The following is a 54,297-nucleotide window of genomic DNA, read 5'->3' as shown; positions in this document are numbered from 1 at the left end:
TAGATACGGCTGCACTTCTGCTTCTCGCGCAGCTGCAGCAGGTACTCGCTGTCCTTGGTGCGCCCGCGACCGTGCTCACCCGGGGGGTAAGGACGGATCTCGATCGGGCACTTCGCGCTCTCGCACTTGCTCCCCTTGAGGAAGAGCTTCTGCTTCTCCCGACGGCAACGCTTGCAGTCGGCCCCGGTGTAACGCGCCATATTCTTGTGTCTCCTACTTCAGCTGGTCAGACGCGGCGGCGCTTGGGCGGGCGGCAGCCGTTGTGGGGGGTCGGGGTGACGTCCTGGATCGAGCCGACCTCGAGGCCGGTGGCCTGGAGGGAGCGGATCGCGGTCTCACGGCCGGAGCCGGGACCCTTGACGAAAACGTCGACCTTGCGCATGCCGTGCTCCTGCGCGCGGCGGGCGGCCGACTCGGCGGCCATCTGCGCGGCGAACGGAGTCGACTTACGCGAACCCTTGAAGCCCACGTGACCGGCCGAAGCCCAGGAAATCACGTTGCCGGTGGGGTCGGTGATCGAAACGATCGTGTTGTTGAACGTGCTCTTGATGTGAGCGTGCCCGTGGGCAACGTTCTTCTTCTCCTTGCGGCGCACCTTCTTGGCGCCGGCCGTACGGCCCTTCGGAGGCATTCATTACTCCCGTGGAGGTGGTCGGTCCTACAGCGAAGACCGCTGATAAGCGTCCGCTGAGGACTACTTCTTGCCCGGCTTCTTCTTGCCGGCGATCGCGCGACGCGGGCCCTTACGGGTACGAGCGTTCGTGCTGGTGCGCTGACCGTGGACGGGCAGGCCACGACGGTGGCGCAGGCCCTGGTAGCAGCCGATCTCGACCTTGCGGCGGATGTCGGCCTGAATCTCGCGACGGAGGTCACCCTCGGTCTGGAGATTCGCGTCCACGTACTCGCGGATCTTGACCAGGTCCTCTTCGGGAAGGTCACGAACGCGGGTGTTCGGGTCGACATTGGCAGCGGCGAGGGTCTGCTTCGCCAGCGTGCGGCCAATGCCGAAGACGTAGGTGAGGGCAACCTCCACGCGCTTTTCGCGCGGGATGTCAACACCTGAAACGCGTGCCATCGAATGGCTCCTGTGTTGTTTCGGGGGTCTGCCACAGAGCCGCTCCCGGCCGCCGACCGCTCTTGCGTGAAAGGCAGTGGTACGTCCTGGGTCCCCGGCCCCCGCCGGAGGTGTCGTCAGCCATTACGGCTCGACGGGCTCTGCGTATGTACGTGTGCTCGCGTCGCGCGAAGAACTGCGGGAAGTGCAGGTCGTGCGTCAGCCCTGGCGCTGCTTGTGGCGCAGGTTGTCGCAGATGACCATGACCCGGCCGTGGCGGCGGATCACCTTGCACTTGTCGCAGATCTTCTTGACGCTCGGCTTGACCTTCATGGGGTGAGGTTCTCCGGGTCAGTGCCGTACGCCCCACGGGAGCGGGGCAGCGGCAAGATCTACTTGTAGCGGTAGACGATCCGCCCACGCGTCAGGTCGTACGGAGACAGCTCCACCACGACCCGGTCATCCGGGAGGATACGGATGTAGTGCATCCGCATCTTGCCGCTGATGTGCGCGAGGACCTGGTGACCGTTCTGAAGCTCCACCTTGAACATCGCGTTCGGGAGGGACTCGATCACGGTGCCCTCGATTTCGATGGCACCTTGCTTCTTGGCCACGCTTCGCCCTTCGAATCGGCTACCTTGATCAGCTCTCGTGCGATTCACCCGATTCCCGCATCCGGGGACGCAGGCATACGGATGCACGAGATCCGACGCGTCAGTCTACGTCAGCGCACTCGAAAAGACGAATCCACGATTATTGCCCAGCCACGTAGATCGTTACGCCAGAGGATCGGGAGCGGTTTCGATGCCGGCCCCCCTCTTGATGCCGCTCTCGCGGGCTCGGCGCCTGGGGCGCCTCACGGGCTTCGAGCGGCTGCGCCGGCCTCCGACCGACGGCTCCTCGTTCACGCCAGCGGATCGGGAGCCGTTTCGATGCCGTACTCGGCGAGCTTCGCCTTGCCGCCGTCGGGCGCCGTCAGCACCAGGGGCCCCTCCTCGGTCAGCGCGACCGAGTGCTCCCAGTGCGAGGACCAGCCGCCATCGTTGGACTTCACGGTCCAGTCGTCCTCGAGGACGTGGGTCTTGGCGGTGCCGAGGTTGACCATCGGCTCGATGGCGATGCAGAAGCCGGGGACCAGCTTCGGGCCGCGGCCGCGCTTGCGGTCGACGTAGTTCAGCAGGTGCGGGTCCATGTGCATCTGCGATCCGATGCCGTGGCCGCCGTAGTCCTCGACGATGCCGTACTTGCTGGAGGAGGCCGGGCGCGGCTGGCGCTTGATGTAGCCCTCGATCGCCTTGGAGATGTCCACCAGGCGGTTGCCCTTGCGGACCGCGGCGATGCCGGCCCACATCGACTCCTCGGTCACCCGGCTGAGCTCGACCAGCTCAGCGGAGTGACCGGAGCCCACGAAGGCCGTGTACGCGGCGTCGCCGTGCCAGCCGTCGACGATCGCGCCGCAGTCGATGGAGATGATGTCGCCGTCCTGCAGGACGGTGTCAGCGGAGGGGATGCCGTGCACGACCACGTCGTTCACCGACGTGCAGATCGTCGCGGGGAAGCCGCCGTACCCGAGGAAGTTCGACTTCGCGCCGTGCTCGGCCAGCACCTTGCGCGCGGCGTCGTCCAGGTCCTTGGTGGAGGCACCGGGCACCGCCACCTCACGGGTGGCGGCGTGGATCGCGGCGACGACCAGCCCCGCCTCGCGCATCTTCGCGATCTGCTCCGGGGTCTTGATCTCCACCATTGGCCCTTCCTTTGCGGCTGAACCGCCGCCGCTCTCGCGGAGGTGGCCGATCGCCGTCGTGGTTCCTCGATTAACGGTTGCCGTTACCACGGTACCCGGACGTGATTCGGCCGCGGCGCCCATCAGGGCGCCGCGGCCGTCTCGGAGAGTGCTCCCGCGGTTACGCGGCCTGGCGCTCCAGGGCCGCCATCGCGCGCTGCGTGACCTCTTCGACCTTCCCGAGGGCCGGGATGGTCACCACGAGGTCCTGCGCCTTGTAGTAGTCGATGATCGGCTCGGTCTCCGTGTGGTAGACCTCCAGCCGCTTGCGCACCGTGTCCTCACGGTCGTCCTCGCGCTGGTACAGCTCGCCGCCGCAGATGTCGCACACGCCGGGCGTCTTCGAGGGGCTGTACTCGACGTGGAAGATGTGCTTGCCGTCCTTGCGGCACATCCGCCGGCCGGAGATGCGCTTGACGACCTCGTCCTCCGGGACCTCCAGGTCCAGCACCGCGTCCAGCGTCTGGTCCGCGTCCTTGAGGATGCCGTCCAGCGCCTCGGCCTGCGCCAGGTTCCGCGGGAAGCCGTCCAGCAGGAAGCCGCCGGTGGCGTCGGACTGCTCCATGCGGTCCTTGGCCATGCCGATCGTGACCTCGTCCGGCACCAGGTTCCCAGCGTCCATGAACGCCTTCGCCTGCTTGCCGAGGTCGGTGCCCTGGCTGATATTGGCGCGGAACAGGTCACCCGTGGAGATGTGCGGGATGGCGAGGTTCTCGGCGAGGTACGCAGCCTGCGTACCCTTGCCTGCCCCAGGAGGACCGACGAGGACGATTCGCATCAGCGGAGGAACCCTTCGTAGTTACGCTGCTGAAGCTGGCTCTCGATCTGCTTCACGGTCTCCAGACCCACACCCACGATGATCAGGATGCTCGTCCCGCCGAAGGGGAAGTTCTGGTTCGCGTTGAAAAGCACCAACGCCACTGTCGGCACCAGCGCGATCAGACCCAGATACAGCGAGCCCGGCCACGTGATCCGGTTGAGCACGTAGCTGAGGTACTCGGCCGTCGGGCGACCAGCCCGGATACCCGGGATGAAGCCACCATACTTCTTCATGTTGTCGGCAACTTCTTCGGGGTTGAAGGAGATGGCGACGTAGAAGAAGGCGAAAAACACGATCAGCAGGAAGTACGTAACGATGTAAACCGGCCCATCTCCGCGCTGGAAGTGTGTCTGAAGCCACGTGGCCCAGCCTGCCTTCGAGCCGCTGAACTGCGCGATGAGCGCAGGGATGTAGAGCAGCGACGACGCGAAAATGACAGGAATCACACCTGCCTGATTCACCTTGAGCGGGATATAGGTGGACGTTCCGCCGTACGAACGACGACCGATCATCCGCTTGGCGTACTGCACGGGGATCCTGCGCTGGGCCTGCTCGACGAAGACCACCAGCGCGATCATCGCGAGTCCGATCGCGATCACGGAGCCGAATTCGATCCAGCCGTCGGCGAGCTTGCCGGACACCTTGATCTGCCACAGCGCGCCCGGGAATCCGGAGGCGATCGAGATGAACATCAGGATCGACATGCCGTTGCCGATGCCGCGGTCGGTGATGAGCTCACCCAGCCACATGACGACGCCGGTGCCGGCGGTCATGCAGATGACCATCGTGACGGTCGTGAAGATGGCCGGGTCGGGAATGATTTCGTTGCGCAGGGTGCAGGTGCTGAAGAGCGCGCCGCTGCGGGCGGTGGCCACCAGACCGGTGCCCTGCAGGATCGCGAGCGCCACGGTGAGGTACCGGGTGTACTGCGTGATCTTCGCCTGCCCGGACTGCCCCTCCTTCTTCAGGGCCTCCAGCCGTGGGATCACCACGGTGAGCAGCTGAAGGATGATGCTCGCCGTGATGTACGGCATGATCCCGAGCGCGAAAAGTGTGATCTTGAGCAGCGCACCGCCGCTGAACATGTTCACCAGGCCGAAAAGCCCACTACCGGAGCCGGCCTGCTTCATGCAGGTCTCGACGTTGGAGTAGTTCACTCCAGGAACCGGTACGTGCGCCCCGAGCCGATAGACCAGCACGATGCCCAGCGTGAACAGCAGCTTCTTGCGCAGGTCGGGCGTCTTGAACGCTCGGGCGAACGCGGTGAGCACGGTGCCTCCTGCGCCCCCCGCCTCGTGGGCGAGAGGTGACGGTCTTGAGGATCTACGAATACTGAGCGGCCGAAAACCGCGCGGCCCCCGGCCACGCGGCATATCCTCCGCGGTCCGCCACATCAGTACCCTGACGCGGCATCCCCCGGCGAAAGTACAGCAATAGTGCACGCCACCTTACCGGCGACCATGCCCCCCTTGGAACGACCAACCGGGGATGCCCCAATTCGTGGGCATCCCCGGTCAGTTGATTCACTCGCGTCGGAGCGGCGTCAGAGAGGTGTCAGAGCAGCTCGGTGACGCTGCCGCCGGCGGCGGCGATCTTCTCCTTGGCGGAGCCGGAAACGGCGTCGACCGTCACCGTCAGCGCCACGGAGATCTCGCCCTGGCCCAGGACCTTGACGAGCTCGTTGTTGCGCACCGCGCCCTTGGCGACCAGATCGGCCACCGTGACCTCGCCACCCTGCGGGTAGAGCGCGGCCAGCTTCTCCAGGTTCACGACCTGGAACTGCTTGTGGGCGGGGTTCTTGAAGCCCTTCAGCTTCGGGAGACGCATGTGGAGGGGCATCTGGCCACCCTCGAAGCGCTCCGGAACCTGGTAACGGGCCTTCGTGCCCTTGGTACCACGACCAGCGGTCTTACCCTTGGACGCCTCACCACGACCCACGCGGGTCTTGGCGGTCTTGGCACCCGGGGCAGGACGGAGGTTGTGGACCTTCAGCGGGTTGTTCTCCGCCATGTCAGACCTCCTCGACAGTCACGAGGTGACGCACGGTGTGCACCATGCCGACGACCACGGAACTGGCCTCCCGGACGACGCTGTCGTTCACGCGCTTGAGACCGAGCGAACGGAGCGTGTCACGGTGGTTCTGCTTGCTACCGATGACGGACTTGCTCTGCGTGATCTTGAGCTGAGTCATTACGCACTCACCCCGGCACGCGCCCGCAGCAGAGCGGCGGGTGCAACGTCCTCCAGCGGCAGGCCACGACGGGCCGCGATCTCCTCGGGGCGCTGAAGGCCACGAAGCGCGGTCACCGTGGCGTGCACGATGTTGATCGGGTTCGACGAACCGAGCGACTTGCTCAGCACGTCGTGAATGCCGGCGCACTCGAGCACGGCGCGCACCGGGCCACCGGCGATCACACCGGTACCGGGGGAAGCAGGCTTGAGCAGGACGACGCCCGCGGCCTTCTCGCCCGTGATGGGGTGCGGGATGGTGCCCTGGATACGGGGGACCTTGAAGAAGTGCTTCTTGGCCTCCTCAACACCCTTGGCGATGGCGGCCGGCACCTCCTTGGCCTTGCCGTAACCGACACCCACGGTGCCGTCACCGTCGCCCACCACGACCAGCGCGGTGAAGCTGAAGCGACGACCACCCTTCACAACCTTGGCGACACGGTTGATGGCGACAACACGCTCGACGTAGGCGGTCTTTTCGGCAGCTGCGCCGCCGTCCCGCCGGTCCTTACGGTCCCGCCGCTCGCCGCCACCGGCGCCGCCACCGCGGCGCTGGGGTCCAGCCATTGGAATTACCTCTCTCTGTTACGTCCGCTAGCTACGGAACCGGGGCTCAGAACTTCAGCCCGGCTTCGCGGGCGGCGTCGGCCAGAGCGGCAATCCGCCCGGCGTACTGCTTGCCACCTCGGTCGAAGACGACAGCCTCGACACCGGCGGCCTTGGCACGCTCGGCGACCAGGGCGCCGACCTTCTTCGCCTGGGCGCTCTTGTCGCCCTCGCCACCACGGATCGACGCGTCCAGGGTCGACGCAGAGGCCACGGTGTGGCCCTTGATGTCGTCGATGACCTGTGCGGTGATGCCACGGTTGGACCGCGTCACGACCAGACGAGGACGCTCCGGGGTACCCGAAATCCGCTTACGGATGCGGATGTGGCGACGCTTCGCAGCGGCGCGCTTGTAGGCGTCGCCCTTAGCGATCTTCACACCGTATGCCATGGCTTACTTACCAGCCTTTCCGACCTTGCGGCGGATGACCTCGCCGGCGTACTTGACGCCCTTGGCCTTGTACGGGTCGGGCTTACGCAGCTTGCGGATGTTCGCGGCGACCTCGCCGACCTTCTGCTTGTCGATGCCCTCGACGCTGAGCTTGGTCGGGGACTCGACCTTGAACGAGATGCCCTCGGGCGCCTCGATCACGATCGGGTGGCTGTAGCCCAGGGCGAACTCCAGGTTGGAGCCCTTCGCCTGGACGCGGTAACCCACACCGCTGATCTCGAGCGCCTTGCTGTAGCCCTGGGTCACGCCGGTGATCATGTTCGCCACCAGCGTGCGGGACAGGCCGTGCAGGGCCTTGTTCTGACGCTCGTCGTTCGGGCGGATGACGTTGATGACGCCGTCCTCACCCTTGGCGACCTCGATGGGCGCGGCGACCGTGTGCTGAAGGGAACCCTTGGGGCCCTTCACGGAGACCGTCCGGCCATCGATGGTGACGTCCACACCAGCGGGAACCTGGATGGGCAGCTTGCCAATACGCGACATTAGCTATTCCTCCGTTCCCTGGTTACCAGACGTAGGCGAGAACTTCTCCGCCTACACCCTTCTTGCTGGCCTGCTGACCGGTCAGGAGACCGTGGGACGTGGAGATGATCGCCACGCCCAGGCCGCCGAGGACCTTCGGCAGGTTGGTGGACTTTGCGTAGACCCGCAGGCCCGGCTTCGAAATCCGCTTGATGCCGGCGATCGAGCGCTCGCGGTTCGGGCCGAACTTCAGCTCGAGGACGAGGTTCTTGCCGACCTCGGCGTCCTCGACCTTCCAGCCGGTGATGTAACCCTCCTGCTGGAGGATTTCCGCGATGTGCGACTTGATCTTGCTGTGCGGCATCGACACGGAGTCGTGGTATGCCGAGTTCGCGTTCCGCAGACGGGTCAGCATGTCTGCGATGGGGTCAGTCATGGTCATGAATTGGCCTTCGGCCTCTCTCGCCGGGGTTTCCTATATGCGCCATCCCTCTCCCCACTCAGTGGCGGGACGGGTGCGGCACGGGGACCTACGGCGTAGTAAGCGACTTTGAGCGGGTACGGAACCCGCGGTCGGTCTCGGGCGGCGGGCGCCCAACCCTTCCACTCTAGGTGATGAAGGGCGGGGCACCACGCCATCCGAATGCTTACCGAGAGCCTCCGGTAACCACCAAGTAGGCGGTTACCAGGAGCTCTTGGTCACGCCCGGCAGCTCGCCACGGTGAGCCATCTCACGAAGGCACACGCGGCACAGGCCGAACTTGCGGTAGACGGAGTGCGGACGACCGCAGCGCTGGCAGCGGGTGTACGCGCGCACAGCGAACTTGGGCTTGCGAGCAGCCTTCGCGATGAGAGCCTTCTTCGCCATCTCGCTCACGCCTCCTTGAACGGGAAGCCGAGGTGACGGAGGAGGGCGCGGCCCTCGTCGTCGTTGGTCGCCGTGGTGACCACGGTGATGTCCATACCCCGGGTACGGTCGATCTTGTCCTGGTCGATCTCGTGGAACATGACCTGCTCCGTGAGACCGAAGGTGTAGTTGCCCCGGCCGTCGAACTGCTTCGGCGACAGACCACGGAAGTCGCGGATGCGCGGCAGCGCGAGCGACAGCAGGCGGTCCAGGAACTCCCACATGCGGTCACCGCGGAGGGTGACGTGGGCACCGATCGGCTGGCCCTCACGCAGCTTGAACTGCGCGATGGACTTGCGGGCCTTGGTCACGGCCGGCTTCTGGCCGGTGATCGTGGTGAGGTCGCGGATGGCGCCCTCGATCAGCTTGGAGTCGCGGGCGGCGTCGCCCACACCCATGTTGACCACGATCTTGGTCAGACCGGGGATCTGCATGACGTTCTCGTACGAGAACTCGTCCTTCAGCTTCCCGGCGATCTCTTCGCGGTAGCGCTGCTTGAGGCGCGGCGCGTTGGTGGTGGCAGTCATCAGATGTCCTCACCGGTCCGCTTGGCAACGCGGATCTTGTTGCCTTCGTCATCGAAGCGGTACCCGACGCGGGTGACGACCTTGTTGCCGTCCTTCTCCACCACGAGCTGAACGTTGCTCACGTGGATCGGGGCCTCGGTCGTCACAATGCCGCCGGTCTTCGAACCGCGAGCGGTCTGACCGGCCTTGGTGTGCTTCTTGACCCGGTTGACACCCTCGACCAGGACACGGTCGTCGGCGGGGAAGGCCTGAATGACCTTGCCCTGCTTGCCCTTGTCCTTACCGGTGATGACCTGGACCAGGTCGCCCTTCTTGATCTTCATCGGTTACAGCACCTCCGGCGCGAGCGAGATGATCTTCATGAACTTCTTCTCGCGCAGCTCACGGCCCACGGGGCCGAAGATACGGGTGCCGCGGGGGTCGCCATCGTTCTTGAGGATGACGGCCGCGTTCTCGTCGAAGCGGATGTACGAACCGTCGGGACGGCGGCGCTCCTTCACGGTGCGCACGATGACCGCCTTGACGACGTCACCCTTCTTCACGTTGCCACCGGGGATCGCATCCTTCACGGTGGCGACGATGACGTCACCGATGCCCGCGTAGCGTCGGCCCGAGCCACCGAGAACACGGATGGTGAGAATTTCCTTCGCACCCGTGTTGTCGGCGACGCGCAGCCGAGACTCCTGCTGGATCACGTCTATCTCCTGATCGTCTGCCGGTTCCCCGCGGGGGCGTTACCTCTTACGAGGCGCAGCCCCCGCGGAGCCTGGCGGAACTATTCCGAGGGAATCCCCCTCGGGGGGATGTGCTTGCCGTCTGCAATTCCCTTGCGGGAATTACTTGGCCTTCTCGAGGATCTCGACGACGCGCCAGCGCTTCGTCGCGGAGGTCGGCCGGGTCTCCATGAGGAGGACACGGTCGCCCACGCCCGCGGCGTTCTGCTCGTCGTGCGCCTTGAGCTTGTTCGTACGACGGATGACCTTGCCGTACAGCGCGTGCTTGACGCGGTCCTCGACGGCGACGACGACGGTCTTGTCCATCTTGTCGCTGACGACAAGACCCTCGCGGGTCTTGCGGAAGCCGCGCTCGTTCTTCTCAGTCACATTCGTCTCGCTCATCAGGCGCTCTCCACCGTCTCGATGCCGAGCTCGCGCTCCCGCATCAGGGTGTAGATCCGGGCGATGTCCTTGCGGACGGCCTTCAGCCGGCCGTGGTTTTCGAGCTGTCCGGTCGCCGCCTGGAAGCGGAGGTTGAACAGCTCCTCCTTGGCCTCACGAAGCTTCGCGACGAGGTCCTCGTCATTCAGCTCGCGCAGCTCGGTCGCCTTGATACCGGCCGCCATCACGACTCACCTGCCTCGCGCCGCACGATGCGGCACTTCATCGGAAGCTTGTGGGCGGCGCGGGTCAGCGCCTCCTTCGCAACCTTTTCGTTCGGGAAGGACAGCTCGAACATCACCCGACCGGGCTTGACGTTCGCGACCCACCACTCCGGAGAACCCTTACCGGAACCCATGCGGGTCTCGGCCGGCTTCTTCGTCAGCGGGCGGTCCGGGTAAATGTTGATCCAGACCTTGCCGCCACGCTTGATGTGACGGGTCATGGCGATACGAGCGGACTCGATCTGCCGGTTCGTCACGTAGGCCGGGGTGACAGCCTGGATGCCGTACTCACCGAATGCCAGCTCGGTGCCACCCTTGGCCATGCCACTGCGCTTCGGGTGGTGCTGCTTGCGGTGCTTGACCCTACGAGGGATCAGCATGGGTCAGCTCTCCTTTCCGGCAGCGCTGGGCTCAGCGGCGGCACCGGCCGGAGCCTCGGCCTTGGCGGCCTCGGCGGAGGGAGCCTGCTGCTGCGGCTTGCGGCCACGGCCACCACGCTCGCCACCGCGGCGCGGACGGTCGTTGCCGCCGCCACCACGGGCCGGGCGGTTGCCCGCACGGGCGGCGGCGTTCTCGGCGCGAACCTCGGCGATGTTCTTGACGTCGCCCTTGTAGATCCAGACCTTCACGCCGATGCGACCGAAGGTCGTCTTGGCCTCGAAGAAGCCGTAGTCGACGTTCGCACGGAGCGTGTGCAGGGGCACGCGGCCCTCGCGGTAGAACTCCGAGCGGGACATCTCGGCGCCGCCGAGACGGCCACCGCACTGGATCTTGATGCCCTTGGCGCCGGCCTTCATCGTCGACTGCATGCTCTTACGCATGGCGCGACGGAAGGAGACACGCGAGGACAGCTGCTCCGCGACGGCCTGCGCGACCAGCTGGGCATCCGTCTCGGGGTTCTTGACCTCGAGGATGTTCAGCTGGACCTGCTTGCCGGTGAGCTTCTCCAGCTCACCGCGGATGCGGTCGGCCTCGGCGCCGCGGCGGCCGATGACGATGCCCGGACGGGCGGTGTGGATGTCAACGCGGACGCGCTCACGGGTGCGCTCGATCTCAACCTTCGAGATACCGGCGCGCTCCATGCCCTTCGTCATCATGCGACGAATGGCGACGTCTTCCTTGACGTAGTCCTTGTACAGCTTGTCGGCGTACCAGCGCGACTTGAAGTCGGTGGTGATGCCGAGCCGGAACCCGTGCGGGTTTACCTTCTGGCCCATTACCGGGTTCCTTCCTTGCTGCTGACGACCACAGTGATGTGGCTGGTCCGCTTGCGGATCCGGTAGGCACGGCCCTGAGCACGCGGACGGAACCGCTTCAGGGTCGGGCCCTCGTCGACGTACGCCTCGCTGATGACCAGCGAGGAGGCGTCCGTGTGGTCGTAGTTGTGCGCGGCGTTGGCAATGGCGCTGTCCAGCACCTTGCCCACCGGCACGCTCGCGGCCTGCGGGGCGAAACGCAGGACCGCCTGAGCCTCCGTGGCATCCATGCCACGGACAAGGTCCACCACGCGGCGGGCCTTCATGGGCGTGACACGCACGTAGCGCGCCTGGGCCCTGGCTTCCATGGTTGTCCCTTCGGTGTCAGTCATTGGTCTTCGCTTTCCGCAGATCAGCGACGACGCGACTTGCGGTCGTCCTTCTCATGGCCGCGGAAGGTGCGGGTCGGCGCAAACTCGCCGAGCTTGTGGCCGACCATCGACTCGGTGACGAACACCGGGACGTGGGTCTTGCCGTTGTGCACCGCCAGCGTGTGGCCGAGCATGGCCGGCACGATCATGGAGCGACGGGACCAGGTCTTGATGACGTTCTTGGTGCCGGCTTCGTTCTGGACATCCACCTTCTTGATCAGGTGGTCGTCGACGAAGGGCCCCTTCTTGAGACTGCGCGGCATCTAAACCCGCTCCTAGCGCTTCTTGTTCGTCTTGCGGCGGCGGACGATGTACTTGTTCGAAGCCTTCTTCGGCGAACGAGTACGACCCTCCTTCTGACCCCACGGCGAGACCGGGTGGCGACCACCGGAGGTCTTGCCCTCACCACCACCGTGCGGGTGGTCGACGGGGTTCATCACGACACCACGCACGGTCGGGCGAACGCCCTTCCAGCGCATGCGGCCGGCCTTGCCCCAGTTGATGTTCGACTGCTCGGCGTTGCCGACCTCGCCGACGGTGGCGCGGCAGCGGACGTCGACCAGGCGGATCTCACCCGACGGCATACGAAGGTGGGCCATGGAGCCCTCCTTCGCCAGCAGCTGCACGGAGGCACCCGCGGAGCGGGCGAACTTCGCGCCGCCGCCGGGCCGCAGCTCGATGGCGTGGATGGTCGTACCGACCGGGATGTTGCGCAGCGCCAGGTTGTTGCCGGGCTTGATGTCGGCGCCAGGGCCGTTCTCAATCCGGTCACCCTGCGACAGACCGCGGGGGGCGATGATGTAGCGCTTCTCGCCGTCCGCGTAGTGCAGGAGCGCGATGCGCGCGGTGCGGTTCGGGTCGTACTCGATGTGCGCGACCTTGGCCGGCACGCCGTCCTTGTCGTGACGACGGAAGTCGATCACGCGGTAGGCGCGCTTGTGGCCACCGCCCTGGTGGCGAACGGTCACACGACCGGCGTTGTTACGGCCGCCCTTGCTGTGCAGCGGGCGAACCAGCGACTTCTCCGGCGTGGACCGCGTGATCTCGACAAAGTCGGCGACGCTGGAGCCACGACGGCCCGGGGTCGTCGGCTTGTACTTGCGGATACCCATTTCTCAGTCCTCGTCCGATTCCGGACGATCCAGACCGCCGTTAGGCGGTCGGACCGCCGAAGATGTCGATGCGGTCGCCCTCGGCGAGGGTCACGATGGCGCGCTTGGTGTCAGCGCGCTTGCCGAAACCGGTGCGGGTGCGCTTGCGCTTGCCCTGCCGGTTGATCGTGTTCACCCCGGTGACCTTGACCGAGAAGACCGCCTCGACGGCCTGCTTGATCTGGGTCTTGTTGGCACGCGGGTCGACGATGAACGTGTACTTGTTCTCGTCCAGGAGCGCGTAGCTCTTCTCGGACACGACGGGCTTCTTCAGCACGTCACGGTGGTCCGTGTAGGTCTTGCTGGTGACGACGGCCTCACTCATCAGGCGTCGCTCCCTTCGGTCTCAGCGGCCTTGGGGCCAGACACGAAGGACTCGAAAGCGGTCTGGGTGAAGACCACGTCGTCCGAGACGAGCACGTCGTACGTGTTCAGCTGGCCCGGCTCCAGGATGTGAACCTGGGGCAGGTTGCGGGCGGACAGCCACGCGGCCTCGTCGCTGCGCTCGGCGACCAGGAGCAGGTTCTTGCGCTCCGAGATCTTGCCGAACAGCGTCTTCGCGGCCTTGGTGGAGGTCGCACCCTCGACCACGCCGGAAACGACGTGGATGCGCGAGTTGCGGGCCCGGTCGGTGAGGGCACCGCGCAGGGCGGCGGCCTTCATCTTCTTCGGGGTCCGCTGCGAGTAGTCACGCGGCACGGGGCCGTGGACGACGCCACCGCCGGCGAACTGCGGCGCACGGGTCGAGCCCTGACGCGCGCGGCCGGTGCCCTTCTGGCGGTACGGCTTCTTGCCACCGCCGCGGACCTCGCCACGGGTCTTGGTCTTGTGCGTGCCCTGACGGGCAGCGGCCAGCTGTGCGACGACGACCTGGTGGATCAGCGGAACGCTGACCTTCGCGTCGAAGATCTCCGTGGGGAGCTCGACGGTACCGGCCTTGTCGCCTGCCGGCGAAAGGATGTCAATGGTGCTCATCGGTTACCTCAGGCCCCCTTGGCCGCGGTACGGACCAGGACGAGGCCGCCGTTCGGACCAGGAACTGCGCCCTTGATGAGCAGCAGACCCTTCTCCGCGTCAACGGCATGGACGGTCAGGTTCTGGGTGGTGACCCGCTCGTTGCCCATACGACCGGCCATCCGCATGCCCTTGAACACGCGGCCCGGGGTGGCGCAGCCACCGATGGAGCCCGGCTTGCGGTGCACACGGTGCGCGCCGTGGGAGGCCTTGCCGCCGTGGAAGCCGTGACGCTTCATGACACCGGCGAAGCCCTTGCCCTTGCTCGTGCCGGTCACGTCCACCTTGATGCCGGAGTCGAAGACCTCGGCATTGATCTCCTGGCCGAGGGTGTACTCGCCGGCGTCGGCGGTACGGACCTCGACGAGGTGACGACGGGGGGTGACGTCGGCCTTGGCGAAGTGGCCCTTGAGGGGCTTGTTCACCTTGCGCGGGTCGATCTCGCCGAAGGCGATCTGGACGGAGTCGTAACCGTCCTGGTCTGCGGTGCGCACCTGGGTAACGACACAGGGGCCGGCCTTGACCACGGTCACCGGAACGACACGGTTGTTGTCGTCCCAGACCTGGGTCATGCCGAGCTTCTCGCCCAGGAGGCCCTTGATCTGCTTAGTCATTCTCGACTCACCGACCCTCAGAGCTTGATCTCGATGTCGACACCGGCCGGGAGGTCGAGTCGCATCAGGGAGTCAACGGTCTTCGGCGTCGGGTCGAGGATGTCGATCAGGCGCTTGTGCGTCCGCATCTCGAAGTGCTCGCGCGCGTCCTTGTACTTGTGCGGCGACTTGATGACGCAGTACACGTTCTTTTCAGTGGGCAGCGGCACCGGGCCTGCGACCGACGCACCAGTGCGGGTCACCGTCTCGACGATCTTCTTCGCCGAGCTGTCGATGACCTCGTGGTCGTAGGCCTTGAGCCGGATGCGGATCTTCTGTCCCGCCATGGCTACTGTGTAGTCCTTTGTCTCGTAAACGCTCTGGGACCCGATGCGCTTGTGCCTTGTACGGACACGGCCCACATCCGCCACGCTCTCGCTCTTCGCCGACCCACGCGGTCGGGCGTGTCGCATCCCTTCCCGCGTATCTCCGCAAGGGAGATCCTTCGAGAAGGAGAACGTGGGGTCATGGACACCCACCGGGCGCCTGGCTGAGGCACCCCGCTGAGCTTCCCGGAAGATTCCCGTACTTCCGCCCCTGATAAGAGGCGACGAATACCTAGGACTCGCTTCCGGTCCTCCCGGCGGGAGGCGCGCAGCATCGGCACTCAACCGAGCAACTTGGCTAGTGTGCCATATGGGGCACACGGCTGGCCAACCGAAGGGGAGAGAGTACCCCACGCCACACTCGGCGAATCCTCGGGCCCGCCTCATCCGTCCCGGACAGGCCCTCCGGCCCCGCCGTCAGCCGGCCGGAACGACCGCCTGCGGACTGCGCTCCTGCGCGCTCCCGGGCACCGGCGCCGAGGCGTCGCTCCCCAGCGCCACGATCCGGTTTCCGGCGTCCACATGCACCACGCGCGGCTTCATCGCCCGTGCCTCGGCGTCCTCCACCTGCCCGTAGCTGATGAGAATCACCAGGTCACCGGGGTGCACGAGGTGCGCGGCCGCGCCGTTGATCCCGATGACCCCGGACCCCCGCTCCCCCTCGATCACGTACGTCTCCAGCCGGGCCCCGTTGGTGATGTCGACGATGTGGACCAGCTCGCCCGGCAGCAGATCGGCGGCGTCCAGCAACTCCGCGTCAACGGTCACGGACCCGACGTAATGCAGATCGGCCTGGGTCACGGTCGCCCGGTGGATCTTCGACTTGAACATGGTGCGCAGCATGGCGTCACTCCTGTGATAAGGGTCGCGCCCTCACCCGAGGTGCGCGCCGACGAGCCCATGCTAAGCGCCCCCATCGGGCCCACAAAGAGTGACGACTGTCACCGCCAGGAACCCCTCAAGCCCTACAGATGGTCGACCTCGCTCAGATCGATGTCGATCGTGAACGGCACCGTCGTCTTCAGCCGCTCATGGTGAATACCGGTGAGCCCGTACGCCTTCGTGACCGCGTCCAGCTCGTACGTGTGCACCGCCGGGTGGTCCTTCTCCCCCGCCATCTCGACCAGCCAGAAGTGCGGGATGCCCGCCGCCGCGTACTTGCCCGGCTTGGTGTCCCGGTCCCGCGCCTCGGAGTCGGGCGAGACGACTTCCACGGCGAGCACGGCATCGGACGCCTCGTAGCGCGTCTGCCGCCGGTCCCGTACGGCCTCGGCGTGCAGCACGACGATGTCCGGCTCGGGGGCGTTCCGCGCGTCCAGTACGACGGTCATCTCCCGCCGCACCCGGAAGCGCTCCGGCGCCGTCCGCCGCAGCCCGGCCTCCAGCAGATACATCACCAGCGTGTGAAAATCCCGCTGGGGGCTCACGAAGACCAGGCTCCCGTCGATCAACTCGGTGTGCGGCGGGAGATCGGGCAGAGCGAACAGGTCGTCCACGGTGTAGCCGTACGGCGGCGGCACCGGCCAGGTGTGCTGCGGTTCGGCGGTCATGATTCCTCCCATGGACGAGATCGTCGACCGTCCACCCACCGTAGCGCCCCGATACGACCAAAAGCCGCTCGAAGGCGGGGGAACACCTGCACACCCTTGACGCCATGCAAGAAGGGCCCGTACGACCGAAGTCGTACGGGCCCTTCTGTGAGCCGAGGCTCGGTGCTCCTAGGAGCGCCGGGTCTCCTCGATCAGCAGGTAAGCGAGCTTACTTGTTGATCTTGGTGACCTGGCCGGCGCCGACGGTCCGGCCACCCTCACGGATGGCGAACTTCAGGCCCTCCTCCATGGCGACCGGCTGGATCAGCTGGACCGACATGGCGGTGTTGTCGCCCGGCATGACCATCTCGGTGCCCTCGGGGAGGGTCACGACGCCGGTCACGTCCGTGGTACGGAAGTAGAACTGCGGGCGGTAGTTGTTGAAGAAGGGGGTGTGACGGCCACCCTCGTCCTTCGACAGGATGTAGGCCTGGGCCTCGAACTCGGTGTGCGGCGTGACCGAACCGGGCTTGATGATGACCTGGCCGCGCTCGACGTCCTCGCGCTTGATACCGCGAAGCAGCAGACCGACGTTCTCACCGGCCTGACCCTCGTCCAGCAGCTTCCGGAACATCTCGATGCCGGTGACCGTGGTGGTGGTCTTCTCGGTCTTGATGCCGATGATGTCGACGGTCTCGTTGACCTTCAGGACACCGCGCTCGATACGGCCGGTGACGACCGTACCGCGACCGGTGATCGTGAAGACGTCCTCGATCGGCATCAGGAACGGCTTGTCGGTGTCGCGCTCCGGGGCCGGGATGGCCTCGTCGACAGCCTTCATGAGGTCCAGGACCGACTTGCCCCACTCGGCGTCGCCCTCGAGCGCCTTCAGCGCCGAGACCTTGACGACCGGGAGGTCGTCGCCCGGGAACTCGTACTCGGAGAGGAGCTCACGGACCTCGAGCTCGACGAGCTCCAGGATCTCCTCGTCGTCCACCATGTCGGCCTTGTTCAGGGCGACAACGATGTAGGGAACGCCGACCTGGCGGGCCAGGAGCACGTGCTCCTTGGTCTGCGGCATCGGACCGTCGGTCGCGGCGACCACGAGGATCGCGCCGTCCATCTGGGCGGCACCGGTGATCATGTTCTTGATGTAGTCCGCGTGACCGGGGCAGTCGACGTGGGCGTAGTGACGGTTTTCCGTCTGGTACTCGACGTGCGCGATGGAGATGGTGATACCACGCTGGCGCTCTTCCGGCGCCTTGTCGATCATGTCGAAGGCCGAGGCCTCGTTCAGGTCCGGGAACGCGTCGTGCAGCACCTTGGTAATGGCGGCCGTGAGGGTCGTCTTACCGTGGTCGATGTGACCGATGGTGCCGATGTTGACGTGCGGCTTAGTCCGCTCGAACTTCGCCTTCGCCACTGGGGTCCTCCTGTGGAGTGGTTCTGTACGCCTTACTCATCGGCGCCAGGTGATCTTTGCTGGGGTGCCGGCTGACGGGGGCAATCCTCACGGATAGCGGGGATTGCCCCGTCAGTCGGTGTCAAGCCTAAAGCGTGTCGGGGTCCGACTCTGACGAGACGGGTCTTACTCGCCCTTGGCCTTCGCGATGATCTCCTCGGCGACGTTCCGCGGAACCTCGGCGTAGGAGTCGAACTGCATCGAGTAGCTCGCGCGACCCGACGTCTTGCTGCGGAGGTCTCCGACGTAGCCGAACATCTCCGAGAGCGGAACCAGGCCCGTGACGAGCTTGGCACCGTGACGGTCCTCCATGGACTGAATCTGTCCACGGCGGGAGTTGATGTCGCCGATCACGTCGCCCATGTAGTCCTCGGGCGTGGTGACCTCGACCTTCATCATCGGCTCGAGCAGGGCCGGGGAGGCCTTGCGGGCGGCCTCCTTGAAGGCCATCGAACCGGCGATCTTGAACGCCATCTCGGAGGAGTCGACCTCGTGGAAGGCACCGTCGAGGAGCGTGACGCGGACACCCGTCAGCGGGTAGCCGGCGAGCACACCGAACTCCATGGCCTCCTGGCAGCCGGCGTCCACGGACGGGATGTACTCCCGCGGGATGCGGCCACCGGTGACCTTGTTCTCGAACTCGTAACCGTCGCCCTCCAGGGGCGCGATCGCGATCTGCACCTTCGCGAACTGGCCGGAACCACCAGTCTGCTTCTTGTGCGTGTAGTCGAGACGCTCGACGGGCTTGCGCAGCGTCTCGCGGTACGCGACCTGCGGCTTGCCGACGTTGGCCTCGACCCGGAACTCACGCTTCATACGGTCGACCAGCACGTCGAGGTGCAGCTCGCCCATACCCGCGATGATGGTCTGGCCGGTCTCCTCGTCGGTGTGGACCTGGAACGACGGGTCCTCTTCGGCGAGGCGCTGGATGGCGACACCCAGCTTCTCCTGGTCGCCCTTGGACTTGGGCTCAATGGCGACCTGGATGACCGGGGCCGGGAACTCCATCGACTCCAGGATCACCTGGTTGGCGGAGTCACAGAGGGTCTCACCGGTGGTGGTCTGCTTCAGACCCATGACGGCGACGATGTCACCGGCACCCACCGAGTCGATCTCCTCACGCTTGTTCGCGTGCATCCGGTAGATCTTGCCGATGCGCTCCTTCTTGCCCTTGACGGAGTTCAGCACCTGCGTGCCGGACTCCAGGCGACCCGAGTAGACCCGGATGAAGGTGAGCTTGCCCAGGTGCGGGTCGCTCGCGATCTTGAAGGCAAGAGCGGCGAGCGGCTCGTCCTCGGACGGACGGCGCGTGATGACCTGCTCGGCGTCGTTGACCGCGTGGCCCTCGATGGCCTCGACGTCCAGCGGCGACGGGAGGTAACGCACGACCGCGTCCAGCAGCGGCTGGACACCCTTGTTCTTGAACGCGGTACCGCAGAACACGGGCGTGACGGTGGTGTTCTCCGCCTTGCCGGCGTTGATGGTGATGCGGCGGATCGCCGCGTACAGCTGCTCCACGGTGGGCTCCTGGCCCTCCAGGTACAGCTCCATCAGCTCTTCGTCGTTCTCGGCGACCGTCTCGAGGAGCTTGCCGCGCCATTCCTCGGCAGCCTCGATGTGGGTGTCGGGGATGTCGACGGTGTCGTACATCTCGCCCTTGGCGGCCTCGGCCGACCACAGCAGGGCCTTCATGGTGACGAGGTCGACGACGCCCTTGAAGTCCGCCTCGGTGCCGATCGGCAGCTGCATCACGATCGGGGTCGCGCCGAGGCGGTCCACGATCATGTCGACGCAGCGGTGGAACTCCGCGCCGGTGCGGTCGAGCTTGTTGACGAAGCAGATACGCGGCACGCCGTAGCGGTCCGCCTGACGCCACACGGTCTCGGACTGGGGCTCAACGCCGGCAACGCCGTCGAACACCGTCACAGCACCGTCGAGCACACGCAGGGAACGCTCCACCTCGACGGTGAAGTCGACGTGACCCGGGGTGTCGATGATGTTGATGGTGTGGTCGACGTTTTCCAGCGGCCAGTGACAGGTGGTGGCAGCAGAGGTGATCGTGATGCCACGCTCCTGCTCCTGCTCCATCCAGTCCATCGTGGCGGCGCCGTCGTGGACCTCACCGATCTTGTACGAAACACCGGTGTAGAACAGGATCCGCTCGGTGGTCGTCGTCTTGCCCGCGTCGATGTGGGCCATGATCCCGATGTTGCGGACCTTGGCCAGGTCAAGTGAAGTGGTAGCCATAAGGCTTTCGTCTTCTCTCGGTCTCGATGTGGGTAGCGACTACCAGCGGTAGTGCGCGAAGGCCTTGTTGGACTCGGCCATCTTGTGCGTGTCCTCGCGCTTCTTGACCGAAGCGCCGAGGCCGTTCGAGGCGTCCAGCAGCTCGTTCATGAGGCGCTCGGTCATGGTCTTCTCGCGGCGGGCGCGGGAGTAGCCCACGAGCCAGCGCAGCGCCAGGGTCGACGCGCGGCCCGGCTTGACCTCGATCGGGACCTGGTAGGTCGCGCCACCGACACGGCGGGACTTGACCTCGAGGGTCGGCTTGATGTTCTCCAGCGCGCGCTTCAGCGTGATGACCGGGTCGTTGCCGGTCTTCTCGCGCAGCCCCTCCATGGCGCCGTAAACGATGCGCTCGGCGGTGGAGCGCTTTCCGTTCAGCAGCACCTTGTTGATGAGGGAGGTCACCAGAGGAGAGTTGTAGACCGGGTCGATGATGACCGGGCGCTTCGGGGCGGGGCCCTTACGAGGCATTCTTACTTCTCCTTCTTGGCGCCGTAGCGGCTGCGAGCCTGCTTGCGGTTCTTGACGCCCTGCGTGTCGAGGGAGCCGCGGATGATCTTGTACCGAACACCCGGCAGGTCCTTCACACGACCGCCACGCACGAGCACGATCGAGTGCTCCTGCAGGTTGTGGCCCTCACCCGGAATGTAAGCGGTGACCTCGATGCCGCTGGTCAGACGCACACGCGCGACCTTACGCAGGGCCGAGTTCGGCTTCTTCGGGGTGGTGGTGAAAACACGCGTGCAGACGCCACGGCGCTGGGGCGAACCCTCGAGTGCAGGCGTCTTGTTCTTCTCGACCTTGTCCTGCCGGCCCTTGCGGACCAGCTGCTGGATCGTAGGCACCGTTTCTCCGGTTTCTGTGTGCCAGTCTCGGTAAAGCTAACCTGGAACTTCGCCGACCCACGAGGTCGGGTGTGTCGAATACCGCAGATCCCTCGCTGGAACGAGGAGCAGCGAATTACGGTGTCGGACCCGGCTTCGTGCGCACCGGCACCGCCCGCCCGAAGGCTGAGGGAGATGCGCGCACGGCAGGCCAGGGACACCCCAGGCACAAGGTCAGAGCGTACCTACCGCATGGGCTGCGGTCAAAACAAATGCACACGCGTAGGACACGCCGGACTCCCACGGCGCTGCCGCCACCGTAGTGCGCTGATCGCGCCGACGGAAGAAGGTGTCCAGCCCCGTTGCGACAGCGCCCCGGAGCGTGCCCCACGGCCCGTGCGGACGCCGCCCCGCGCCTCAGGTCTTCGGCAGCAGCGCCAGCAGCGTGATCAGCATCACCAGGCACCAGCCCCCGATGGCCAGCCAGCCCAGCACCACGCCGGTGAGCGCCATGCCGTCGCCCCGCTCGTCGTTCCGGCGGATCTCCGCCCGCGCCTTGTGCCCCAGGATCACCGCCGGGATCGCGGTCACTCCCCAGGTCAGCGGGGTGAGCAGGCCGCAGATCATGGCGCCGGTCGCGGACGGGTTGGTCCGCGCCGGGGGCATCGGCAGGAACGTCGGCGGGACCATCGGCTGCGGCAGCAGCATCGGCGGCTGCGGCACCGGCCCCTGCGGCAGGTCCCCCACCAGTAACTGCAGGTCGCCGTAGGTCAGCGCCTGATAGGCGCGCTCCACCCGCTCCTCGTACTCGCTCTGGGAGAGCCGCCCCTCGGCGAACCCGGCCTTCAGTACATCGACCGCCCGCTCCCGGTCCGCGTGCGCGGCGCGCATCGCGGGCATGGCGGGCATCTGACGGGGCGGGTGGGCCGGCCGGCCCCCCTGCCACGGTTCGAATGCCACCTGTGAGACCTCCCCCCGGCCGGAGCCCTGATAGCCCCATCATCCCCCACACACCGCAGGGCGGTCATCCAACATGAGGATGACCGCCCTGCGGTTCGCGTTTCGCCCTTACGGGCCGGCCGCCGCCGACCACCGCTTACTGGTTGTACGGACCGTAGTCGTAGTCCTCCAGCGGAACGGCCTGGCCGGAGCCGGTGCCGAACGGCGAGTAGTCGATGTCGTCGTAGCCGACGGCCGAGTACATCGCGGCCTTGGCCTCCTCGGTCGGCTCGACCCGGATGTTGCGGTAGCGGGACAGGCCCGTACCGGCCGGGATGAGCTTACCGATGATGACGTTCTCCTTGAGGCCGATCAGGGAGTCCGACTTGGCGTTGATCGCCGCGTCGGTCAGGACCCTGGTCGTCTCCTGGAAGGACGCCGCCGACAGCCACGACTCGGTGGCCAGCGACGCCTTGGTGATACCCATCAGCTGCGGACGGCCGGAGGCCGGGTGGCCACCCTCCGCCACGACCCGACGGTTCTCACCCTCGAACTTCGAGCGCTCCACGAGCTCGCCCGGCAGCAGCTCCGCGTCGCCGGACTCGATGATCGTCACGCGGCGCAGCATCTGCCGGATGATGATCTCGATGTGCTTGTCGTGGATCGCCACGCCCTGGCTGTTGTAGACCTTCTGGACTTCGCCGACCAGGTGGACCTGGACCGCACGCTGGCCGAGGATGCGCAGCACGTCGTGCGGGTTGATCGCACCCACGGTCAGCGGCTGGCCGACCGTGACGTGGTCGCCCTCGCCCACCAGCAGACGGGCACGCTTGGAGACGCCGTAGGCCGTCTCGTCGCTGCCGTCGTCGGGGGTGACGATGACCTTCTTGGTCTTCTCGGTCTCCTCGATCCGCACGCGGCCTGCGGCCTCGGAGATCGGGGCGACGCCCTTGGGCGTACGGGCCTCGAAGAGCTCGACGACTCGCGGCAGACCCAGGGTGATGTCGTCACCCGCCACACCACCGGTGTGGAAGGTACGCATCGTCAGCTGGGTACCGGGCTCACCGATGGACTGGGCCGCGATGATGCCGACGGCCTCACCGATGTCGACCAGCTTGCCGGTGGCCAGCGAACGGCCGTAGCAGAAGGCACAGGTGCCGACCGCGGACTCACAGGTCAGGACCGAGCGGGTCTTGACCTCCTCGACGCCGTGCGCGACCAGCTGGTCGATGAGCACGTCACCGAGGTCGACGTTGGCGGGGCCGATGACCTTGCCGTCGACGACGACGTCCTCGGAGAGCATCCGGGCGTACACGCTGGACTCGACGTCGTCGGTCTTGCGCAGGACGCCGTCGGGACCCTTCGTGGCGATCCGCAGCTTGAGGCCGCGCTCGGTGCCGCAGTCCTCCTCGCGGATGATGACGTCCTGGGAGACGTCCACGAGACGACGGGTGAGGTAACCCGAGTCGGCGGTACGCAGGGCGGTGTCCGCGAGACCCTTACGGGCACCGTGGGTGGAGATGAAGTACTCCAGCACGGAGAGACCCTCACGGAACGACGCCTTAATGGGTCGCGGGATGGTCTCGTTCTTCGCGTTCGACACCAGACCACGCATACCGGCGATCTGCCGCATCTGCATCATGTTTCCTCGGGCACCCGAGTCAACCATCATGAAGATGGGGTTCGTCTTGGGGAAGTTGTCGTTCATCGCCTCGGCGACCTCGTTGGTCGCCTTGGTCCAGATGTTGATCAGTTCCTGAGTGCGCTCGTCCTTGGTGATCAGACCGCGCTCGTACTGCTTCTGGACCTTCTCGTCCTGGGCCTCGTAGCCCTCGACGATGGCCTTCTTGGCCTCCGGCACGACGATGTCGGAGACGGCGACGGTGACACCGGAGCGGGTGGCCCAGTGGAAACCGGCCGCCTTCAGGTTGTCCAGCGTCTGCGCGACGATGACCTTGGGGTACCGCTCGGCCAGGTCGTTGACGATCGCGGAGAGCTGCTTCTTGCCCACCGAGTAGTCGACGAACGGGTAGTCCTCGGGCAGCAGCTCGTTGAAGAGCGCGCGGCCCAGGGTCGTCCGCAGCCGGAAGCTGTCACCCTGCTGCCACTCGGGCTCGCCCTCCTCCGGAGCCGGCGGGGTCCAGCCGCGGGGCGGGACCGTGCCGATCGGGAAGCGGATGTCGACCTTCGCCTGGAGCGAGAGCTCCTTGGCGTCGAACGCCATGATCGCCTCGGCGACCGAGCCGAACGCGCGGCCCTCACCGATGACCTTGCGCTCCTCCTCGTCGGTGGTGAGGAAGAACAGGCCCAGCACCATGTCCTGGGTCGGCATGGTGACCGGACGGCCGTCGGCCGGCTTGAGGATGTTGTTCGAGGACAGCATCAGGATGCGGGCCTCGGCCTGCGCCTCCGCGGAGAGCGGCAGGTGCACGGCCATCTGGTCACCGTCGAAGTCCGCGTTGAACGCGGTGCAGACGAGCGGGTGAATCTGAATGGCCTTGCCCTCGACCAGCTGCGGCTCGAAGGCCTGGATGCCGAGGCGGTGCAGGGTGGGCGCACGGTTCAGCAGAACCGGGTGCTCGGCGATGACCTCTTCGAGGACGTCGTACACGACCGTGCGGCCGCGCTCGACCATGCGCTTCGCCGACTTGATGTTCTGCGCGTGGTTCAGGTCCACCAGGCGCTTCATCACGAACGGCTTGAAGAGCTCCAGCGCCATGGCCTTGGGCAGACCGCACTGGTGCAGCTTCAGCTGCGGGCCGACGACGATGACGGAACGCGCGGAGTAGTCCACACGCTTACCGAGCAGGTTCTGACGGAAACGGCCCTGCTTGCCCTTCAGCATGTCGCTGAGGGACTTCAGCGGGCGGTTACCGGGACCGGTGACCGGGCGACCGCGGCGGCCGTTGTCGAACAGCGCGTCGACGGCCTCCTGCAGCATCCGCTTCTCGTTGTTCACGATGATCTCGGGGGCACCGAGGTCAAGGAGACGCTTGAGGCGGTTGTTGCGGTTGATCACACGGCGGTACAGGTCGTTCAGGTCGGAGGTCGCGAAGCGGCCACCGTCCAGCTGCACCATCGGACGCAGGTCCGGCGGGATGACCGGGATGCAGTCCAGCACCATGCCGTTGGGGCTGTTGCGGGTCTGCAGGAACGCGGAGACGACCTTGAGGCGCTTGAGCGCACGGGTCTTCTTCTGGCCCTTGCCGGTACGGATGATCTCGCGGAGCTTCTCGGCCTCTTCGTCGAGGTCGAAGGACTCCAGGCGCTTCTGCAGGGCAGCCGCGCCCATGCCGCCCATGAAGTACGTGCCGAAGCGGTCACGCAGCTCGCGGTAGAGCAGCTCGTCGCCCTCGAGGTCCTGGACCTTGAGGTTCTTGAAGCGGTTCCAGACCTCGTCCAGGCGGTCGATCTCGCGCTGCGCACGGTCGCGCAGCTGCTTCATCTCGCGCTCGGCACCCTCGCGCACCTTGCGGCGCACGTCGGCCTTGGCGCCCTCGGCCTCCAGCTCGGCCAGGTCGGTCTCGAGCTTCTTGGCGCGGGCTTCGAGGTCGGCGTCGCGGCGCTGCTCGATCTGCTGACGCTCGACGGAGACGTGCGCCTCCAGCGAGGGCAGGTCGCGCGTACGGCGCTCCTCGTCCACCCACGTGATCATGTAGGCGGCGAAGTAGATGACCTTCTCGAGGTCCTTGGGGGCGAGGTCCAGCAGGTAGCCCAGCCGGCTCGGAACGCCCTTGAAGTACCAGATGTGCGTGACGGGCGCGGCCAGCTCGATGTGGCCCATCCGCTCACGACGCACCTTGGCGCGAGTGACCTCGACGCCGCAGCGCTCGCAGATGATGCCCTTGAAGCGGACGCGCTTGTACTTACCGCAGTAGCACTCCCAGTCCCGAGTGGGGCCGAAGATCTTCTCGCAGAAGAGGCCGTCCTTCTCGGGCTTGAGGGTGCGGTAGTTGATGGTCTCCGGCTTCTTGACCTCGCCGTGGGACCACTGACGGATGTCGTCAGCGGTGGCGAGGCCGATCCGCAGCTCGTCGAAGAAGTTGACGTCGAGCACTGTCGTCAATCCCTCTTTCAGGGTCGAGTCTCAATCATGGTCTGAGGGGGTCCGGGGTGGGGCCGGGACCTCACAGGGAGGTCCCGGCCAGACCCGTCAGACCTCTTCGACGCTGCTCGGCTCGCGCCGGGACAGGTCGATACCGAGCTCCTCCGCCGCGCGGAAGACGTCCTCGTCGGTGTCGCGCATCTCGATGGACATGCCGTCCGAGGACAGCACCTCCACGTTCAGGCACAGCGACTGCATTTCCTTGATGAGCACCTTGAAGGACTCGGGAATGCCGGGCTCGGGGATGTTCTCGCCCTTGACGATGGCCTCGTAGACCTTCACGCGGCCGGTCACGTCGTCGGACTTGATCGTCAGCAGCTCCTGGAGGGCGTAAGCGGCGCCGTAAGCCTCCAGCGCCCACACCTCCATCTCACCGAAGCGCTGGCCACCGAACTGAGCCTTACCACCCAGCGGCTGCTGGGTGATCATCGAGTACGGACCGGTCGAGCGGGCGTGCAGCTTGTCGTCGACCAGGTGGTGCAGCTTGAGGATGTACATGTACCCGACCGAGATCGGGTCCGGGAACGGCTCGCCGGAGCGGCCGTCGAACATCCGGGCCTTGCCGGTGTCCTTGACCATCCGGTCGCCGTCGCGGTTCGGCAGCGTGGAGTCGAACAGACCCTGCAGCTCGTCCTGGCGCGCACCGTCGAAGACCGGCGTGGCGACGTTGGTCCGCGGCGCGACGTCGTCGGCGCCGATGGCCTGCAGCCGCTGCTGCCACTCCTCGGAACCCTCGACCTTCCAGCCCTGGCTGGCGAGCCAGCCGAGGTGGATCTCCAGGACCTGTCCCGGGTTCATTCGGGACGGGACACCCAGCGGGTTGAGGATGATGTCGACCGGGGTGCCGTCCTCCAGGAACGGCATGTCCTCGACCGGCAGGATCTTCGAGATGACGCCCTTGTTGCCGTGACGGCCGGCGAGCTTGTCACCGTCGGTGATCTTGCGCTTCTGCGCCACGTACACGCGCACCAGCTGGTTCACACCGGGGGGAAGCTCGTCGCCCTCCTCGCGGTCGAAGACGCGGACGCCGATGACCTTGCCGGTCTCGCCGTGCGGCACCTTCAGCGAGGTGTCACGGACCTCGCGCGCCTTCTCACCGAAGATCGCGCGGAGCAGGCGCTCCTCCGGGGTCAGCTCGGTCTCACCCTTGGGCGTGACCTTGCCGACCAGGATGTCGCCGGCGACGACCTCGGCACCGATGCGGATGATGCCGCGCTCGTCGAGGTCCGCGAGGACCTCCTCGGAGACGTTCGGGATGTCCCGGGTGATCTCCTCCGGGCCGAGCTTGGTGTCACGGGCGTCGACCTCGTGCTCCTCGATGTGGATCGAGGAGAGGACGTCGTCCTGCACGAGGCGCTGCGACAGGATGATCGCGTCCTCGTAGTTGTGACCCTCCCACGGCATGAACGCCACGAGCAGGTTCTTGCCGAGCGCCATCTCGCCTTCGTCCGTGGACGGACCGTCGGCGAGGACCTGGCCCTCGATGACCCGCGCGCCCTCGTCCACGACGACCTTCTGGTTGAAGGAGGTGCCCTGGTTGGAGCGGGTGAACTTGGCGACGCGGTACGTGGTGTACGTGCCGTCGTCGTTGGCGACGGTGATGTAGTCCGCGGAGACCTCCTGGACCACACCGTCCTTCTCGGCCTTGATGACGTCGCCGGCGTCGACCGCGCAGCGGTACTCCATGCCGGTGCCGACCAGCGGCGCCTCGGCCTTGATCAGCGGTACGGCCTGGCGCATCATGTTCGAGCCCATGAGCGCGCGGTTGGCGTCGTCGTGCTCGAGGAACGGGATCATGGCGGTCGCGGCCGACACCATCTGGCGCGGCGAGACGTCCATGAAGTCCACCTCGTCGACCGTGACGAGGTCGGCTTCGCCGCCACGCCGGCGGACCAGGACACGCTGCTCGGCGAAGCGCATGTCCTCGGTCAGCGGGGCGTTGGCCTGGGCGATGATGAAGCGGTCTTCCTCATCGGCGGTGAGGTAGAGGACCTCTTCGGTCACCTGGCCGTCGACGACCTTGCGGTACGGGGTCTCAATGAAGCCGAAGACGTTGACCCGGCCGTACGAGGCGAGCGAACCGATCAGACCAATGTTCGGGCCTTCCGGGGTCTCAATCGGGCACATGCGGCCGTAGTGAGACGGGTGCACGTCACGGACGTCCAGGCCGGCCCGCTCACGGGAGAGACCACCCGGGCCCAGCGCCGAGAGACGGCGCTTGTGGGTCAGACCCGACAGCGGGTTGGTCTGGTCCATGAACTGGGACAGCTGGCTGGTGCCGAAGAACTCCTTGATGGAGGCGACGACCGGCCGGATGTTGATCAGGGTCTGCGGCGTGATCGCCTCGACGTCCTGGGTGGTCATGCGCTCACGCACGACGCGCTCCATACGGGCGAGACCCGTACGGACCTGGTTCTGGATCAGCTCGCCGACGTTGCGCAGGCGGCGGTTGCCGAAGTGGTCGATGTCGTCGGTCTCGACGACGATCTCCCGGCCGCTCTCGCCCATCGTCTCGGTCTCACCGGCGTGCAGCTTCACCAGGTACTTGATCGTGGCGATGATGTCGTCGGTGGTGAGCACGCCGGCGTCGAGCGGCTCGTCGCCGCCGAGCTTCTTGTTGACCTTGTAGCGGCCGACCTTGGCGAGGTCGTAACGCTTCGGGTTGAAGTACAGGTTCTCCAGCAGCGTCTGCGCGGCCTCACGCGTCGGCGGCTCGCCCGGGCGCAGCTTGCGGTAGATGTCGAGCAGCGCGTCGTCCTGGCCCTGGGTGTGGTCCTTCTCCAGGGTGGCGCGCATGGACTCGTACTCGCCGAACTCCTCGAGGATCTGCTCGGTCGTCCAACCGAGGGCCTTGAGCAGAACGGTGACCGACTGCTTGCGCTTGCGGTCGATGCGGACACCGACCATGTCGCGCTTGTCGATCTCCATCTCCAGCCAGGCACCCCGGGACGGGATGATCTTGGCGGAGAAGATGTCCTTGTCGGACGTCTTGTCGATCTGGCTGTCGAAGTAGACGCCCGGCGAGCGGACCAGCTGCGAGACGACGACACGCTCGGTGCCGTTGATGCAGAAGGTGCCCTTGTTGGTCATGAGCGGGAAGTCGCCCATGAAGACCGTCTGGGACTTGATCTCGCCGGTCTCGTTGTTGGTGAACTCGGCGGTGACGAAGAGCGGAGCCGCGTACGTGAAGTCGCGCTCCTTGCACTCGTCGATGCTGTTCTTCGGGGGCTCGAAGCGGTGGTCGCGGAACGTCAGCGACATCGACCCGGAGAAGTCCTCGATCGGGGAGATCTCTTCGAAGATCTCTTCCAGACCGGACTTGGTGGGGACGTCCTGACCGGACTCCAGCGCAGCCTCGACGCGACCCTTCCATGCGGCGTTGCCGAGCAGCCAGTCGAAGCTTTCGGTCTGCAGCGCAAGGAGGTTCGGAACCCCGAGGGGCTCCTTGATCTTCGCAAAAGAGATGCGCAGCGGGGCGGTGCTGTCGCCGTTGTTCGTATTGGCAGTCGAGGCGTTGCGCGAGGCGGCCAAGAGGGGGTCCTTCCGAGGGCTCGGACTCACTACGCGCGTACCGGTCCCACGTCCGCACAGAACGGAAGAAATCCCTGGTCAGGGAGGTGACGTCCGCAGTGCTGAGATGTGGGTATGCCCCTGGTGACGGGCAGGGAGCAGCTAACAGGCAGCGCAAAGGGTCAGTGTAGCCACTCGGCACACTGATGTCCAGACCGGGTTTTCGGAGACCGGCTCTGCACCCAATCTCTCCTCCGGAAGGCTCCCTCTAGCAGGGGTACCCCTCGTTGTAGTTCTTCACGCTCAGCGCCTGCTGCATACCGTGCGCCCCCTGGGCGCACATCGATACTGCCCTCTTCGTCGGCGATCCATGCCTCGGACTCCGGATCGCTTCTGACGTCGCGTCCTGAGAATTGCGCGCCGCGTGCTGTTCGTCAAGGCCCCCCACCCCAGGGAGATCGTCACGAGGCGCACGGCCGGACAACGAAGATCACCATACTCGCACGGGAGTGCGCGGCAACTCCGCAAGGACATCGCAACGCCGAAGGGCGACCACCCGCATGGGTGATCGCCCTTGGCACGGGACCCGGTACTCGCCCGGGGCCCGGAGGTGTTCAGTCAGCGACTGACAGAGGTCACTTGACCTCGACGGAGGCGCCGGCGCCCTTGAGGGCCTCAGCGGCCTTCTCAGCGGCGTCCTTGGCGACCTTCTCGAGGACCGGCTTCGGGGTGCCGTCCACGAGGTCCTTGGCCTCCTTCAGACCCAGGGAGGTCAGCTCACGCACGACCTTGATGACCTGGATCTTCTTGTCGCCCGCACCGGTGAGGATGACGTCGAACTCGTCCTGCTCCTCAGCGGCCTCGGCGGCCGGGGCGCCCGGGGCACCGGCGGCGGCAACGGCGACCGGGGCGGCAGCCTCGACGTCGAACTTCTCCTCGAAGGCCTTCACGAACTCGGAGAGCTCGATGAGGGTCATCTCCTCGAACTGCGCGAGCAGGTCTTCCTGGCTGAGCTTCGCCATGGTGGCGGTCCTTCCACTAATTCGGCTGGTGCCGGATGTACATGTCGGCGGGCGTACGTTGGGCCCGCTTTCGACCGTCGCCTCAGGCGGCGGTCAATGTGCGAGCCGAATTACTCGGCACCGCCCTGCTCGGCCTTGCTGCGAAGCGCGTCCGCGGTGCGGGCGAACTTCGTGAGGGGGGCCTGGAAGGTCGCCGCGGCCTTGGCCATGGACGCCTTCATGCCACCCGCCAGCTTGGCGAGCAGAACCTCGCGGGACTCGAGGTCCGCAAGCTTCTTGATGTCGTCGGCGGACAGCGCCTTCCCTTCGAAGACACCGCCCTTGATGACGAGGTTCTGGTTCTCCTTGGCGAAGTCACGAAGACCCTTCGCCGCCTCGACCGGGTCACCGGTCACGAAGGCGACGGCCGTCGAGCCCACGAGGTGCTCGTCCAGCACGGAGATCCCGGCCTCCTGGGCCGCGATCTTGGTCAGCGTGTTCTTCACCACACGGTACTGAGCGTTGTCACCGAGCGAACGACGCAGATTCTTGATCTGCGCGACAGTAAGTCCGGTGTACGCGGTGACGACAGCGGCGTTGGAGTTACGGAACTTGTCCGTGATCTCCTCGACAGCTGCGACCTTGTCGGGACTTGCCATGAGCCTCGGCCTCCTTCCGGGTGATGAGGACCGCGCAGAAGGGGCTGGGCAAAACAAACGCCCCGGCGCAGGCGCACGGGGCGTGACTCGACCGGGCACGGAATCCGTTCCGGGAGTTCATCCTCATTCACACCTGCGCAGGCCGTCCGCAGCTAGCGGATCCTTCGGCCACCGCACACCCGGACGGGCGTACAGAGACAACCAGCGGTCTTTGGCTTCCTGGTTAAGGTACGCGAACGGCCGAGGCCATGGCAAATCCGGCCCAACCCCGCTGTGGGAGCCAGCCACGATGCGCCCTCAGGCGCCCCGCCAAGGCCCGTACAGCGCCGCGCAGCCCGCCTCACGGCCGTACGCAAAAAGGCCGGGCCCCGCACCGAAAGTCGATGCGAGGCCCGGCCTCACGCGTACGCGCGAGCCGTCAGGCTCAGACCGCGGCCGGGTCCTCCTCGACGAGGAGGTTGCGGGTGCGGTTGGCGTCCAGCGGGACACCGGGGCCCATCGTGGTGGTGATGGTGGCCTTCTTGATGTACCGGCCCTTGGCGGCGGACGGCTTGAGGCGGTTGATCTCCTCGAGCGCCGCGGCGTAGTTCTCCACCAGCTTGGTGTCGTCGAAGGACACCTTGCCGATGATGAAGTGGAGGTTCGCGTGCTTGTCCACGCGGAACTCGATCTTGCCGCCCTTGATGTCGGTGACAGCCTTGGCGACATCCGGGGTGACGGTGCCGGTCTTCGGGTTCGGCATCAGACCACGGGGACCGAGCACGCGGCCGAGGCGGCCGACCTTGCCCATGAGGTCCGGCGTGGCGACGACGGCGTCGAAGTCCAGGCGGCCCTTGGAGACCTCGTCGATCAGCTCGTCCGCGCCGACGATGTCGGCGCCGGCGGCTTCCGCGGCCGCAGCACGGTCGCCGGTCGCGAAGACCAGGACCCGGGCGGTCTTACCGGTGCCGTGCGGGAGGTTCACGGTGCCACGGACCATCTGGTCGGCCTTGCGCGGGTCGACACCCAGACGCATGGCAACCTCGACGGTCGCGTCGAACTTGGCCGAGGAGGTGTCCTTGGCGAGACGGACGGCCTCGAGCGGGGCGTACACACGCTCCCGGTCGATCTTCGCGTCCGCGTTGCGAAGAGTCTTGCTGCGCTTCACTGCTGCTCCTGAATGCAGTTACGCCATGCGGCTCGTGCCGCCTGGCAGGTGGAGTCGTGGTCCGGGCCAGCGCCTGGCCCTGCCACGTTGGTGCGACGAGGCTCGATCAGCCTTCGACCGTGATGCCCATGGAACGGGCGGTGCCGGCGATGATCTTCGACGCGGCGTCCAGGTCGTTGGCGTTCAGGTCGGGCATCTTGGTGGTGGCGATCTCGCGGACCTGGTCGGCCGTGATCTTGGCGACCTTGGTCTTGTGCGGCTCGCCGGAGCCCTTCTCCACGCCCGCGGCCTTCAGGATCATCTTGGAGGCCGGCGGGGTCTTCGTGATGAAGGTGAAGGAACGGTCCTCGTAGACCGTGATCTCCACCGGGATGACCCAACCGCGCTGCGACTCGGTCGCGGCGTTGTAGGCCTTGCAGAACTCCATGATGTTGACGCCGTGCTGACCCAGCGCGGGGCCGACCGGCGGAGCCGGGTTAGCGGCACCGGCCTGGATCTGGAGCTTGATGAGCCCCGTGACCTTCTTCTTCTTGGGAGGCATTGCTCTCTCCGGGTCCTAGTGAGAGTTTCCAGCCGACCATCCGGTCATCCGGATGGAGGCATACCGCACAACGATAACGGGTATAGAGGTGCGGCCTAAAACCGAGCAGGTCAGGCGGCCCCTGAGGGCCTGCCTGACCTGTTCGGAAGCGGTTGCTCCAGGGTGTCCTGACGAGGTCAGTTCTTCTGGATCTGGTCGAAGCTCAGCTCGACCGGGGTCTCGCGGCCGAAGATCTCGACGAGGCCCTTGACCTTCTTCGAGTCGGCGTTGATCTCGTTGATCGTGGCCTGCAGCGTGGCGAACGGACCGTCGGTGACGGTGACCGAGTCGCCCACCTCGAAGTCCAGTACCTGGACCTCCATCTTGCGCTGCGGCGCCGGCTTGCCCTCGGCCTCGGCGGCCTCCTTGGCGGCCTTCTCCTCGGCCTCCGGGGCGAGCATCTTGACGATCTCGTCCAGCGTGAGCGGGTACGGGTCGTAGGCGTTGCCCACGAAGCCGGTGACGCCCGGGGTGTTGCGCACAACGCCCCAGGACTCGTTCGTCAGGTCCATGCGCACGAGCACGTAGCCCGGGAGCTTGTTCTGACGGACGTTCTTCCGCTCGCCGTTCTTGATCTGGACGATCTCTTCCTCGGGCACCTCGGCCTGGTAGATGAAGTCCTCGACGTTGAGCGAGACGGCGCGCTGCTCCAGGTTGGCCTTCACGCGCTTCTCGTAGCCCGCGTACGTGTGGATGACGTACCACTCGCCGGGCAGGCCGCGCAGCTCCTCACGCAGCGCCGCGATCGGGTCCACCGGCTCCGCCTCGGCCGCTTCCTCGGCGACCTCGTCGGTGGCCTCGGCCTCGTCGGCTTCCTCGGCGGACTCGGTGCGCACCGCGGCTTCCTCGGCGGCCTCACCGGCGGCAGCGTCCTCGGCGTCGAGCTCGTCGACGACGTCGGCGCCCTCGACGATCTGCTGCGCGTCCTGGTCCTCGGTCGACGCCGTGTCGCCCTCGACCTCGGCCGTAGCCGCCGCGTCGACGTCGGCAGCCGCCGCCGCGACGGGCTCGGCGGGCTCGTTCAGGTTCGGGTCAGACACTGTGGCTGCTTCTTCCTGGCTTCAAGGGGTTGAACATGCGAACGGGCGCCCGCTTCAGGCGCCCATCGCGGGATCAGGCGAAGACGTAATCGACGACTTCCTTGATTCCCAAGTCAATCACGGTTACGAGACCGATGACGATGACTACGAAGACGATCACCACGGTGGTGTACGTCGAAAGCTGGTTCCGCGTCGGCCAGACGACCTTACGGAGCTCCGCGATGATCTGGCGGTAGAACAGTGCGAGCCGGGCGAGGGGGCCCTTCTTGCCGCGCTTACCTCCGCGGCGGGGCTTCTTCTTCGACTCGGTCGCGTCGTCATCGGAACGGCCACGCTCAGGCATGTCGATGGAGCCCAGGGCGTCCGTCACTCGTCCTCACCTGAATCCGGGTCGTGGCCGTGCCGCGCCCGGTAGAGCCCGCACGGCGGTGCATTGCCTTACGTACGCGTGCACGCACCCTGGTGAATCAAGTGCGTGTAGCAGGGCCGGAGGGACTTGAACCCCCAACCGCTGGTTTTGGAGACCAGTGCTCTACCAATTGAGCTACGACCCTTTGTGGTTTCCCCAACCTACAGCATGTGACCGGTGCACTGTGTGCGCGGCCACCGACGACCCGTCGGGGAGCCAACGGTGGTCGAGTGTACGTGCTCCGCGGCCGGGCGTCGAACGGAAACCCCCGGGCCGACCGCGCCAAACCGCCGTGCCGGGCGCCCGGGCGGTCTGCGACGATGCAGGTATGAGCGCTGCTACTCCTCCCGCACAGTCCCCTACCGAGCGTCGTGTGTCGGCCCGCGTCGGCGCGATCTCCGAGTCCGCCACGCTGGCCGTGGACGCCAAGGCGAAGGCCCTCAAGGCCGCCGGGCGCCCGGTGATCGGCTTCGGCGCCGGTGAGCCCGACTTCCCGACGCCCGGCTACATCGTCGAGGCCGCCGTCGAGGCCTGCCGCAACCCCAAGTTCCACCGCTACACGCCGGCCGGCGGCCTGCCCGAGCTCAAGGCCGCGATCGCCGCGAAGACGCTGCGCGACTCCGGCTACGAGGTCGAGGCCGCCAACATCCTGGTGACCAACGGTGGCAAGCAGGCCATCTACGAGGCGTTCGCGGCGATCCTCGACCCGGGCGACGAGGTCATCGTCCCGGCCCCGTACTGGACCACCTACCCCGAGTCGATCCAGCTCGCGGGCGGCGTCCCGGTCCCGGTCGTGGCCGACGAGACCACCGGCTACCGGGTCAGCGTGGAGCAGCTGGAGGCGGCCCGCACGGAGAACACCAAGGTGGTGCTCTTCGTCTCGCCGTCCAACCCGACCGGCGCGGTCTACAGCCGCGAGCAGGTCGAGGCGGTCGGCCGCTGGGCCGCCGAGCACGGCCTGTGGGTCATGACGGACGAGATCTACGAGCACCTCGTCTACGGCGACGCCGAGTTCAGCTCGCTGCCGGTCGTCGTGCCCGAGCTGCGCGACAAGTGCATCGTCGTCAACGGCGTGGCCAAGACGTACGCCATGACGGGCTGGCGGGTGGGCTGGGTGATCGGCCCGAAGGACGTGATCAAGGCCGCGGCGAACCTCCAGTCGCACGCCACGTCGAACGTCGCCAACGTCTCCCAGGCCGCCGCCATCGCGGCCGTCTCCGGCGACCTGAAGGCCGTCGACGAGATGAAGGTCGCCTTCGACCGCCGCCGCCGGAAGATCGTCCAGATGCTCAACGAGATCGAGGGCGTCGTCTGCCCCGAGCCCGAGGGCGCGTTCTACGCGTACCCCTCGGTCAAGGGTCTGCTCGGCAAGGAGATCCGCGGCAAGCGGCCGCAGACCAGCGTCGAGCTGGCCGAGGTCATCCTGGAGGAGGCCGAGGTCGCGGTCGTCCCGGGCGAGGCCTTCGGCACCCCGGGCTACCTGCGTCTTTCGTACGCACTGGGCGACGAGGACCTCGTCGAGGGCGTGTCGCGCATCCAGAAGCTGCTGGCCGAGGCGAAGTAAGGCACGCGGAGCGGCGGGTTTCGGATCAGTCCGAAACCCGCCGTTCGCATGTTCACACAATCCTTCGTTCGAGGCTGGGCCTACCGGATCGGCGGTCGCGTGCGGCAAGATCCTGGAATGGTGCGTGTCCGAGATCTCCGTCTGCTGCCCAAGGCCCATCTCCATCTGCACTTCACCGGGTCCATGCGGTCACCGACCCTGCTGGAGCTCGCCGAGAAGTACGGCGTCCACCTGCCGGAGGCGCTCAGCAGCGGCGAGCCGCCGAGGCTCCGGGCGACCGACGAGCGGGGCTGGTTCCGCTTCCAGCGGCTGTACGACATCGCGCGGTCCTGCCTGAGATCACCCGAGGACATCCAGCGGCTGGTGCGCGAGACGGCCGAGGAGGACGTCCGCGACGGCTCCCGCTGGCTGGAGATCCAGGTCGACCCCACCTCGTACGCGCCCCGGCTGGGCGGGCTGATCCCGGCTATGGAGATCATTCTCGACGCGGTGGCGACCGCCTCCCGCGAGACCGGTCTCGGAATGCGCGTCCTGGTCGCCGCGAACCGCATGAAACACCCCCTGGACGCCCGCACACTGGCCCGGCTGGCCGTGCGCTACGCCGACCACGGGGTGGTGGGTTTCGGCCTCTCCAACGACGAACGGCGCGGTTTCGCGCGCGACTTCGACCGGGCGTTCGCGATCGCCCGGGACGGCGGGCTGCTGGCCGCGCCGCACGGCGGCGAGCTGTCGGGCCCCGCCAGCGTCCGGGACTGCCTGGACGACCTGCACGCGGGCCGGGTGGGGCACGGCGTACGGGCGGCGGAGGACCCGTACCTGGTGAAGCGGCTCGCGGACTCCGGGGTGACCTGCGAGGTCTGCCCGGCCTCGAACGTGGCGCTGGGTGTGTACGAGAAGCCCGAGGACGTGCCCCTGCGGGCGCTGTTCGACGCCGGGGTGCCGATGGCGCTCGGCGCCGACGACCCGCTGCTCTTCGGGGCCCGGCTGGCCGCGCAGTACGAGATCGCCCGCGAGCACCACGACTTCTCGGACGCCGAACTGGCCGAGCTGGCCCGGCAGTCGGTACGCGGCTCGCGCGCGCCCCTGGAGGAGCGGCGGCGCATGCTGGCGGACATCGACGCATGGCTGGCCGACTGAGGCGCCGCGCGTCCTCCGTACTCCGCACTCGGTACTCCGTAGCCCTCAGCCGATGCCTGTGAGGACCGTCCGGGCCGCCTCCGCGGCGAAGTCACCCGTGGATTCCGCCGCCGTGCCTTCCGAGAAGGCGGTGAAGAAGGCGCGCTGGAAGCAGGCGCCGAGCAGCAGCGCGGCGGCGGCCTCGGGGTCGGCGTCGGCGCGGATACGCCCGCGGTCGCGCTCCCGGCGCAGGTAGCGGGCGAGCTGGTCGCGCGGCTCGTGCGGCCCCGTGCCGAGCTCCGCCAGGCCCTCCCGGTGCCTCCGCAGCAGCGCGGGCTCGGCGAAGAGCGAGCCGGCGATCGGCAGCGTCTGCGCGTAGAGGTCCATGGCCCGGCGGGCGACGGCGGTCAGGCACTCCTCGACGGTGCGCTCCCCCGGGTCGGCGGTGAGCTCCTCCAGGAGCGGGCCGACGCCCGGCAGCCGCTCCTTCAGTACCCGTACGAAGATCTCTTCCTTGTTCGCGAAGTGCTTGTAGAGCGCCGCCTCGGAGCAGCCGGCGGCGCGCGCGATCTCCTTGGTGGTGGTGCGCGCGAGGCCGGTCGTGCGCAGCAGTTCATGGGCGGCGTCGAGGATCCTGGCGGGCGTTGACTTCTGGGTGGGCATTCACTCACCCTAAGGGTGAGTGAATACTTACCCACCTCAGGAGGTGCGGACATCATGACGCTGAAGCTCACGGTCTTCGGGGCGACCGGTGGCATCGGTCAGGAGATCGTCAGGCAGGGGCTGGCGGCGGGTCACGAGGTGACGGCCGTGGTCCGCGACCCGGCACGGCTGACGGTCTCGGGGGCGGGCTTGGAGGTGTTCAGGGCGAACCTCGCGGACCCCGAGACGCTGCGCCCGGCGGTGGCGGGGCGGGACGTGGTCTTCTCCGGGCTGGGCGCGCGCTCCCGTAAGGACGCGGGGACCGCCACCCGGGTGACCGTTCCCGTACTGCGCGCCCTGGAAGCGGCGGACGTACGGCGGCTCCTCGTGGTGAGCGCTGCGCCGGTCGGCCCCGTCCCCGAGGGCGAGCCGCGTCTCGACCGCGCCCTACGGGCGGTGATCGGCGCGCTCCTGAAGGACATCTACACCGACCTCACCGCCATGGAGGCCGAGCTGGCCCGCTCCGCGACGGACTGGACGGCCGTACGCCCGCCGAAGCTGACCGACGGACCGCTGACCGGCACGTACCGCACGGCCGTCGGCGGGACCCCGCGCAGCGGCCGTACGATCTCGCGCGCCGACGTGGCGCACGCGATGCTCGCGATGGCCGGCGACCCGGCGACGGTGAAGCAGGGCGTGGGCGTGGCCTACTAGGGCGCGGGCGTGGCCTACGGGGCCGCGCGAAGGCCGCCTCTCGGGCGCCGCGCGCCTCAGAGGCCGACGCCCACCATCACCGGCTCGTTCACCAGCGTCACCCCGAAGGCCGCGCGCACTCCGTCGCGCACCTCACGGGCCAGCGCGAGCAGGTCCTCCGTCGTCGCCGCGCCCCGGTTGGTGAGCGCGAGCGTGTGCTTGGTGGAGATGCGCGCCGGGCCTTCGCCGTACCCCTTGGTGAAGCCGGCCTTGTCGATCACCCAGGCGGCGGACGTCTTCGTACGCCCGTCCCCAGTGGGGAAGGCGGGCGGCATGACATCGGCGCCGAGCCGCTCGTGCACCCGGTCGACGAACTCCCGGTACTCCTCGGCCGTGAGGACCGGGTTGGTGAAGAAGGACCCCGCCGACCAGGTGTCGTGGTCCTCCGGGTCCAGGACCATGCCCTTGCCGGCGCGCAGCTTGAGCACCGTCTCGCGGGCGGTCGCGGCGGGCACCCGGTCGCCTGCCTCGACGCCCAGCACGCGGGCCGTCTCGGGGTACTTGATGGGCGCGGACAGGCCGCCCGCGTCCTCCAGGGCGAAGCGGACGCGCAGCACGACGTACCGGTCGGGGTGCTCCTTGAAGCGGCTGTGCCGGTACGAGAAGTCGCACTCGGCGTTCGTCAGCGTCACCGTTTCGTCCGCCTGGCGATCGAAGGCGATCACTTCGGTGATGGTGGCCGACACTTCCTGGCCGTACGCACCCACGTTCTGGATCGGCGTGGCGCCCGCGGAGCCGGGGATGCCGGCCAGGCACTCGACGCCCGCCAGGCCCGCCTCGACCGTACGGGCCACGGCCTCGGACCAGTTCTCACCGGCGGCCAGGGTCAGCGCCGTGCCGTCCAGGTCGAAGCCGCGGGTCGCGATGCGCAGCGCGGTGCCCTCGAAGCCCTTGTCGCCGATGACGAGGTTGCTGCCGCCGCCGATGATCAGCAGCGGGGTGCCGCTCGCGTCGGCCGCACGGACGGCGGCGATCACCTCGTCGTCGGTCGTGGCCGTGACGAGCCGCGCGGCCGTCCCGCCGAGCCGAAAGGTGGTCAGAGGGGCAAGGGGAGCATCCTGAAGTACCTGCACCCCTCAAGAGTACGGGCGCACACCCCGGCCGCTGTGGGCAGTCGTTCCGCTGGGGCGGAACGGGTGGGCACAGCGGAACCCCGACGGCGGGACGCCGCTACCACCCACCCGCACCACAGACGACGTCAGGCGAGCCGCACCACGGCCCGCGACATCCCCAGCACCTTCTGCCCCGCGCTCATCGCCGTCAGGTCGACCCGCACCGTCCGCGCGTCATCGTCCAGCTTCGCCGCGACCTTGCCCGACACCTCGATCACCGCGCCCTGGTCATCGTTCGGCACGACCACCGGCTTGGTGAAGCGCACGCCGTACTCGGCCACCGCGGCCGGGTCACCGGCCCAGTCCGTCACCACGCGGGCCGCCTCGGCCATGGTGAACATGCCGTGCGCGATGACGTCCGGGAGGCCCACCTCCTTGGCGAACTTCTCGTTCCAGTGGATCGGGTTGAAGTCGCCGGAGGCGCCCGCGTACTGGACAAGAGTGGCGCGTGTCACGGGGAACGACTGTGCGGGCAGCTCCGTGCCGACCTCGACGTCGTCGTAAGAGATCTTCGCGGTCATCGCTGTCAGGCCTCCTCATCGGCGGCGCGGGCCACCAGCTTGGTGAGCGCGGTCACCACGTGCTCACCGGCCTCGTCGTGCACCTCGCCCCGGATGTCGAGGACGTCGTTGCCCGCGAGGGACTTGATCGACTCGATGGTGGAGGTGACGGTCAGCCGGTCGCCGGCGCGCACCGGACGGGTGTAGGCGAACTTCTGGTCGCCGTGCACCACCCGGCTGTAGTCCAGACCCAGCTGCGGGTCCTGGACCACCTGCCCCGCGGCCTTGAAGGTGATCGCGAAGACGAAGGTCGGCGGGGCGATCACATCGGGATGGCCGAGGGCCTTGGCGGCTTCGGTGTCCGTGTACGCCGGGTTCGCGTCACCGATCGCCTCGGCGAATTCCCGGATCTTCTCGCGGCCCACTTCATACGGGTCGGTGGGCGGGTACGTCCGTCCGACAAAGGACTGGTCGAGCGCCATGGCTCGCAACCTCCAGGGGTGTCACGCGGGCTCCAACGCTACGAGGCCGCCCCCTAATGTGGGGGCGGCCTCGTAGTAACTGCTTATCTGAGCAGTGCCTTTGTTGTTATCGCGTCTCGCGGTGCGCGGTGTGCGAGTTGCAACGGGGGCAGTGCTTCTTCATCTCAAGACGGTCCGGGTCATTACGCCGGTTCTTCTTGGTGATGTAGTTCCGCTCCTTGCACTCCACGCAGGCCAGCGTGATCTTCGGGCGGACGTCGGTGGCAGCCACGTGAGTGCTCCTTGGACGAACAAGTTTGGACGGATTAACGCATGAATAGTAGCCGATCGGAGGACCGACCCCACAATCGGCTACTGTGTGTAGCGGTGACCGGACTTGAACCGGTGACACAGCGATTATGAGCCGCTTGCTCTACCGACTGAGCTACACCGCTGTGATGCGAGTGGGACTCACCCGAAGGTGAGTACCTCACACACCAGAGCCCCAATACGGAATCGAACCGTAGACCTTCTCCTTACCATGGAGACGCTCTGCCGACTGAGCTATTGGGGCGAGCGATGAAGACATTACACGGCCGACAGCCAAACGTGAAATCCGTATCGGCCCGTCGCCACAACTGCCTCGTACACCACACCGGTACGACTATTCCGCGCCTGCTCGAAGGCGCCCGTACCGCGCCCTAGGCTCGGACCACGCTGCGTGATCTTGCACCCCCTAGGAGCGCGATGGCCGACAGCAGTCAGCAGCCGAAGCCGGGGAAGCCGCACGGGTCCGGCCGGTCCGAGCGGCCCGACGCGGGCTCCCTGGTGCTGTGCGGCGCCCGGCTGGCCGACGGCCGGACGGTGGACGTACGGCTCGGCGGCGGGCGCATCGAGGCGGTCGGCACGACCGGCAGCCTCGACACCCAGGGGCCCCGTATCGACCTGCACGGCTACCTGCTGCTGCCGGCCCCCGCCGAACCGCACGCGCACTGCGACACGGCGCTGACCGCCGACTGCGGCGGGCCCGCCTCCGACGACCCGGACGACGTGCAGCGCCGCACCACGGAGTCGGCGCTGCTGCACCTCGGGCACGGGGCGACCGCGCTGCGGACGCACGTACGGATCGGGGACGTCTCCGGGCTGCGCTCCCTGGGGGCCGTACTGCAGGCCCGGCGGACCCTGCACGGGCTCGCCGACCTCACCGCGGTGGCCGTGCCGCGGCTGCTGACCGGCGCGGCGGGCGCGGACGCGCGGGCGATGCTGCGGGACGCCGTGAAGATGGGCGCCACGGTGCTCGGCGGCTGCCCCGACCTGGACCCCGACCCTGCGGGCTATGCGGAGACGGTCCTGGACCTGGCCGCCGAGTTCGGCTGCGCGGTCGACCTGCATACGGACGGGGACGACCCGGCCCGGCTGGGCCGGCTGGCGGCGATGGCCGGCGGGCTGCGGCCCGGCGTGGCCATCGGACCGTGCGCGGGGCTGGCCCGGATGCCGTGGCGGGTGGCCGCGCGCGCAGCGGAGCAGCTGGCGGCGGCCGGGGTCACGGTCGTCTGCCTGCCGCAGGGCGACTGTGCGGGCCTGGAACGGCCGTCCTCGCAGGTGACGGGCCCGGCGCCGGTGCGGCTGCTGCGGGCGGCCGGGGTGCGCGTCACGGCGGGCAGCGGCGCGCTCCGGGACGCGGCGAACCCGGTCGGCCGGGCCGATCCGCTGGAGGCCGCCTACCTGCTGGCGGCGCGCGGCGAGGCGAGCCCGGAGGGCGCGTACGACGCGGTGAGCGCGGCGGCGCGGGAGACGCTCGGCCTCCCGGAGGTCCGCGTGGAGGCGGGCTTCCCCGCCGAGCTGCTGGCCGTGCGCGGCGACGGCATCGCGGCCGCGCTGTCCCTGGCGTACAGCCGGATCGTGGTCCACCGGGGGCGGGTGGTGGCCCGTACGAGCGCGGTCCGCGAGTACTGCGACTCGGAGGCGACGGTGGCGCTGGAACTGCCGCGGCAGTCGCAACGCTGAGAGCGGGCGCGGGCTTTCGGACATCCGCGCGGGCGCGGGCTTTTCGGACGCGCTCCGCGTACGCGCTGTGCGCCGGATGGCGTGGAACGCCCTCACCCGGCGGCGTGTGCGGGGCTTCGGCGCCCGGCCCGCGGCGCGCGGGCGTACGGTCGGGATCATGCGCATTGTCATCGCAGGAGGACATGGTCAGATCGCGCTGCGGCTGGAGCGGCTGCTCCACGCGCGCGGGGACGACGTCGCGGGCATCGTCCGGCGGCCCGAGCAGGCCGGGGCTCTCCTGGCCGCCGGCGCCGAACCGGTCGTGTGCGACCTGGAGACGGCCACGGTCGGGGAGGTCGCACGGCATCTGGAGGGCGCGGACGCCGCGGTCTTCGCCGCGGGCGCGGGCCCGGGCAGCGGCGCCGAACGCAAGGAGACCGTCGACCGGGGCGCCGCCACGCTGTTCGCCGACGCCGCCGAGGCCGCGGGCGTACGGCGGTTCCTGGTGATCTCCTCCATGGGAGCGGACCGCGAGCCGCCCGAGGGCACGGACCCGGTGTTCGCCGCCTATCTGCGCGCCAAGGGCGCGGCGGACGCGGACGTACGGGACAGGGCGGGCCTGGACTGGACGATCCTGCGCCCGGGGCGGCTGACGGACGACGCGGGCACGGAGCGGGTGCGGCTGGAGGAGTCGACCGGCCGGGGCGACGTCACCCGGGACGACGTGGCGGCGGTACTGGTGGCCCTGCTGGACGAGCCGAAGACGGCCGGCCGGACACTGGAGCTGATCGGCGGCGACGTACCGGTCGAGGACGCGGTACGGAACGCGGCGAGCGGCTGAGCCCGCGAGCAACCGCCCAGCAAACACGCAAAGGCCCCCACTTCCGTGGGGGCCTTTCGCTCTCCTGTGGCGGCGCCAGGATTCGAACCTGGGAAGGCTGAGCCGGCAGATTTACAGTCTGCTCCCTTTGGCCGCTCGGGCACACCGCCTGGGATCGCTGCCGGGAATCCCGCCTGGGCGGTGCTCCGTGGCAACGACGTAAACCATACCCGATGGCAGGGGGTGGTCCGCCACTCGGTTCCGCGCACCCCGATCACGGCCGGGCCGCTGCCCGGGTGGCTAGGCTTGCGGGGCGGTCCCGGACGGGCCGCGTCCCTGACTGATCTACGTACGAGGAGCCAACTCAACATGGCCGACTCCAGTTTCGACATCGTCTCGAAGGTCGAGCGGCAGGAGGTCGACAACGCCCTCAACCAGGCCGCCAAGGAGATCTCGCAGCGGTACGACTTCAAGGGCGTCGACGCCTCGATCGCCTGGTCCGGCGAGAAGATCGAGATGCGCGCCAACGCCGAGGAGCGCGTGAAGGCCGTCCTCGACATCTTCCAGTCCAAGCTGGTCAAGCGCGGGATCTCGCTGAAGGCGCTGGACGCGGGCGAGCCCCAGGCCTCCGGCAAGGAGTACAAGATCTTCGCGTCGCTCGAGGAGGGCATCTCCCAGGAGAACGCGAAGAAGGTCGCCAAGATCATCCGCGATGAGGGCCCCAAGGGCGTCAAGGCGCAGGTGCAGGGCGACGAGCTGCGCGTGTCCTCCAAGAGCCGCGACGACCTGCAGGCCGTCCAGCAGCTCCTGAAGGGCAAGGACCTGGACTTCGCCCTCCAGTTCGTGAACTACCGGTAGGCGCTGCGCCTACGGGGCGACGGACACACCGGACGGGGCGGCACGCGCACGGCGCGCCGCCCCGTCGGCGTATCCGCGTACGGAAGGACGCCGTCTCAGCGGGCGCTTCAGTGGCGCTTCAGTGGCGCTTCAGCGGCGCCTCAGCGGGCCGCGAAGGGCTGGTCCGTACGGACGATCTCGCGGCCCAGCGGCAGCAGCGACACCGGGATCAGCTTGAAGTTCGCGATCCCGAAGGGGATGCCGATGATCGTGACGCACAGGGCGATGCCCGTGACGATGTGCCCGAGCGCCAGCCACCAGCCCGCGAGCACCAGCCAGATGCCGTTGCCCAGGCAGGACGCGGCGCCCGCTTCGCGCCGCTCGACCGTGGTGTAGCCGAACGGCCAGAGGGCGTACATGCCGATCCTGAAGGACGCTATGCCCCAGGGGATCGTGACGATCAGGATGCACATGATCACGCCGGCCAGGGCGTAGCCGAGGAACAGCCAGAAGCCGGACAGGACGAGCCAGATGATGTTCAGGATGGTCTTCACGGTGTGTACCCTGCCAGTTCCTCCAGGCGGCTGATGCGCTCCCGCATCGGCGGATGGGTCGAGAAGAGCTTGGAGAGGCCATCGCCGGCCCGGAACGGGTTCGCGATCATCATGTGGCTCGCCGTCTCCAGGCGCGGCTCCGGCGGCAGCGGGAGCTGCTGCGTGCCGTACTCCAGCTTCCGCAGGGCCGAGGCGAGGGCCAGCGGGTCGCCCGTGAGCCGGGCGCCGGAGGCATCCGCCTCGTACTCCCGGGAGCGGCTGACGGCGAGCTGGATGAGGGACGCGGCGAGCGGTCCGAGGATCATGATCAGCAACATGCCGAACAGCCCGGGGCCCTCGTCGTCGTCCGATCTGCCGATGGGGATCAGCCAGGCGAAGTTCACCAGGAACATCACCACGGAGGCGAGCGCGCCCGCGACGGAGGAGATCAGGATGTCGCGGTTGTAGACATGGCTGAGCTCGTGCCCGATCACGCCGCGCAGCTCGCGCTCGTCCAGCAGCTGGAGGATGCCCTCCGTGCAGCAGACCGCGGCGTTGCGCGGATTGCGGCCGGTCGCGAAGGCGTTCGGGGCCTGGGTCGGTGAGATGTACAGACGGGGCATGGGCTGGCGCGCTGCCGTGGAGAGCTCGCGGACCATGCGGTAGAGCTGGGGCGCCTGGAACTCGCTGACGGGGCGCGCCCGCATGGCGCGCAGGGCGAGCTTGTCGCTGTTCCAGTACGCGTACGCGTTGGTGCCCAGCGCCACGAGAACCGCGACGACCAGGCCAGTACGGCCGAACAGGCTGCCGATGACGATGATGAGCGCGGACAGTCCCCCGAGGAGAACTGCGGTCCTGAGCCCGTTGTGCCGGCGGTGCACGGTACGCCCTCCAGGTCGTGCGGCAGGGGAACCCTTTGCGATTACGTGTCCACTTTTCAGTGGACCCTCCGTTTCTGGTCAACGCCAGACGGCGGAGCGTGGTTCCCTCGGCCCCTGGAGGGGGGCGTTGGTCCGTTCGGGTGGGGCTGTTCCGGGGCTGCTAGAGCAGCGCGCCCGAGGCGAAGCGCAGGACGAGCTGCGGGGCGCCGGAGAGCGCGATGCCGACGAGCGCGGAGAGGCCGACCGCGGTGGCGAGCGGGGCCGGGATGCGCGGCCGGGTGGCGGGCCGGGCCTCGCCCTCGGGGGCGGTCTCCGGTGCGCGGAAGAGGACCGCCGTCCACTGCAGGTAGTAGTAGAGCGCGATCACGACGTTGACGGCCATCACGACGGCCAGCCAGGCCAGGCCCGCGTCCACGGCCGCGGAGAAGACCGTGACCTTGGCGAACAGCCCGATGATGCCCGGCGGCAGGCCGGCCAGGCACAGCAGGAAGAAGCCGAGGGCGAGCGCGTACACGGGGTGCGCGGCGTAGAGGCCCCGGTAGTCGGCGATGCGGTTCCCCGGGTGCGTGCGGGCCACGAGGGCGGCCACCGCGAAGGCCCCGAGGTTCACCGCCGCGTACATGAGGGCGTACGCCACCGTGGACCCGATGGCGTGTGCGGCGTCGTCGGCGTACGCGGCGGACGCGATCGGCACCAGGAGGTACCCGGCCTGGCCGACGGAGGACCAGGCCAGCAGGCGTACGGCGCTGTGCGCGCGGTCGGGGCGCTGGCGCAGCGCGGCGACGTTGCCGACCGTCATGGTGAGCGCGGCCAGTACGGCGAGGACCGGGCCCCAGACGTCGCTGTACGAGGGGAACGCCTTGACGGTGACGACGATCAGGCCGGAGAAGCCGACCGCCTTGCCGACCACGGAGAGGTACGCGGCCACCGGGAGCGGCGCGCCAACGTAGGTGTCGGGCACCCAGAAGTGGAACGGCGCGGCGGCCGTCTTGAAGGCGAAGCCCACGAGGGTGAGCGCGACGCCGGCCTTGGCCAGCACATCGAGCTGCGGGTCCGGGTGGGTGAGGGCCTCGGCCACCTGGGCGAGGTGCAGGCTGCCGGTGGCTGCGTACACGAAGCTGACGCCGAGCAGCATCACGGCGGTCGCGGTGACCGAGGACAGGAAGAACTTCAGCGCCGCCTCGGAGGAGAGCCGGTCGCCGCGCCTGATGCCCACGAGGGCGAACGCGGGCAGCGAGGCCACTTCGAGGGCGATGACCAGCGTGGCGAGGTCCCGGGAGGCCGGCAGCAGGGCGGCACCGGCCGCCGAGGACAGCAGCAGGAACCAGAACTCCCCGCCGGGCAGCTTCTCGTCCTTGACCGGGTTGACCGACAGCAGGGCGGTGAGCAGCGCGCCGCCGAGGACCAGCAGTTGGACGACGATCGCGAAGTGGTCGGCCTCGTAGCTGCACACCTCGGGGTGCGCGGTGAGGCAGAAGGTGGTGCGGTCGCCCTTCAGAAGCGGCAGCAGCGACAGGCCGGCCAGCACCAGGCCCACGACGCCGATCCATCCGAGGAGCGGCTTGCGGCGCTCGGAGAGGAAGAGATCGGCGACGAGGACGATCAGGGCGAAGACGGCGGCGAGGGTGGGCGGGGCGACGGCGAGCCAGTCCACGGACTGGACGAGGCTCGTGACGCCGCCCGCCGCGTGCGTGGCGGTCCCGCCGGCCGCTGCGCTCCCGGCGCTCGCTGCGAGGACAGTCATCATCAGCTACCGCCTCCGAGGAGGTTCTGCACGGCCGGGTCGGTGAGGCCCAGCAGGGCCGCGGGCCAGAGGCCGGCGAGGACGGTGAGGGCGGCCAGCGGGGTCCAGGCCACGTACTCGTAGGGGGCGATGTCGGGGAGGGCGGGGGCCTTCTCCTTGACCGCGGTGGGGGCCGTGGCGACGGTGGTCGCGGCGGCCGGGCCGGGGGTGACCCCGGCGGTCGAGCCCTCGCCCGAGGTGGCGGCCAGCGCGTCCTGCTCGGCGGTCTCCTTGCTGCCCATGCAGACCCGGCGGACGACGACGAGGAGGTACGCGGCGGTCAGCAGGGTGCCCAGGCCGGCCAGCGCCATGAAGGTCAGGAAGGCGGGGCGGCTGAGGCCGTCGGCGGGCTTGAAGGCGCCGAACATCGCGAGCATCTCGCCCCAGAAGCCGGCCAGGCCTGGCAGGCCGAGCGAGGCGATCGCCCCGAAGGCGAGCAGGCCGCCGAAGCGGGGCGCGCGGCCGTAGAGCGCGGCGCCGGTCCGGCCGGCGAGCCGGTCCAGGTCGGTGGTCCCGTACCGGTCCTTGAGCGCGCCGACCATGAAGAAGAGCAGGCCGGTGATGAGGCCGTGGGCGATGTTGGCGAAGAGCGCGCCGTTGACGCCGGTGGGCGTCATGGACGCGATGCCGAGCAGCACGAAGCCCATGTGGCCGACCGAGCTGTACGCGATCAGGCGCTTGAGGTCTCCCTTGGCGCCGCGGCGGGCCAGCGCGAGGCAGGCGAGCGAGCCGTAGATGATCCCGACCGCGGCGAAGGCGGCGAGGTACGGCGCGAAGGTGTGCATGCCGTCCGGCGCGATGGGCAGCGCGATGCGCACGAAACCGTACGTGCCCATCTTCAGCAGTACGCCGGCGAGCAGGACCGAGCCGACGGTGGGGGCCGCGGTGTGGGCGTCGGGCAGCCAGCTGTGCAGCGGCCACATCGGCGCCTTGACCGCCAGTCCGATGCCGATCGCGAGCACGGCCACGAGCTGAACCGTGTGGCTGAGCTGGGATTTCGGGCCGTTGTCAGTGGCGAGTGCCACCATGTCGAAGGTGCCGGATTTCAGGCCGATGAGGAGGAGGCCCAGCAGCATCACGACGGAGCCGAGCAGCGTGTAGAGGATGAACTTCCAGGCCGCGTACTGCCTGTTCGCGCCGCCCCAGCGGTTGATCAGGAAGTACATCGGGATGAGGACCATCTCGAAGGCGAGGAAGAAGAGCATCAGGTCGAGGACGGCGAAGCTGGCGAGGGTGCCGGACTCGAGCACGAGGATCAGCGCGACGAATGCCTTGGGAGACGGGCCCGCCGGCATTTTGAAGTAGCTGTAGAGCGCGCAGAGGAACGTCAGCAGCGCGGTCAGGACGACGAGGGGGAGCGAGATGCCGTCGATGCCGAGGTGGATACGGATGCCGAGCGCCGGGATCCAGCTGATATCGGTCTGAGCCTGCATCCGGGCGGGGTGGCCGTGGTCGAAGCCGGCCGTGAGCGCGAGGGACGCGGCAAGGACGACGCCGGTGACGGTCACGCCGTGGCGGAGCACGGCCTGGTCCGGGTTGCGGCCCTTCAGGCCGGGCGGGGCCGGGAGCAGCGCCGCGAGCGCGCCGATCAGCGGGAGGACGACGACGCCCGCGAGGAGGATCTGCAGGGCGTGGTGGCTCATGGTCAGGCCCTCCTCAGGGTGTTGGCTCCGGCGAGCCCGGACAGCGGCTGGGGGTACGGGGGTCGTCCCCCGGAAGATTGCGGCATGGTCAGGCTCCCGTGCCCGTAGCGACGAGGACGGCGGCGACGGCCAGCACGAGTGAGCCCGCGAGCAGCGCCCCGAGGTAGGTCTGCACGTTGCCGGTCTGTGCCCGGCGGACGGCCGAGCCCAGCCAGCGTGCGCCGGTGCCCGCGCCGTGCACGTAGGTGTCGACGACCTCGCGGTCGAGGAAGCGGACGAGCCGGGCGGCGGCGCGTACGGGCCGGACGAAGAGCGCGGTGTACACGGCGTCCAGGTGGAAGCCGCAGGTCGCCGGGGCGTGCAGCGGGCCGAGGAGGAGGCGCCCGGGGTCGGCAGGGTCCGGCGCTCCGGCGTTGTCCCCGTAGGCCGCGGCGTGGCTGGCGATGGCCTCTTCCTCGGAGACCGCCGGGGCGGCTTCCGGGTCGACCGCGACGGCGCCGAGGGGGCTGCGGGCTGCGACGGCGTTCGTATGCCGCCAGGCGCCGTACATGATCAGCGCGCCGGCCAGCGCGAGGCCGGTGCCGAGGACGGAGGTGACCAGGGTCGGCGTCAGCGCGTTGCCGTCGAACCAGTCCGGGAGGACGGGCGCGGCGATGCCGAACGCGGCGGTGGGGATGAAGAGCACCCACAGCACGGCGTTCATGGCGAACGGCTGCTTGCCGTGGTCGGGGGCCTCCTGCGGGCCGCGGCCGAAGAAGGCGAGCAGCCACAGGCGGGTCGCGTAGGCGGCCGTGAGGAGGGCGGTGAGCAGGCCGGCGATCAGGACGGTCCAGCCGGCGGCGGACGGCACGGAGCCGAGGTGGCCGTGTGCCCCGCCGAGCGCGAGATGTGCCTCGCCGACGGCGGCGTGCTCGGCGGCGCCGAGGACGGCTTCCTTGGAGAAGAAGCCGGCGAACGGCGGGATGGCGGCGAGCGCGAGGAGCGCGACCGTCACCGTCCAGAAGGCGTCGGGGATGCGCTTGGACAGGCCGCGCATCCGCGACATGGCGGCGAGCGAGTTGGTGCCGGCGGCGTGGATGATCACGCCGGCGCCGAGGAAGAGGAGCGCCTTGAAGGCGCCGTGCGAGAGGAGGTGGAAGACGGCCGCACTGCGGTCACCGACGGCCAGCGCGCCGGTCATGTAGCCGAGCTGGCCGACCGTGGAGTACGCCAGTACCCGCTTGATGTCGTCCTGGGCGAGCGCGGCGAGCGCCGAGCCGACCATGGTCACGGCGGCCATCACGGCGAGTACGACCAGCGCCGCGGCGGAGGCCGCGAAGACCGGGAGGAGCCGGGCAATGAAGTAGACACCGGCCGCGACCATCGTGGCGGCGTGGATCAGCGCGGAGACCGGCGTCGGGCCGGCCATCGCGTCGGGCAGCCATGTGTGCAGCGGGAACTGCGCGGACTTGCCCGCCACACCGGCGAGCAGCAGCAGCGCGATCAGCGTCGGGTGGTGCAGGTCGCCGCTGGTGACGGCGTTCAGTACGCCGGTGATGCGGAAGGTGCCGGCGTCCGCGGCGAGCGCGAAGAGACCGAACAGGAAGGGGACGTCGCCGAGCTTGGTGACCAGGAAGGCCTTGAGGGAGGCGGACCGGGCGGCCTCGGTCTCCCAGTAGTGGCCGACGAGGAAGTACGAGCAGATGCCCATGATCTCCCAGCCGACCAGCAGCACCATCAGGTCGCCGGAGTAGACGACGAGCAGCATCGCGGAGGTGAAGAGGGAGACCAGCGCGGCGTACGAGGCGTAGCGCGGGTCGTCGCGCAGGTAGCCGGTGGAGTAGAGCTGCACGCACGTGGCGACGGTGCCGACGAGGACCGCCACCAGGGCGGCGAAGCCGTCGATGTGCAGGGCCAGTTCGATGGGGACCGAGCCGGTCGGGGTCAGCTGCGTCGCGGCGTCGACCGCCGCTCCCCCGCCCTGCCGTGCGGCCACGACGACGGCCAGCACGGCCGCGGCGAGGGTCGGCAGGACGGAGAGCGGCCGTACGAGGCCGGGCGCGCGGCGGCCGAAGAAGAGGCCGAAGGCGGCGCCGAGGAACGGCAGGAGGGGGACGAGGACGGCGGTGGTCGTGGTCGTCACGCGGCGGCCTCCGCCTGCTGGTCGGACTGCGGTCGAGCGTGCTCGTCCGTACCGTCTCCGGGGCGCTCGGCGAGGTCGGTGAGCTTGTCGACGTCGGAGCTGCCGCGGTTGCGGTAGACGAGCAGGACGATCGCGAGGCCGATGCCGATCTCGGCGGCGGCGACGGCGATCGTGAAGAGGGTGAGCGCCTGGCCGGCGTGCAGGGCGTCGCGCAGCCAGACGTCGAAGGCGACGAGGTTGAGGTTGACCGCGTTGAGCATCAGCTCGACGGACATCAGGACCAGGATCGCGTTGCGCCGGGCGAGGACGCCGTAGAGGCCGACGCAGAAGAGGAGGACGGCGAGGACGGCGGGGTAGGCGAGATGCATCAGCGCTGTCCCTCTCGGCGTGCGGGGGCCGCGGCGCGGCCGGTCTCCTGGGTGCCCTCCCCGTTCCTGCGGGACAGCACGATCGCGCCGACCAGCGCCGCCAGCAGCAGTACGGACAGCGCCTCGAAGGGCAGCACCCAGTGCTGGAAGAGGCTGCGCCCGGAGACCTCGGTGGAGCCCTGGGCGGCGCCGTCCAGGTCGATCCAGGACGCGCGGAAGGCGTCGACGACGACCCAGACGAGGGCCGCGGCGGAGGCCACGGCCACCAGGAGCGCGGCCCAGCGGTTGCCCGAGTCGGCGTCCGGCGAGCGGCCGATGGGCGCCTTGGTCAGCATCAGTCCGAAGAGGAGGAGGACGACCACGGAACCGACATAGATGAGCACCTGCACCCAGGCGATGAACTCCGCGGTGAGCAGGAGGTACTCCACGGCGATTCCGCCGAGGGCGACCACCAGCCACAGCGCGGCGTGCACCAGCTGCTTGGTGGTGACGGTGACCACGGCCGCGCCGAGGGTGACCAGGCCGACGAGGAGAAACGCGATCTCCACGCCGCTGGTCGTCAGGAAGCCGTGGCTGGCGGCGGCGAGCGTCACGCTTCCTCCCCTGCGTCCCGACCGGACTCCCCGGGCTCCCCGGACTCCCCGGATGCGGCCCGGCGCGCCTCTTCGGCCTCCTTGGCCTGCTGGGCCGCCAGCTTGTCGGCGGCCTTCTGCGCGGCGGCGATCTCCTTGGGCTGCTCCGCCGCCGGGTCGAGCGGGGGCGGCTCCGGCACCGTCCACATCCACTCGCGCAGCTTGTCGCGCTCGTGGGTCAGCTCGTGGATGTCGGTCTCGGCGTACTCGAACTCCGGCGACCAGAAGAGGGCGTCGAACGGACACACCTCGATGCAGATCCCGCAGTACATGCACAGCGAGAAGTCGATGGCGAAGCGGTCGAGCACGTTACGGCTGCGCTCGCGGCCTCCGGGTGCCGCCGGCGGCACCGTCTCCTTGTGGGAGTCGATGTAGATGCACCAGTCCGGGCACTCGCGGGCACACAGCATGCAGACCGTGCAGTTCTCCTCGAACAGTCCGATGACGCCGCGGGTGCGGGACGGCAGCTCGGGCTGGACGTCCGGGTACTGCTCGGTGACCGTGCGCTTCGTCATGGTCCGGAGCGTGACGGCCAGGCCCTTGGCGAGGCCGGAACCGGGGATGCCCATTTAGGAGATCACCACCTTGATGACGCCGGTGAGGGCGATCTGGGCGAGGGCGAGCGGGATGAGGCAGGTCCAGGCGAGCTTCTGCAGCTGGTCCTCGCGCAGCCGCGGGTAGCTGACCCGCAGCCAGATGACGCCGAAGGCCAGTACGACGGTCTTCAGGAGCATCCAGAGCCAGCCCAGCCCGTCCGCGCCGAACGGACCGTGCCAGCCGCCCAGGAAGAGGACGGCGGTCAGCGCGCAGAGGACGACGATGCCGGCGTACTCGGCCAGCAGGAAGAGCGCGAAGCGCAGCCCCGTGTACTCGGTGTACGCGCCGAAGATGATCTCCGAGTCGGCCACCGGCATGTCGAACGGCGGGCGCTGCAGCTCCGCGAGCCCGGCCGTGAAGAACACCAGCCCGCCGACGATCTGCCACGGCACCCACCACCAGTGGAAGGCGTCGAGGATGCCGGGCAGCGAGAGCGTGCCGGCGGCCATCGCGACGGACGCGGCGGCGAGCAGCATCGGCAGCTCGTACGCCAGCAGCTGCGCGGCCGTACGGAGGCCACCGAGCAGGGAGAACTTGTTCGCCGAGGCCCAGCCGGCCATCAGGGAGCCGAGGACGCCGACGCCCATCACCGCGAGCACGAAGAAGACGCCCGCGTCGAGCGCCTGGCCGACCGCGTTGCCCGGGCCGACCGGGATGGCGATCAGGACGAGCAGGTACGGCAGCAGGGCGACGGCCGGCGCGAGCTGGAAGATCCGCCGGTCGGCACCCGCCGGGACGATGTCCTCCTTCTGCGCGAACTTCACGCCGTCGGCGACCAGCTGCGCCCAGCCGTGGAAGCCGCCCGCGTACATCGGGCCGAGGCGGCCCTGCATGTGCGCCATGACCTTGTGCTCGGTCTGGCCGATGACGAGCGGGAAGACCAGGAAGATCACGAAGACGGCGAGGACGCGGAGGACGATCGCGAGCGTGTCACTCATGCGGGGCCGCCTCCTGTCTCGTCGTCGGTGCGGTCGGTGCCGCGGGGACGTGCGGTGTCGTCGGTACGTGCCGTGTCGTCGGCCGGTGCGTCCTTACGGGCGCCGCCCTCGGCCTTCGGGGCGGGCTCGGAGGGCTCGGCCTTCGGGGTCTCGCCCTCGGGTGACGGCTTGTCCCCGGAGGACGGCTCGCCCTCCGATGACGGCTCGCCTTCGAACGCGGGACGCGCATGGTGCCACGGTGCGTCCGAAGAGCGCGGAGCGGTCCGGGGGGCGGACGCCGCGGTGTCCGGTGCCGTCGGCCCCGTCGTACGGGCCGGGTCCGCGGCCGCCTCCTTGGCGGCCTCGGCGGCCTTCGGGGCCTCCGTGTCCTTCGGCGGTTCGACGCCCTTGGAGTCGGGCGTCTCGGCGGCCGCGGCGGCCTGCTGGCTCGCCGACCCGGCGCTCACGCTCCGCGTCCGGCGGGCCGGCCGCTCCCCGGCGGCACCCGCAGCTGCCTCCCGGCCCGCGCCGGCCGCCCGGCCGGCCCC

At 68.3% G+C, this 54,297-nt stretch carries 64 protein-coding genes, 4 tRNA genes and 1 pseudogene (1 of these 69 only partly in view); 6 read left to right on the top strand and 63 right to left on the bottom strand.

The annotated features are described in order from the left end of the window. The 45 genes from rpsD to ABT381_RS09930 all read right to left on the bottom strand — a co-directional run. Positions 1-200: the 5' portion of a 30S ribosomal protein S4 gene (rpsD, locus tag ABT381_RS10150; protein WP_351590576.1), read on the bottom strand. 427 nt of this gene lie to the left of the window's left edge; only the first 200 of its 627 coding nucleotides appear in the window; its start codon is at positions 198-200; its stop codon lies off the left edge, out of view. 26 nt (positions 201-226) lie between these two features. Further along, positions 227-631 carry a 30S ribosomal protein S11 gene (rpsK, locus tag ABT381_RS10145; protein WP_004571845.1) on the bottom strand — a complete coding sequence of 135 codons (405 nt, stop codon included), beginning with the start codon at positions 629-631 and terminating at the stop codon, positions 227-229. 63 nt (positions 632-694) lie between these two features. Then, positions 695-1,075: a 30S ribosomal protein S13 gene (gene rpsM / locus ABT381_RS10140; protein ID WP_351590573.1), complete on the bottom strand. Its 381-nt coding sequence runs from the start codon at positions 1,073-1,075 to the stop codon at positions 695-697. Positions 1,076-1,273: 198 nt separating this feature from the next. Beyond that, positions 1,274-1,387: a 50S ribosomal protein L36 gene (gene rpmJ, locus ABT381_RS10135; RefSeq protein WP_003956441.1), complete on the bottom strand. Its 114-nt coding sequence runs from the start codon at positions 1,385-1,387 to the stop codon at positions 1,274-1,276. Positions 1,388-1,446: 59 nt separating this feature from the next. Continuing rightward, the gene (infA, locus tag ABT381_RS10130) at positions 1,447-1,668 is read right to left on the bottom strand and encodes a translation initiation factor IF-1 (RefSeq protein WP_030262853.1); all 222 of its coding nucleotides are present in this window, start codon (positions 1,666-1,668) and stop codon (positions 1,447-1,449) included. 290 nt (positions 1,669-1,958) lie between these two features. Further along, on the bottom strand, positions 1,959-2,798 hold the full coding sequence (map, locus tag ABT381_RS10125; RefSeq protein WP_351590569.1) for a type I methionyl aminopeptidase: 840 nt from the start codon (positions 2,796-2,798) through the stop codon (positions 1,959-1,961). A 160-nt stretch (positions 2,799-2,958) separates the two neighbouring features. Beyond that, positions 2,959-3,615 (bottom strand): adenylate kinase, encoded by a 657-nt coding sequence (locus tag ABT381_RS10120; RefSeq protein WP_351590566.1) that lies wholly within the window; start codon positions 3,613-3,615, stop codon positions 2,959-2,961. Further along, entirely contained in the window at positions 3,615-4,928 is a 1,314-nt protein-coding gene (secY, locus tag ABT381_RS10115; RefSeq protein WP_351590564.1) for a preprotein translocase subunit SecY, read from the bottom strand. The genes ABT381_RS10120 and secY overlap by 1 nt, the downstream gene beginning before the upstream one ends. 283 nt (positions 4,929-5,211) lie before the next feature. Further along, entirely contained in the window at positions 5,212-5,667 is a 456-nt protein-coding gene (gene rplO, locus ABT381_RS10110) for a 50S ribosomal protein L15 (protein ID WP_351590560.1), read from the bottom strand. A gap of 1 nt (position 5,668) precedes the next feature. After that, the gene (gene rpmD, locus ABT381_RS10105; RefSeq protein WP_351590557.1) at positions 5,669-5,848 is read right to left on the bottom strand and encodes a 50S ribosomal protein L30; all 180 of its coding nucleotides are present in this window, start codon (positions 5,846-5,848) and stop codon (positions 5,669-5,671) included. Further along, the gene (gene rpsE / locus ABT381_RS10100; RefSeq protein WP_351590555.1) at positions 5,848-6,453 is read right to left on the bottom strand and encodes a 30S ribosomal protein S5; all 606 of its coding nucleotides are present in this window, start codon (positions 6,451-6,453) and stop codon (positions 5,848-5,850) included. The genes rpmD and rpsE overlap by 1 nt, the downstream gene beginning before the upstream one ends. A gap of 46 nt (positions 6,454-6,499) precedes the next feature. Next, complete coding sequence (gene rplR, locus ABT381_RS10095; protein WP_351590552.1) at positions 6,500-6,883, bottom strand: 50S ribosomal protein L18; 384 nt, start codon at positions 6,881-6,883, stop codon at positions 6,500-6,502. Between the two features lie 3 nt (positions 6,884-6,886). Continuing rightward, positions 6,887-7,426 (bottom strand): 50S ribosomal protein L6, encoded by a 540-nt coding sequence (gene rplF, locus ABT381_RS10090; RefSeq protein WP_351590549.1) that lies wholly within the window; start codon positions 7,424-7,426, stop codon positions 6,887-6,889. A gap of 22 nt (positions 7,427-7,448) precedes the next feature. Beyond that, positions 7,449-7,847: a 30S ribosomal protein S8 gene (gene rpsH, locus ABT381_RS10085; RefSeq protein WP_351590547.1), complete on the bottom strand. Its 399-nt coding sequence runs from the start codon at positions 7,845-7,847 to the stop codon at positions 7,449-7,451. Between the two features lie 240 nt (positions 7,848-8,087). After that, positions 8,088-8,273, bottom strand: coding sequence for a type Z 30S ribosomal protein S14 (locus ABT381_RS10080; RefSeq protein WP_004571834.1), 186 nt, complete (start codon positions 8,271-8,273; stop codon positions 8,088-8,090). A gap of 5 nt (positions 8,274-8,278) precedes the next feature. Continuing rightward, complete coding sequence (gene rplE / locus ABT381_RS10075; protein WP_030262823.1) at positions 8,279-8,839, bottom strand: 50S ribosomal protein L5; 561 nt, start codon at positions 8,837-8,839, stop codon at positions 8,279-8,281. Beyond that, entirely contained in the window at positions 8,839-9,162 is a 324-nt protein-coding gene (rplX, locus tag ABT381_RS10070) for a 50S ribosomal protein L24 (protein ID WP_351511168.1), read from the bottom strand. Before rplX ends, rplE begins: the two co-directional genes overlap by 1 nt. Positions 9,163-9,165: 3 nt before the next feature. Beyond that, positions 9,166-9,534: a 50S ribosomal protein L14 gene (gene rplN / locus ABT381_RS10065; protein WP_003974257.1), complete on the bottom strand. Its 369-nt coding sequence runs from the start codon at positions 9,532-9,534 to the stop codon at positions 9,166-9,168. Positions 9,535-9,675: 141 nt separating this feature from the next. Next, positions 9,676-9,957, bottom strand: a complete 282-nt coding sequence (gene rpsQ, locus ABT381_RS10060) for a 30S ribosomal protein S17 (protein ID WP_030262818.1) — start codon at positions 9,955-9,957, stop codon at positions 9,676-9,678. Then, on the bottom strand, positions 9,957-10,181 hold the full coding sequence (rpmC, locus tag ABT381_RS10055; protein WP_351590542.1) for a 50S ribosomal protein L29: 225 nt from the start codon (positions 10,179-10,181) through the stop codon (positions 9,957-9,959). The genes rpsQ and rpmC overlap by 1 nt, the downstream gene beginning before the upstream one ends. Then, positions 10,181-10,600, bottom strand: coding sequence for a 50S ribosomal protein L16 (gene rplP / locus ABT381_RS10050; RefSeq protein ID WP_006604880.1), 420 nt, complete (start codon positions 10,598-10,600; stop codon positions 10,181-10,183). Before rplP ends, rpmC begins: the two co-directional genes overlap by 1 nt. Positions 10,601-10,603: 3 nt before the next feature. Next, positions 10,604-11,437 (bottom strand): 30S ribosomal protein S3, encoded by an 834-nt coding sequence (rpsC, locus tag ABT381_RS10045; RefSeq protein WP_351590539.1) that lies wholly within the window; start codon positions 11,435-11,437, stop codon positions 10,604-10,606. Next, entirely contained in the window at positions 11,437-11,784 is a 348-nt protein-coding gene (gene rplV, locus ABT381_RS10040; RefSeq protein ID WP_351590630.1) for a 50S ribosomal protein L22, read from the bottom strand. The genes rpsC and rplV overlap by 1 nt, the downstream gene beginning before the upstream one ends. Before the next feature lie 44 nt (positions 11,785-11,828). Next, positions 11,829-12,110, bottom strand: coding sequence for a 30S ribosomal protein S19 (rpsS, locus tag ABT381_RS10035; RefSeq protein WP_030262810.1), 282 nt, complete (start codon positions 12,108-12,110; stop codon positions 11,829-11,831). Between the two features lie 12 nt (positions 12,111-12,122). After that, positions 12,123-12,959: a 50S ribosomal protein L2 gene (gene rplB, locus ABT381_RS10030; protein WP_351590535.1), complete on the bottom strand. Its 837-nt coding sequence runs from the start codon at positions 12,957-12,959 to the stop codon at positions 12,123-12,125. Positions 12,960-12,999: 40 nt separating this feature from the next. Further along, entirely contained in the window at positions 13,000-13,323 is a 324-nt protein-coding gene (gene rplW / locus ABT381_RS10025; protein ID WP_351590530.1) for a 50S ribosomal protein L23, read from the bottom strand. Then, positions 13,323-13,973: a 50S ribosomal protein L4 gene (rplD, locus tag ABT381_RS10020; RefSeq protein ID WP_351590527.1), complete on the bottom strand. Its 651-nt coding sequence runs from the start codon at positions 13,971-13,973 to the stop codon at positions 13,323-13,325. Before rplD ends, rplW begins: the two co-directional genes overlap by 1 nt. Positions 13,974-13,981: 8 nt before the next feature. Continuing rightward, the gene (rplC, locus tag ABT381_RS10015) at positions 13,982-14,626 is read right to left on the bottom strand and encodes a 50S ribosomal protein L3 (protein ID WP_351590525.1); all 645 of its coding nucleotides are present in this window, start codon (positions 14,624-14,626) and stop codon (positions 13,982-13,984) included. 17 nt (positions 14,627-14,643) lie between these two features. Continuing rightward, a complete protein-coding gene (rpsJ, locus tag ABT381_RS10010; RefSeq protein WP_014054162.1) occupies positions 14,644-14,952 on the bottom strand; it encodes a 30S ribosomal protein S10 in 309 nt (102 codons plus the stop codon). 456 nt (positions 14,953-15,408) lie between these two features. Next, positions 15,409-15,834, bottom strand: a complete 426-nt coding sequence (gene panD / locus ABT381_RS10005; protein WP_351590521.1) for an aspartate 1-decarboxylase — start codon at positions 15,832-15,834, stop codon at positions 15,409-15,411. Between the two features lie 122 nt (positions 15,835-15,956). Continuing rightward, positions 15,957-16,541: a Uma2 family endonuclease gene (locus ABT381_RS10000; RefSeq protein WP_351590518.1), complete on the bottom strand. Its 585-nt coding sequence runs from the start codon at positions 16,539-16,541 to the stop codon at positions 15,957-15,959. A gap of 208 nt (positions 16,542-16,749) precedes the next feature. After that, positions 16,750-17,943, bottom strand: coding sequence for an elongation factor Tu (tuf, locus tag ABT381_RS09995; protein ID WP_351590515.1), 1,194 nt, complete (start codon positions 17,941-17,943; stop codon positions 16,750-16,752). Between the two features lie 165 nt (positions 17,944-18,108). Continuing rightward, positions 18,109-20,229 (bottom strand): elongation factor G, encoded by a 2,121-nt coding sequence (fusA, locus tag ABT381_RS09990; protein ID WP_351590512.1) that lies wholly within the window; start codon positions 20,227-20,229, stop codon positions 18,109-18,111. Positions 20,230-20,268: 39 nt separating this feature from the next. After that, entirely contained in the window at positions 20,269-20,739 is a 471-nt protein-coding gene (gene rpsG / locus ABT381_RS09985; RefSeq protein WP_027749253.1) for a 30S ribosomal protein S7, read from the bottom strand. 2 nt (positions 20,740-20,741) lie between these two features. Further along, positions 20,742-21,113: a 30S ribosomal protein S12 gene (rpsL, locus tag ABT381_RS09980; RefSeq protein ID WP_003948652.1), complete on the bottom strand. Its 372-nt coding sequence runs from the start codon at positions 21,111-21,113 to the stop codon at positions 20,742-20,744. A gap of 396 nt (positions 21,114-21,509) precedes the next feature. Further along, the gene (locus tag ABT381_RS09975) at positions 21,510-21,983 is read right to left on the bottom strand and encodes a DUF1707 and DUF4190 domain-containing protein (protein ID WP_351590628.1); all 474 of its coding nucleotides are present in this window, start codon (positions 21,981-21,983) and stop codon (positions 21,510-21,512) included. A gap of 205 nt (positions 21,984-22,188) precedes the next feature. Then, positions 22,189-26,088, bottom strand: coding sequence for a DNA-directed RNA polymerase subunit beta' (locus tag ABT381_RS09970; protein ID WP_351590508.1), 3,900 nt, complete (start codon positions 26,086-26,088; stop codon positions 22,189-22,191). Between the two features lie 96 nt (positions 26,089-26,184). Then, positions 26,185-29,667: a DNA-directed RNA polymerase subunit beta gene (rpoB, locus tag ABT381_RS09965; protein ID WP_351590505.1), complete on the bottom strand. Its 3,483-nt coding sequence runs from the start codon at positions 29,665-29,667 to the stop codon at positions 26,185-26,187. Between the two features lie 614 nt (positions 29,668-30,281). Then, positions 30,282-30,668: a 50S ribosomal protein L7/L12 gene (rplL, locus tag ABT381_RS09960; RefSeq protein WP_351590501.1), complete on the bottom strand. Its 387-nt coding sequence runs from the start codon at positions 30,666-30,668 to the stop codon at positions 30,282-30,284. 110 nt (positions 30,669-30,778) lie between these two features. Further along, positions 30,779-31,306, bottom strand: a complete 528-nt coding sequence (gene rplJ / locus ABT381_RS09955; RefSeq protein WP_351590498.1) for a 50S ribosomal protein L10 — start codon at positions 31,304-31,306, stop codon at positions 30,779-30,781. A gap of 424 nt (positions 31,307-31,730) precedes the next feature. Continuing rightward, positions 31,731-32,453, bottom strand: a complete 723-nt coding sequence (gene rplA / locus ABT381_RS09950; protein ID WP_351590495.1) for a 50S ribosomal protein L1 — start codon at positions 32,451-32,453, stop codon at positions 31,731-31,733. Positions 32,454-32,559: 106 nt separating this feature from the next. Next, on the bottom strand, positions 32,560-32,994 hold the full coding sequence (gene rplK, locus ABT381_RS09945; RefSeq protein WP_030262765.1) for a 50S ribosomal protein L11: 435 nt from the start codon (positions 32,992-32,994) through the stop codon (positions 32,560-32,562). A gap of 176 nt (positions 32,995-33,170) precedes the next feature. Continuing rightward, positions 33,171-34,073: a transcription termination/antitermination protein NusG gene (gene nusG, locus ABT381_RS09940; RefSeq protein ID WP_351590491.1), complete on the bottom strand. Its 903-nt coding sequence runs from the start codon at positions 34,071-34,073 to the stop codon at positions 33,171-33,173. Between the two features lie 73 nt (positions 34,074-34,146). Further along, a complete protein-coding gene (gene secE, locus ABT381_RS09935) occupies positions 34,147-34,443 on the bottom strand; it encodes a preprotein translocase subunit SecE (RefSeq protein ID WP_030619976.1) in 297 nt (98 codons plus the stop codon). Positions 34,444-34,554: 111 nt separating this feature from the next. Then, positions 34,555-34,627 (bottom strand) — tRNA-Trp (locus ABT381_RS09930). A 183-nt stretch (positions 34,628-34,810) separates the two neighbouring features. Between ABT381_RS09930 and ABT381_RS09925 the strand changes: the two genes are divergently transcribed. Together ABT381_RS09925 and ABT381_RS09920 are read left to right on the top strand one after the other, a co-directional pair. Beyond that, positions 34,811-36,046 carry a pyridoxal phosphate-dependent aminotransferase gene (locus ABT381_RS09925; RefSeq protein WP_351590487.1) on the top strand — a complete coding sequence of 412 codons (1,236 nt, stop codon included), beginning with the start codon at positions 34,811-34,813 and terminating at the stop codon, positions 36,044-36,046. Between the two features lie 117 nt (positions 36,047-36,163). Next, positions 36,164-37,183, top strand: a complete 1,020-nt coding sequence (locus ABT381_RS09920; RefSeq protein WP_351590484.1) for an adenosine deaminase — start codon at positions 36,164-36,166, stop codon at positions 37,181-37,183. 45 nt (positions 37,184-37,228) lie between these two features. On the opposite strand, the gene ABT381_RS09915 is transcribed toward ABT381_RS09920, so the two are convergent. Then, positions 37,229-37,825, bottom strand: coding sequence for a TetR/AcrR family transcriptional regulator (locus tag ABT381_RS09915; protein WP_351590481.1), 597 nt, complete (start codon positions 37,823-37,825; stop codon positions 37,229-37,231). A gap of 60 nt (positions 37,826-37,885) precedes the next feature. On the opposite strand from ABT381_RS09915, the gene ABT381_RS09910 reads away from it, so the two are divergent. Continuing rightward, positions 37,886-38,518 carry an NAD(P)-dependent oxidoreductase gene (locus ABT381_RS09910; protein ID WP_351590626.1) on the top strand — a complete coding sequence of 211 codons (633 nt, stop codon included), beginning with the start codon at positions 37,886-37,888 and terminating at the stop codon, positions 38,516-38,518. A 56-nt stretch (positions 38,519-38,574) separates the two neighbouring features. On the opposite strand, the gene ABT381_RS09905 is transcribed toward ABT381_RS09910, so the two are convergent. From ABT381_RS09905 to ABT381_RS09880, 6 genes are all read right to left on the bottom strand, one after another. Then, positions 38,575-39,630 carry a UDP-N-acetylmuramate dehydrogenase gene (locus ABT381_RS09905; protein WP_351590479.1) on the bottom strand — a complete coding sequence of 352 codons (1,056 nt, stop codon included), beginning with the start codon at positions 39,628-39,630 and terminating at the stop codon, positions 38,575-38,577. Positions 39,631-39,755: 125 nt separating this feature from the next. Next, on the bottom strand, positions 39,756-40,190 hold the full coding sequence (locus tag ABT381_RS09900; RefSeq protein ID WP_351590477.1) for a MaoC family dehydratase: 435 nt from the start codon (positions 40,188-40,190) through the stop codon (positions 39,756-39,758). Between the two features lie 5 nt (positions 40,191-40,195). Continuing rightward, a complete protein-coding gene (locus ABT381_RS09895) occupies positions 40,196-40,651 on the bottom strand; it encodes an FAS1-like dehydratase domain-containing protein (RefSeq protein WP_351590474.1) in 456 nt (151 codons plus the stop codon). A 106-nt stretch (positions 40,652-40,757) separates the two neighbouring features. After that, a complete protein-coding gene (gene rpmG, locus ABT381_RS09890) occupies positions 40,758-40,922 on the bottom strand; it encodes a 50S ribosomal protein L33 (protein ID WP_006604855.1) in 165 nt (54 codons plus the stop codon). Between the two features lie 90 nt (positions 40,923-41,012). After that, positions 41,013-41,085: transfer RNA gene (locus ABT381_RS09885), tRNA-Met, on the bottom strand. A 46-nt stretch (positions 41,086-41,131) separates the two neighbouring features. Continuing rightward, positions 41,132-41,204 (bottom strand) — tRNA-Thr (locus ABT381_RS09880). Between the two features lie 173 nt (positions 41,205-41,377). Here ABT381_RS09880 and ABT381_RS09875 point away from each other — a divergent pair. Both ABT381_RS09875 and ABT381_RS09870 read left to right on the top strand, forming a co-directional pair. Further along, positions 41,378-42,637, top strand: coding sequence for an amidohydrolase family protein (locus ABT381_RS09875; protein WP_351590471.1), 1,260 nt, complete (start codon positions 41,378-41,380; stop codon positions 42,635-42,637). Positions 42,638-42,794: 157 nt separating this feature from the next. Next, on the top strand, positions 42,795-43,457 hold the full coding sequence (locus ABT381_RS09870; protein ID WP_351590468.1) for an NAD(P)H-binding protein: 663 nt from the start codon (positions 42,795-42,797) through the stop codon (positions 43,455-43,457). A 67-nt stretch (positions 43,458-43,524) separates the two neighbouring features. Here ABT381_RS09870 and ABT381_RS09865 read toward each other — a convergent pair. Then, positions 43,525-43,606: transfer RNA gene (locus ABT381_RS09865), tRNA-Tyr, on the bottom strand. A 199-nt stretch (positions 43,607-43,805) separates the two neighbouring features. On the opposite strand from ABT381_RS09865, the gene ABT381_RS09860 reads away from it, so the two are divergent. Beyond that, positions 43,806-44,294: a YajQ family cyclic di-GMP-binding protein gene (locus ABT381_RS09860; RefSeq protein WP_351590465.1), complete on the top strand. Its 489-nt coding sequence runs from the start codon at positions 43,806-43,808 to the stop codon at positions 44,292-44,294. A gap of 140 nt (positions 44,295-44,434) precedes the next feature. Here ABT381_RS09860 and ABT381_RS09855 read toward each other — a convergent pair whose 3' ends face one another. The 10 genes and pseudogenes from ABT381_RS09855 to ABT381_RS09810 all read right to left on the bottom strand — a co-directional run. After that, positions 44,435-44,827 (bottom strand): YccF domain-containing protein, encoded by a 393-nt coding sequence (locus ABT381_RS09855; protein ID WP_351590462.1) that lies wholly within the window; start codon positions 44,825-44,827, stop codon positions 44,435-44,437. Then, on the bottom strand, positions 44,824-45,687 hold the full coding sequence (gene htpX, locus ABT381_RS09850) for a zinc metalloprotease HtpX (RefSeq protein ID WP_351590460.1): 864 nt from the start codon (positions 45,685-45,687) through the stop codon (positions 44,824-44,826). The genes ABT381_RS09855 and htpX overlap by 4 nt, the downstream gene beginning before the upstream one ends. Positions 45,688-45,847: 160 nt before the next feature. Beyond that, on the bottom strand, positions 45,848-47,431 hold the full coding sequence (locus ABT381_RS09845) for an NADH-quinone oxidoreductase subunit N (RefSeq protein WP_351590457.1): 1,584 nt from the start codon (positions 47,429-47,431) through the stop codon (positions 45,848-45,850). 2 nt (positions 47,432-47,433) lie between these two features. Continuing rightward, positions 47,434-49,113, bottom strand: a complete 1,680-nt coding sequence (locus ABT381_RS09840; protein WP_351590454.1) for a complex I subunit 4 family protein — start codon at positions 49,111-49,113, stop codon at positions 47,434-47,436. 88 nt (positions 49,114-49,201) lie between these two features. Next, positions 49,202-51,235: an NADH-quinone oxidoreductase subunit 5 family protein gene (locus ABT381_RS09835; RefSeq protein ID WP_351590451.1), complete on the bottom strand. Its 2,034-nt coding sequence runs from the start codon at positions 51,233-51,235 to the stop codon at positions 49,202-49,204. Continuing rightward, a complete protein-coding gene (nuoK, locus tag ABT381_RS09830) occupies positions 51,232-51,603 on the bottom strand; it encodes an NADH-quinone oxidoreductase subunit NuoK (protein ID WP_351590448.1) in 372 nt (123 codons plus the stop codon). Before nuoK ends, ABT381_RS09835 begins: the two co-directional genes overlap by 4 nt. Beyond that, on the bottom strand, positions 51,603-52,196 hold the full coding sequence (locus ABT381_RS09825; protein ID WP_351590445.1) for an NADH-quinone oxidoreductase subunit J family protein: 594 nt from the start codon (positions 52,194-52,196) through the stop codon (positions 51,603-51,605). The genes nuoK and ABT381_RS09825 overlap by 1 nt, the downstream gene beginning before the upstream one ends. Continuing rightward, positions 52,193-52,804 (bottom strand): NuoI/complex I 23 kDa subunit family protein, encoded by a 612-nt coding sequence (locus tag ABT381_RS09820; RefSeq protein ID WP_351590443.1) that lies wholly within the window; start codon positions 52,802-52,804, stop codon positions 52,193-52,195. Before ABT381_RS09820 ends, ABT381_RS09825 begins: the two co-directional genes overlap by 4 nt. Beyond that, positions 52,805-53,770 carry a complex I subunit 1/NuoH family protein gene (locus ABT381_RS09815; RefSeq protein ID WP_031050874.1) on the bottom strand — a complete coding sequence of 322 codons (966 nt, stop codon included), beginning with the start codon at positions 53,768-53,770 and terminating at the stop codon, positions 52,805-52,807. Further along, a pseudogene (locus tag ABT381_RS09810) lies at positions 53,767-54,297 on the bottom strand (NADH-quinone oxidoreductase subunit C); the annotation flags it as partial. The gene ABT381_RS09815 and the pseudogene ABT381_RS09810, both read right to left, overlap by 4 nt.

The organism is Streptomyces sp. NPDC000151 (assembly GCF_040301705.1).
Classification (GTDB): domain Bacteria; phylum Actinomycetota; class Actinomycetes; order Streptomycetales; family Streptomycetaceae; genus Streptomyces.
This window is presented reverse-complemented; position numbering and strand designations above follow the sequence as displayed.

What these genes read in the sequence shown, in the direction of transcription:
- rplP (WP_006604880.1), bottom strand. Translation starts at nt 10,600, where the DNA reads ATGCTGATCCCTCGTAGGGTCAAGCACCGCAAGCAGCACCACCCGAAG.
- ABT381_RS10120 (WP_351590566.1), bottom strand. Translation starts at nt 3,615, where the DNA reads ATGCGAATCGTCCTCGTCGGTCCTCCTGGGGCAGGCAAGGGTACGCAG.
- rpsG (WP_027749253.1), bottom strand. Translation starts at nt 20,739, where the DNA reads ATGCCTCGTAAGGGCCCCGCCCCGAAGCGCCCGGTCATCATCGACCCG.
- rpsQ (WP_030262818.1), bottom strand. Translation starts at nt 9,957, where the DNA reads ATGAGCGAGACGAATGTGACTGAGAAGAACGAGCGCGGCTTCCGCAAG.
- rpsE (WP_351590555.1), bottom strand. Translation starts at nt 6,453, where the DNA reads ATGGCTGGACCCCAGCGCCGCGGTGGCGGCGCCGGTGGCGGCGAGCGG.
- rpsK (WP_004571845.1), bottom strand. Translation starts at nt 631, where the DNA reads ATGCCTCCGAAGGGCCGTACGGCCGGCGCCAAGAAGGTGCGCCGCAAG.
- rplL (WP_351590501.1), bottom strand. Translation starts at nt 30,668, where the DNA reads ATGGCGAAGCTCAGCCAGGAAGACCTGCTCGCGCAGTTCGAGGAGATG.
- rplF (WP_351590549.1), bottom strand. Translation starts at nt 7,426, where the DNA reads ATGTCGCGTATTGGCAAGCTGCCCATCCAGGTTCCCGCTGGTGTGGAC.
- ABT381_RS09875 (WP_351590471.1), top strand. Translation starts at nt 41,378, where the DNA reads ATGGCCGACAGCAGTCAGCAGCCGAAGCCGGGGAAGCCGCACGGGTCC.
- ABT381_RS09860 (WP_351590465.1), top strand. Translation starts at nt 43,806, where the DNA reads ATGGCCGACTCCAGTTTCGACATCGTCTCGAAGGTCGAGCGGCAGGAG.
- rplC (WP_351590525.1), bottom strand. Translation starts at nt 14,626, where the DNA reads ATGACTAAGCAGATCAAGGGCCTCCTGGGCGAGAAGCTCGGCATGACC.
- rplJ (WP_351590498.1), bottom strand. Translation starts at nt 31,306, where the DNA reads ATGGCAAGTCCCGACAAGGTCGCAGCTGTCGAGGAGATCACGGACAAG.
- ABT381_RS09920 (WP_351590484.1), top strand. Translation starts at nt 36,164, where the DNA reads ATGGTGCGTGTCCGAGATCTCCGTCTGCTGCCCAAGGCCCATCTCCAT.
- ABT381_RS09915 (WP_351590481.1), bottom strand. Translation starts at nt 37,825, where the DNA reads ATGCCCACCCAGAAGTCAACGCCCGCCAGGATCCTCGACGCCGCCCAT.
- ABT381_RS09815 (WP_031050874.1), bottom strand. Translation starts at nt 53,770, where the DNA reads ATGAGTGACACGCTCGCGATCGTCCTCCGCGTCCTCGCCGTCTTCGTG.
- rplE (WP_030262823.1), bottom strand. Translation starts at nt 8,839, where the DNA reads ATGACTGCCACCACCAACGCGCCGCGCCTCAAGCAGCGCTACCGCGAA.
- rplK (WP_030262765.1), bottom strand. Translation starts at nt 32,994, where the DNA reads ATGCCTCCCAAGAAGAAGAAGGTCACGGGGCTCATCAAGCTCCAGATC.
- ABT381_RS09840 (WP_351590454.1), bottom strand. Translation starts at nt 49,113, where the DNA reads ATGAGCCACCACGCCCTGCAGATCCTCCTCGCGGGCGTCGTCGTCCTC.
- fusA (WP_351590512.1), bottom strand. Translation starts at nt 20,229, where the DNA reads ATGGCTACCACTTCACTTGACCTGGCCAAGGTCCGCAACATCGGGATC.
- rplX (WP_351511168.1), bottom strand. Translation starts at nt 9,162, where the DNA reads ATGAAGATCAAGAAGGGCGACCTGGTCCAGGTCATCACCGGTAAGGAC.
- rplD (WP_351590527.1), bottom strand. Translation starts at nt 13,973, where the DNA reads ATGAGCACCATTGACATCCTTTCGCCGGCAGGCGACAAGGCCGGTACC.
- ABT381_RS09820 (WP_351590443.1), bottom strand. Translation starts at nt 52,804, where the DNA reads ATGGGCATCCCCGGTTCCGGCCTCGCCAAGGGCCTGGCCGTCACGCTC.
- ABT381_RS10000 (WP_351590518.1), bottom strand. Translation starts at nt 16,541, where the DNA reads ATGACCGCCGAACCGCAGCACACCTGGCCGGTGCCGCCGCCGTACGGC.
- rpmJ (WP_003956441.1), bottom strand. Translation starts at nt 1,387, where the DNA reads ATGAAGGTCAAGCCGAGCGTCAAGAAGATCTGCGACAAGTGCAAGGTG.
- rpsJ (WP_014054162.1), bottom strand. Translation starts at nt 14,952, where the DNA reads ATGGCGGGACAGAAGATCCGCATCCGGCTCAAGGCCTACGACCACGAG.
- rplB (WP_351590535.1), bottom strand. Translation starts at nt 12,959, where the DNA reads ATGGGTATCCGCAAGTACAAGCCGACGACCCCGGGCCGTCGTGGCTCC.
- panD (WP_351590521.1), bottom strand. Translation starts at nt 15,834, where the DNA reads ATGCTGCGCACCATGTTCAAGTCGAAGATCCACCGGGCGACCGTGACC.
- ABT381_RS09845 (WP_351590457.1), bottom strand. Translation starts at nt 47,431, where the DNA reads ATGACTGTCCTCGCAGCGAGCGCCGGGAGCGCAGCGGCCGGCGGGACC.
- rplV (WP_351590630.1), bottom strand. Translation starts at nt 11,784, where the DNA reads ATGGAAGCCAGGGCCCAGGCGCGCTACGTGCGTGTCACGCCCATGAAG.
- ABT381_RS09870 (WP_351590468.1), top strand. Translation starts at nt 42,795, where the DNA reads ATGCGCATTGTCATCGCAGGAGGACATGGTCAGATCGCGCTGCGGCTG.
- ABT381_RS09925 (WP_351590487.1), top strand. Translation starts at nt 34,811, where the DNA reads ATGAGCGCTGCTACTCCTCCCGCACAGTCCCCTACCGAGCGTCGTGTG.
- rpsM (WP_351590573.1), bottom strand. Translation starts at nt 1,075, where the DNA reads ATGGCACGCGTTTCAGGTGTTGACATCCCGCGCGAAAAGCGCGTGGAG.
- ABT381_RS09975 (WP_351590628.1), bottom strand. Translation starts at nt 21,983, where the DNA reads ATGCGCGCCGCGCACGCGGACCGGGAGCGGGCGGTCGATGTACTGAAG.
- rpsC (WP_351590539.1), bottom strand. Translation starts at nt 11,437, where the DNA reads ATGGGCCAGAAGGTAAACCCGCACGGGTTCCGGCTCGGCATCACCACC.
- rplO (WP_351590560.1), bottom strand. Translation starts at nt 5,667, where the DNA reads ATGGCGGAGAACAACCCGCTGAAGGTCCACAACCTCCGTCCTGCCCCG.
- rpsH (WP_351590547.1), bottom strand. Translation starts at nt 7,847, where the DNA reads ATGACCATGACTGACCCCATCGCAGACATGCTGACCCGTCTGCGGAAC.
- rpmC (WP_351590542.1), bottom strand. Translation starts at nt 10,181, where the DNA reads ATGGCGGCCGGTATCAAGGCGACCGAGCTGCGCGAGCTGAATGACGAG.
- map (WP_351590569.1), bottom strand. Translation starts at nt 2,798, where the DNA reads ATGGTGGAGATCAAGACCCCGGAGCAGATCGCGAAGATGCGCGAGGCG.
- nuoK (WP_351590448.1), bottom strand. Translation starts at nt 51,603, where the DNA reads ATGCATCTCGCCTACCCCGCCGTCCTCGCCGTCCTCCTCTTCTGCGTC.
- ABT381_RS10080 (WP_004571834.1), bottom strand. Translation starts at nt 8,273, where the DNA reads ATGGCGAAGAAGGCTCTCATCGCGAAGGCTGCTCGCAAGCCCAAGTTC.
- rplR (WP_351590552.1), bottom strand. Translation starts at nt 6,883, where the DNA reads ATGGCATACGGTGTGAAGATCGCTAAGGGCGACGCCTACAAGCGCGCC.
- rplW (WP_351590530.1), bottom strand. Translation starts at nt 13,323, where the DNA reads ATGAGTGAGGCCGTCGTCACCAGCAAGACCTACACGGACCACCGTGAC.
- ABT381_RS09900 (WP_351590477.1), bottom strand. Translation starts at nt 40,190, where the DNA reads ATGACCGCGAAGATCTCTTACGACGACGTCGAGGTCGGCACGGAGCTG.
- ABT381_RS09895 (WP_351590474.1), bottom strand. Translation starts at nt 40,651, where the DNA reads ATGGCGCTCGACCAGTCCTTTGTCGGACGGACGTACCCGCCCACCGAC.
- rpmD (WP_351590557.1), bottom strand. Translation starts at nt 5,848, where the DNA reads ATGACTCAGCTCAAGATCACGCAGAGCAAGTCCGTCATCGGTAGCAAG.
- rpsS (WP_030262810.1), bottom strand. Translation starts at nt 12,110, where the DNA reads ATGCCGCGCAGTCTCAAGAAGGGGCCCTTCGTCGACGACCACCTGATC.